Source organism: Pseudoalteromonas sp. Z9A5, assembly GCF_011378875.1.
In the GTDB taxonomy this organism is placed as follows: Bacteria; Pseudomonadota; Gammaproteobacteria; order Enterobacterales; family Alteromonadaceae; genus Pseudoalteromonas.
Genome location: NZ_WTLC01000002.1, coordinates 1 through 57,671, shown reverse-complemented (window position 1 = coordinate 57,671; position 57,671 = coordinate 1). Strand labels below are relative to the sequence as shown.

The 57,671-nt window shown below is 39.1% G+C and carries 53 protein-coding genes (1 of these 53 running past the window's edge); 6 read left to right on the top strand and 47 right to left on the bottom strand.

Annotated features, from left to right (window positions below):
* The 28 genes from GQR56_RS01800 to GQR56_RS01665 form a co-directional block, all read right to left on the bottom strand.
* Positions 1-589 carry the 5' portion of a ParA family protein gene (locus GQR56_RS01800; protein WP_166108958.1) on the bottom strand. Its footprint begins 182 nt before the window's first position, so the window shows 589 of its 771 coding nt (coding positions 1-589); the start codon lies at positions 587-589; its stop codon lies off the left edge, out of view.
* A gap of 12 nt (positions 590-601) precedes the next feature.
* On the bottom strand, positions 602-1,564 hold the full coding sequence (locus GQR56_RS01795) for a flagellar motor protein MotB (protein WP_166108957.1): 963 nt from the start codon (positions 1,562-1,564) through the stop codon (positions 602-604).
* A gap of 5 nt (positions 1,565-1,569) precedes the next feature.
* Positions 1,570-2,334: a flagellar motor protein gene (locus tag GQR56_RS01790; protein WP_024610543.1), complete on the bottom strand. Its 765-nt coding sequence runs from the start codon at positions 2,332-2,334 to the stop codon at positions 1,570-1,572.
* Positions 2,327-3,484: a chemotaxis response regulator protein-glutamate methylesterase gene (locus GQR56_RS01785; RefSeq protein ID WP_024610544.1), complete on the bottom strand. Its 1,158-nt coding sequence runs from the start codon at positions 3,482-3,484 to the stop codon at positions 2,327-2,329. Before GQR56_RS01785 ends, GQR56_RS01790 begins: the two co-directional genes overlap by 8 nt.
* A 57-nt stretch (positions 3,485-3,541) precedes the next feature.
* Positions 3,542-5,782: a chemotaxis protein CheA gene (locus GQR56_RS01780; RefSeq protein ID WP_166108956.1), complete on the bottom strand. Its 2,241-nt coding sequence runs from the start codon at positions 5,780-5,782 to the stop codon at positions 3,542-3,544.
* Positions 5,783-5,797: 15 nt separating this feature from the next.
* Complete coding sequence (locus GQR56_RS01775) at positions 5,798-6,565, bottom strand: protein phosphatase CheZ (RefSeq protein WP_166108955.1); 768 nt, start codon at positions 6,563-6,565, stop codon at positions 5,798-5,800.
* 16 nt (positions 6,566-6,581) lie between these two features.
* Complete coding sequence (gene cheY / locus GQR56_RS01770; RefSeq protein WP_024610547.1) at positions 6,582-6,965, bottom strand: chemotaxis response regulator CheY; 384 nt, start codon at positions 6,963-6,965, stop codon at positions 6,582-6,584.
* A 39-nt stretch (positions 6,966-7,004) separates the two neighbouring features.
* Positions 7,005-7,715, bottom strand: coding sequence for an RNA polymerase sigma factor FliA (locus GQR56_RS01765; protein WP_024610548.1), 711 nt, complete (start codon positions 7,713-7,715; stop codon positions 7,005-7,007).
* A gap of 26 nt (positions 7,716-7,741) precedes the next feature.
* Positions 7,742-8,602: a MinD/ParA family protein gene (locus GQR56_RS01760; RefSeq protein ID WP_024610549.1), complete on the bottom strand. Its 861-nt coding sequence runs from the start codon at positions 8,600-8,602 to the stop codon at positions 7,742-7,744.
* Positions 8,595-10,085, bottom strand: a complete 1,491-nt coding sequence (flhF, locus tag GQR56_RS01755; RefSeq protein ID WP_166108954.1) for a flagellar biosynthesis protein FlhF — start codon at positions 10,083-10,085, stop codon at positions 8,595-8,597. Before flhF ends, GQR56_RS01760 begins: the two co-directional genes overlap by 8 nt.
* 21 nt (positions 10,086-10,106) lie before the next feature.
* Entirely contained in the window at positions 10,107-12,218 is a 2,112-nt protein-coding gene (gene flhA / locus GQR56_RS01750) for a flagellar biosynthesis protein FlhA (RefSeq protein ID WP_166108953.1), read from the bottom strand.
* An 81-nt stretch (positions 12,219-12,299) separates the two neighbouring features.
* Positions 12,300-13,430: a flagellar biosynthesis protein FlhB gene (flhB, locus tag GQR56_RS01745; protein WP_024610552.1), complete on the bottom strand. Its 1,131-nt coding sequence runs from the start codon at positions 13,428-13,430 to the stop codon at positions 12,300-12,302.
* A gap of 9 nt (positions 13,431-13,439) precedes the next feature.
* Complete coding sequence (gene fliR / locus GQR56_RS01740) at positions 13,440-14,219, bottom strand: flagellar biosynthetic protein FliR (RefSeq protein WP_166108952.1); 780 nt, start codon at positions 14,217-14,219, stop codon at positions 13,440-13,442.
* Positions 14,220-14,221: 2 nt separating this feature from the next.
* On the bottom strand, positions 14,222-14,491 hold the full coding sequence (gene fliQ, locus GQR56_RS01735) for a flagellar biosynthesis protein FliQ (RefSeq protein WP_166108951.1): 270 nt from the start codon (positions 14,489-14,491) through the stop codon (positions 14,222-14,224).
* 41 nt (positions 14,492-14,532) lie between these two features.
* Positions 14,533-15,273, bottom strand: coding sequence for a flagellar type III secretion system pore protein FliP (gene fliP / locus GQR56_RS01730; protein WP_024610554.1), 741 nt, complete (start codon positions 15,271-15,273; stop codon positions 14,533-14,535).
* Positions 15,274-15,277: 4 nt separating this feature from the next.
* Positions 15,278-15,661, bottom strand: coding sequence for a flagellar biosynthetic protein FliO (gene fliO, locus GQR56_RS01725; protein WP_024610555.1), 384 nt, complete (start codon positions 15,659-15,661; stop codon positions 15,278-15,280).
* Positions 15,658-16,056, bottom strand: coding sequence for a flagellar motor switch protein FliN (gene fliN, locus GQR56_RS01720; protein WP_024610556.1), 399 nt, complete (start codon positions 16,054-16,056; stop codon positions 15,658-15,660). Before fliN ends, fliO begins: the two co-directional genes overlap by 4 nt.
* A gap of 20 nt (positions 16,057-16,076) precedes the next feature.
* Positions 16,077-17,168, bottom strand: a complete 1,092-nt coding sequence (gene fliM, locus GQR56_RS01715; protein ID WP_166108950.1) for a flagellar motor switch protein FliM — start codon at positions 17,166-17,168, stop codon at positions 16,077-16,079.
* A 9-nt stretch (positions 17,169-17,177) separates the two neighbouring features.
* Positions 17,178-17,708: a flagellar basal body-associated protein FliL gene (gene fliL / locus GQR56_RS01710; protein WP_166108949.1), complete on the bottom strand. Its 531-nt coding sequence runs from the start codon at positions 17,706-17,708 to the stop codon at positions 17,178-17,180.
* A 57-nt stretch (positions 17,709-17,765) separates the two neighbouring features.
* Positions 17,766-19,352 (bottom strand): flagellar hook-length control protein FliK, encoded by a 1,587-nt coding sequence (locus GQR56_RS01705; protein ID WP_346775735.1) that lies wholly within the window; start codon positions 19,350-19,352, stop codon positions 17,766-17,768.
* Between the two features lie 94 nt (positions 19,353-19,446).
* Positions 19,447-19,893: a flagellar export protein FliJ gene (fliJ, locus tag GQR56_RS01700; protein ID WP_166108947.1), complete on the bottom strand. Its 447-nt coding sequence runs from the start codon at positions 19,891-19,893 to the stop codon at positions 19,447-19,449.
* Positions 19,893-21,227 carry a flagellar protein export ATPase FliI gene (gene fliI / locus GQR56_RS01695; protein WP_166108946.1) on the bottom strand — a complete coding sequence of 445 codons (1,335 nt, stop codon included), beginning with the start codon at positions 21,225-21,227 and terminating at the stop codon, positions 19,893-19,895. Before fliI ends, fliJ begins: the two co-directional genes overlap by 1 nt.
* An 18-nt stretch (positions 21,228-21,245) precedes the next feature.
* Positions 21,246-22,055, bottom strand: a complete 810-nt coding sequence (gene fliH / locus GQR56_RS01690; RefSeq protein ID WP_166108945.1) for a flagellar assembly protein FliH — start codon at positions 22,053-22,055, stop codon at positions 21,246-21,248.
* Between the two features lie 3 nt (positions 22,056-22,058).
* On the bottom strand, positions 22,059-23,099 hold the full coding sequence (gene fliG / locus GQR56_RS01685) for a flagellar motor switch protein FliG (RefSeq protein WP_166108944.1): 1,041 nt from the start codon (positions 23,097-23,099) through the stop codon (positions 22,059-22,061).
* Positions 23,092-24,807, bottom strand: coding sequence for a flagellar basal-body MS-ring/collar protein FliF (gene fliF, locus GQR56_RS01680; protein ID WP_166108943.1), 1,716 nt, complete (start codon positions 24,805-24,807; stop codon positions 23,092-23,094). Before fliF ends, fliG begins: the two co-directional genes overlap by 8 nt.
* Positions 24,808-24,827: 20 nt before the next feature.
* Positions 24,828-25,160: a flagellar hook-basal body complex protein FliE gene (gene fliE, locus GQR56_RS01675; RefSeq protein ID WP_024610564.1), complete on the bottom strand. Its 333-nt coding sequence runs from the start codon at positions 25,158-25,160 to the stop codon at positions 24,828-24,830.
* 157 nt (positions 25,161-25,317) lie between these two features.
* Positions 25,318-26,787, bottom strand: a complete 1,470-nt coding sequence (locus tag GQR56_RS01670; protein WP_166108942.1) for a sigma-54 dependent transcriptional regulator — start codon at positions 26,785-26,787, stop codon at positions 25,318-25,320.
* Positions 26,784-27,896, bottom strand: a complete 1,113-nt coding sequence (locus GQR56_RS01665) for an ATP-binding protein (protein WP_166108941.1) — start codon at positions 27,894-27,896, stop codon at positions 26,784-26,786. The genes GQR56_RS01670 and GQR56_RS01665 overlap by 4 nt, the downstream gene beginning before the upstream one ends.
* A gap of 131 nt (positions 27,897-28,027) precedes the next feature.
* On the opposite strand from GQR56_RS01665, the gene GQR56_RS01660 reads away from it, so the two are divergent.
* Positions 28,028-28,615, top strand: a complete 588-nt coding sequence (locus GQR56_RS01660) for a DNA-3-methyladenine glycosylase I (protein ID WP_166108940.1) — start codon at positions 28,028-28,030, stop codon at positions 28,613-28,615.
* 444 nt (positions 28,616-29,059) lie between these two features.
* On the opposite strand, the gene GQR56_RS01655 is transcribed toward GQR56_RS01660, so the two are convergent.
* On the bottom strand, positions 29,060-30,496 hold the full coding sequence (locus GQR56_RS01655) for a sigma-54-dependent Fis family transcriptional regulator (protein ID WP_024610569.1): 1,437 nt from the start codon (positions 30,494-30,496) through the stop codon (positions 29,060-29,062).
* A 443-nt stretch (positions 30,497-30,939) separates the two neighbouring features.
* Here GQR56_RS01655 and fliS point away from each other — a divergent pair, with 443 nt between their 5' ends.
* Together fliS and GQR56_RS01645 are read left to right on the top strand one after the other, a co-directional pair.
* Complete coding sequence (fliS, locus tag GQR56_RS01650; protein ID WP_166108939.1) at positions 30,940-31,341, top strand: flagellar export chaperone FliS; 402 nt, start codon at positions 30,940-30,942, stop codon at positions 31,339-31,341.
* 66 nt (positions 31,342-31,407) lie between these two features.
* The gene (locus tag GQR56_RS01645) at positions 31,408-31,665 is read left to right on the top strand and encodes a hypothetical protein (protein ID WP_240920896.1); all 258 of its coding nucleotides are present in this window, start codon (positions 31,408-31,410) and stop codon (positions 31,663-31,665) included.
* Positions 31,666-31,811: 146 nt separating this feature from the next.
* Here the strand turns inward: GQR56_RS01645 and fliD are convergent, their stop codons facing one another.
* From fliD to GQR56_RS01560, 17 genes are all read right to left on the bottom strand, one after another.
* Positions 31,812-33,212, bottom strand: coding sequence for a flagellar filament capping protein FliD (fliD, locus tag GQR56_RS01640; protein ID WP_166108938.1), 1,401 nt, complete (start codon positions 33,210-33,212; stop codon positions 31,812-31,814).
* A gap of 61 nt (positions 33,213-33,273) precedes the next feature.
* Positions 33,274-33,699, bottom strand: a complete 426-nt coding sequence (locus tag GQR56_RS01635) for a flagellar protein FlaG (protein ID WP_166108937.1) — start codon at positions 33,697-33,699, stop codon at positions 33,274-33,276.
* Positions 33,700-33,854: 155 nt separating this feature from the next.
* Positions 33,855-35,237, bottom strand: coding sequence for a flagellin (locus GQR56_RS01630; RefSeq protein WP_166109040.1), 1,383 nt, complete (start codon positions 35,235-35,237; stop codon positions 33,855-33,857).
* Positions 35,238-35,542: 305 nt separating this feature from the next.
* Complete coding sequence (locus GQR56_RS01625) at positions 35,543-36,925, bottom strand: flagellin (protein WP_166108936.1); 1,383 nt, start codon at positions 36,923-36,925, stop codon at positions 35,543-35,545.
* A 287-nt stretch (positions 36,926-37,212) separates the two neighbouring features.
* Positions 37,213-38,481: a flagellar hook-associated protein FlgL gene (gene flgL / locus GQR56_RS01620; protein ID WP_166108935.1), complete on the bottom strand. Its 1,269-nt coding sequence runs from the start codon at positions 38,479-38,481 to the stop codon at positions 37,213-37,215.
* A 2-nt stretch (positions 38,482-38,483) separates the two neighbouring features.
* The gene (flgK, locus tag GQR56_RS01615) at positions 38,484-40,499 is read right to left on the bottom strand and encodes a flagellar hook-associated protein FlgK (protein WP_166108934.1); all 2,016 of its coding nucleotides are present in this window, start codon (positions 40,497-40,499) and stop codon (positions 38,484-38,486) included.
* Between the two features lies 1 nt (position 40,500).
* Positions 40,501-41,496 (bottom strand): flagellar assembly peptidoglycan hydrolase FlgJ, encoded by a 996-nt coding sequence (flgJ, locus tag GQR56_RS01610; protein ID WP_166108933.1) that lies wholly within the window; start codon positions 41,494-41,496, stop codon positions 40,501-40,503.
* Between the two features lie 143 nt (positions 41,497-41,639).
* Complete coding sequence (locus GQR56_RS01605) at positions 41,640-42,734, bottom strand: flagellar basal body P-ring protein FlgI (protein ID WP_024611506.1); 1,095 nt, start codon at positions 42,732-42,734, stop codon at positions 41,640-41,642.
* 12 nt (positions 42,735-42,746) lie between these two features.
* Complete coding sequence (gene flgH / locus GQR56_RS01600) at positions 42,747-43,430, bottom strand: flagellar basal body L-ring protein FlgH (protein ID WP_166108932.1); 684 nt, start codon at positions 43,428-43,430, stop codon at positions 42,747-42,749.
* A gap of 15 nt (positions 43,431-43,445) precedes the next feature.
* Entirely contained in the window at positions 43,446-44,234 is a 789-nt protein-coding gene (gene flgG / locus GQR56_RS01595) for a flagellar basal-body rod protein FlgG (RefSeq protein WP_024611504.1), read from the bottom strand.
* Between the two features lie 21 nt (positions 44,235-44,255).
* Positions 44,256-44,999 (bottom strand): flagellar basal body rod protein FlgF, encoded by a 744-nt coding sequence (locus GQR56_RS01590; RefSeq protein ID WP_166108931.1) that lies wholly within the window; start codon positions 44,997-44,999, stop codon positions 44,256-44,258.
* Between the two features lie 152 nt (positions 45,000-45,151).
* Entirely contained in the window at positions 45,152-46,495 is a 1,344-nt protein-coding gene (gene flgE, locus GQR56_RS01585) for a flagellar hook protein FlgE (RefSeq protein ID WP_166108930.1), read from the bottom strand.
* A gap of 59 nt (positions 46,496-46,554) precedes the next feature.
* Complete coding sequence (locus GQR56_RS01580) at positions 46,555-47,235, bottom strand: flagellar hook assembly protein FlgD (RefSeq protein ID WP_024611502.1); 681 nt, start codon at positions 47,233-47,235, stop codon at positions 46,555-46,557.
* 13 nt (positions 47,236-47,248) lie between these two features.
* The gene (gene flgC, locus GQR56_RS01575; protein WP_024611501.1) at positions 47,249-47,680 is read right to left on the bottom strand and encodes a flagellar basal body rod protein FlgC; all 432 of its coding nucleotides are present in this window, start codon (positions 47,678-47,680) and stop codon (positions 47,249-47,251) included.
* A 5-nt stretch (positions 47,681-47,685) separates the two neighbouring features.
* The gene (gene flgB / locus GQR56_RS01570) at positions 47,686-48,093 is read right to left on the bottom strand and encodes a flagellar basal body rod protein FlgB (RefSeq protein ID WP_166108929.1); all 408 of its coding nucleotides are present in this window, start codon (positions 48,091-48,093) and stop codon (positions 47,686-47,688) included.
* Between the two features lie 141 nt (positions 48,094-48,234).
* A complete protein-coding gene (locus GQR56_RS01565; protein ID WP_166108928.1) occupies positions 48,235-49,068 on the bottom strand; it encodes a protein-glutamate O-methyltransferase CheR in 834 nt (277 codons plus the stop codon).
* 20 nt (positions 49,069-49,088) lie between these two features.
* Positions 49,089-50,021 (bottom strand): chemotaxis protein CheV, encoded by a 933-nt coding sequence (locus GQR56_RS01560; protein WP_024611498.1) that lies wholly within the window; start codon positions 50,019-50,021, stop codon positions 49,089-49,091.
* 141 nt (positions 50,022-50,162) lie between these two features.
* On the opposite strand from GQR56_RS01560, the gene flgA reads away from it, so the two are divergent.
* From flgA to flgN, 3 genes are all read left to right on the top strand, one after another.
* On the top strand, positions 50,163-50,870 hold the full coding sequence (flgA, locus tag GQR56_RS01555) for a flagellar basal body P-ring formation chaperone FlgA (protein WP_166108927.1): 708 nt from the start codon (positions 50,163-50,165) through the stop codon (positions 50,868-50,870).
* Between the two features lie 76 nt (positions 50,871-50,946).
* Positions 50,947-51,267 carry a flagellar biosynthesis anti-sigma factor FlgM gene (gene flgM / locus GQR56_RS01550; RefSeq protein WP_024611496.1) on the top strand — a complete coding sequence of 107 codons (321 nt, stop codon included), beginning with the start codon at positions 50,947-50,949 and terminating at the stop codon, positions 51,265-51,267.
* A complete protein-coding gene (gene flgN / locus GQR56_RS01545) occupies positions 51,260-51,691 on the top strand; it encodes a flagellar export chaperone FlgN (protein ID WP_166108926.1) in 432 nt (143 codons plus the stop codon). The genes flgM and flgN overlap by 8 nt, the downstream gene beginning before the upstream one ends.
* Positions 51,692-51,887: 196 nt before the next feature.
* On the opposite strand, the gene GQR56_RS01540 is transcribed toward flgN, so the two are convergent.
* Positions 51,888-57,647 carry an Ig-like domain-containing protein gene (locus GQR56_RS01540; RefSeq protein ID WP_166108925.1) on the bottom strand — a complete coding sequence of 1,920 codons (5,760 nt, stop codon included), beginning with the start codon at positions 57,645-57,647 and terminating at the stop codon, positions 51,888-51,890.
* Positions 57,648-57,671 lie beyond the last annotated feature (24 nt).

Genomic DNA, 57,671 nt, shown 5'->3' with positions numbered 1-57,671 from the left:
ACGATGCTTTTGTACGCTTATCATACATAGTAGGAATTATAGTATATTGATAGCTTTTCGCTTGAGAGGTTTGCATTAACTCCATAGTACGCATCATTCTATCGAGGCCTTTTAAGGCTAAAAACTCTGTTTGTACAGGCACTAAAATACGTTCACTCGCCGCAAGTGCGTTCACCATTAATACCCCCAGTACAGGAGGACAATCAAGAATGGCATAATCGTAATGTTCACTTATTTTTGCAAGCGCTTTTTTTAATATTAATCCCATCCCAGTTTTATTTCCCATACTTCTATCTAATGTGGCTATTGCCATAGTCGCAGGTAAAATATCAAGGTTTTCGAGTGTTGATGGGCATAATGCTTGGAGTATTTCCTCGCTTTGCATACTCGTTCCGCGTGCAAAAATATCATATACACTAATTTCTAAATCTTCTGAGTCAATACCAAAGTAATATGTGAGTGATGCATGGGGATCTGTATCTATAAGCAATACGCGCTTACCTTGCAATGCAAGAATACCAGCAAGGCTAACAGCAGTTGTTGTTTTACCTACTCCACCTTTTTGATTTGCTACAGTCCAAATCTTCACATTACATCCTAATTACTGTTTATTGCGTGTAGTTATACGAATTCCACCATGAGGCAAACGAAGTATTTTTATTGTATCGTCATCTGAAGGTAGCTCAACTTCTGGTTCTGGCTGTACATCTTTATTTGTTTGTTCTGGTATTTTCGTTTCAAGTTTAGGGGGTAATCCATATTTTGAAAGCGCTATAACAACCTTACGATTTTCAGCTCGACCTTCACGTGTTTCGTTATCTGCAAAAGGAGAATATTGACCATACCCTTCTATTGCCATTCGAGCAGAGTTAATCCCTAACGTTTCAAGTTCAACCAAAATTGATGTTGCCCTAGCAACCGACAGCTCCCAGTTTGATCTAAAAATCTCATTTCGGATTGTTTCATCATCAGTATAACCACGTACTCTAATATAATTATCAACAGGAGCAATAATATCTTTAACTATTTTAACCACTTGCTTTGCACGAGAGTGTGCAACAGAGCTACCACTTGAAAATAACATTCCTGAGCTAAGTTCTATTATCAACCAATCTTCAGTTAATTCTAAACTTGCTTCACCATCTCGGATTTCATCAATGAGTGCTGATTGTAATTTTGTTAATAAGCTATCTAAAGGCTTTCCTAAATACTTTTGCTTTATATTGCTGGTATCACTTTGACCGTCAAGCAAGAGAGGTCCTTGCTCCTGTTTTTGAATATTCTCACCATAAAGTATCTCTTGTTCGGGTGTTACTCTATCGGTAAGAATACCATCACCATTAACTCCCTCCCCTTTTTGGGAGTGCTGGCGTGCAGATTTATCAAAAACTTGTTCGAGTGAATCCGATAAAATTTGAAACTTTTCTTCTTTATTAATAGCTATAGCATACAAAACAACAAAAAAGGCAAACATAATTGTCATATAATCAGCGTAGGATACAAGCCAACGCTCAGTATGCTGACTTTTTGAGGCAGTGTTGTTGCGTAAACGTCGGCGTAACATAGCCGTTATTCGTCCACTAAGTTAGGGCGTTCTACACGATAAGCCTCAAGCTTTAGTTCTATATTTATCGGGCTTTCACCTAAGCTTATTGCAATGACACCTTCAGCGAGCATTTCATGGTAAAGCATTTTTTGTTCAACACGTTGTTTTAGCTTATTTGCCATTGGCAAAAATAATAAATTAGCTAAACCAACACCATAAATAGTGGCTATAAATGCAGTTGCTACACCTGCACCTAGCTTTTGTGGATCTGTAATAAAAGACATAGCCTGAATAAGACCAAGCACGGCACCTAAAATACCAATAGTAGGACTGTAACCTCCCATTGCTTCATAAACGCGACCAGCCTCTAATAAACGGTCTCTTTCTAATAATAAGTCAATTTCTAGCGTATCTCTTATTTTGTGTTCTGAGCAACCATCTACAAGTAAACTTAACCCTTTTGCCGCATACGCATCAGGATGAGTAAGCGCTTCATTTTCAAGAGCAAGATAGCCTTCTTGACGCGCCTTTTGAGACCAACGTTTAACCTGCTCAATAGCCTCGTCAATATCATATTGTGGAGATATAAAAACCCAATGACTTATCTTTAACATTTTTTTAAATGTACTTGTTGATGTTTGTAGCATCACGGCACCAAGCGTACCACCAAGTACAATTATAAGCGCAGGTCCGTTAAATAATGCAGATACATCACCCCCCTCTAACGAATAGCCTATAGCTATAGCGCCAAGAGCAATAAATAAACCAAGTACCGAAAGCTTATCCACAACCTATCTCTCTTTTAATCCGCGTTGCCACCTCAGCTAAAGGCAAGCTTTCACTCGCTAAGCCAGCATTAGTAACTGCTTGTGGCATTCCATAAACAACACAGCTTTTCTCATCTTGTGCCCAAATAGTTGCACCAGTTTGTTTTAGCATTCTTGCACCATCGCGTCCATCAGCTCCCATACCTGTTAAAACAATAGCAAGTACATCGCCTTGGTACGCTTTTGCAACGCTTGCAAACGTTACATCTACACTAGGCTTGTAACTAATTCGCTCACTATGATCTTCAAATACTCGTAATGTTTTAGCTGAGCCGCGTCCCTCTACCATCATTTGTTGTCCACCAGGCGCTAAATAAGCAGTACCCGGTTGTAGGCGATCGCCTTGTTGTGCCTCTTTTACTTTAATTTGGCACAACCCATTTAAGCGAGCCGCAAATGCCGGTGTAAATGCAGCGGGCATATGCTGAATCAATAAAATAGGATGCGCAAAGTTAGCCGGTAATTGAGTTAATATTGTTTGTAATGCAACAGGCCCTCCTGTTGAAGTTCCAATAACAACAAGTTTATACTGCTTTCCACTCGCGCGTATTGACGGTGTATTAGCTCTAGAATGAGCAACAGTTGTAGATTCTTCACGTTGAAAGCTTCTATCTGGCTGCTTTATACTTGTATTTTTAGCTAAGCTTGAGGGTGTTACAGGGGTATTGGATGTAAGCTTTGTTGGTGTAAGAGGCTTAAAAGAACGCGGGATGCGTCTACGACCAATTTCTTTAACCTTTGTTTGTAAAAGTTTTATAGCATCTTCATTGTTACGCGCAATATCTTCAAACTTTTTAGGTAAAAAATCCATTGCACCAGCGTCTAAAGCATCAAGTGTTGCTGTTGCTCCATTACGTGTTAAAGATGAAAACATCAAAATAGGCGTTGGATTACTCGCCATGATCTCTTTTACCGCACTAATACCATCAAGCACAGGCATTTCTACATCCATTGTAATCATATCAGGGCGTAGCTGAGCTGTTTTATCAACAGCCTCTCTACCATTAACGGCAAAGCCTATAACTTCAATATCGCTATCTTGCTCAAGAATTTCACTTACTCTGCGGCGAAAAAAACTTGAATCGTCAACAACTAAAACTTTAACGGCCATTTAGCTCTCTTATTTAATTTAAGTGTAGATGCACCTTACAGTGCATCTACTTTATTATCAGCCAGCGTAATGTTTTAACAGGTTAGGAACATCTAAAATCAGCGCTATACCACCATCCGAAGTAATAGTCGCACCGGCCATGCCTGGTGTACCTTGTAATAGAGCATCAAGTGGTTTTATAACCACTTCTTCTTGCCCGATCAATGAGTCAACAACAAAGCCTACTTGTTGCGTGCCTATTTGCACAATAACAACGTGTCCTTGGGCCTTACGTTGTGAGCGGTCGGCGCCTTTCACTAACCAATGCTCTAGGTAAAATAGTGGAATTGCTTTTTTACGAACAATAACAGTTAGTTGACCATTCACTACATTTGTTTTATTTAAATCAAAGTGAAAAATTTCACTAACGCCAGCCAGAGGCAATGCAAATGTTTGCTCACCAACAATAACCATTAAGGTTGGTAATATAGCCAGTGTTAGCGGTACTTTTATTTCTAAAATAGTACCAACACCTAGTTCAGATTGAATACTTACAGAGCCATTAAGTTGAATGATTTTGGTTTTAACTACATCCATACCTACACCGCGACCTGAAATATCCGAAATCTCTTCTTTAGTCGAAAAGCCAGGCGCAAAAATTAGGTTATATGCTTCAGTATCAGAAAGTCGACTTGCTTGGTCATGATCAAGTACGCCTTTGTTAATTGCTATTTTTTTCAGCTTTTCAGCATCCATACCAGCACCATCATCTTGAATGGTAAGTAAAATATGGTCGCCTTGTTGAGAAGCGGATAAGGTAACAGTACCTGTTCTTGGTTTTCCTGCGGCTTCGCGTAAATCAGGCATTTCAATACCATGATCAACTGAATTTCGCACTAAATGCACTAGCGGATCGGCAAGAGCTTCAACTAAGTTTTTATCTAAGTCGGTTTCTTCACCGATTAGTAATAAATTAATGTCTTTATTTAAAGTTCTCGCTAAATCTCGAACAACGCGAGGAAAACGACCAAATACTTTTTTGATAGGCTGCATGCGTGTTTTCATAACCGCACCTTGCAAATCAGCTGTAACAACATCTAAGTTAGATATTGCTTTACCCATTGCTTCACTATCTGAATTAGTCGCTAAGCTAACCAAACGATTACGTACCAATACCAACTCACCTACCATGTTCATAATTTGATCAAGGCGCTTAGTATCAACACGTACTGTAGTTTCTGCTGCCGGTGGTGTTGCTTTTTTAACAGCAGGTGTGCTCGGCGCTTTAACAACCGGTTTACCTACTGGTTTTATTGCTGCTTTTACAACTGGTGCTTTTGCCGGTTCAGCTTTTTTATTTTGTACTACTGGAGCGACTTTCGCAGATGCTGGTTTTTTAGGTGCAGCCGAAACGTTTTCAATCGATTTAGGTGCACTTCCTTTGCCATGAAGTTCATCAAGCAAAGCTTCAAATTCATCATCACTAATTTCATCATTTGAAGAGTCTATAGCATTAGTAGCTGAGGATGATTTTTGTTCTGTACCTTTATTAGTTGGGCTCGTATTTTGAGTCGCTATTGAGTCATTTTTTATTTCGACAGCACCAAAACTACCCACGCCATGTAACTCATCTAATAAGTTATCAAACTCATCATCTGTAATATCACCACTCAAATCATTGCTACTTATTGACCCTTGAATGGTAGGGCTTTTGCCTTTTCCATGTAATTCGTCAAGTAAGTTTTCAAATTCATCTTCCGTTATTTCATCAATTTGAGTATCAGAAGTAGATGCAGTTGACCCTGTAGGAGGGTTAAATAACTCATCAAAAGCAAATGGGTCTTCGTCATCTAATTCTGGGGCTTCAACTATTTCATTTTGAGGTTGCTCAATATCAACCTCTGAAGATGAACCGGTGAGTTCTTCCTCTGTTGGTGGTAAGCCTAATTTATGTAAAACTTGAAGTAATTGAGGATCTGCGGGTTCTGGCTTATCGCGATTTTGAATCGTTGCGAACATTTCATTAATGGTGTCGAGTGCTTGTAAAATAACATCCATTAATTCAGAGTTTACTGTGCGTACACCCTGTCTGAGTAAATCGAATACATTTTCTGCGCCATGACAAGCATCAACCAACTCCGTCATTGCTAAGAATCCTGCACCACCTTTTACGGTATGAAAGCCTCTGAATATAGCATTCAATAACTCTGTATCTTCTGGATTGTTCTCCAGTTCAACTAACTGTTCAGATAAAAGCTCAAGGATTTCTCCTGCCTCTACAAGAAAGTCTTGTAAAATATCTTCATCGACTTCAAACATGCAGTTACTCTCCTCTTAGAAGCCCAAACTTGATAAAAGATCATCGACTTCATCTTGATCAGATACAACATCATTACGCGATTCTTTATCAATAATAGGGCCTTCTGGTCCTGCTAATGTTTGTGCGCTAACCGGGTCTTCTGTTTTTTGTTGTTCTATTGTGTCAGCAGTATTCACATCTTGCGCAGCAAAAGCTGTTAACAGATGGAGTAAGCTTTCTTCAACTTCTCTTACAAGCTCCATAACTCGACGAATAACTTGCCCTGTCAAATCTTGGTAATCTTGAGCCATGAGTATATTGGTCATTAAGCTTTGTAATTCATCAGTTTTATGATGAGAGTTATTCATAAACTTATCGATGCTGTGGCATAGTGTTTTAAATTCGCCAAGATCAATTTCGCGGCTCATTAAGCGATCCCATGTCGGTTTAATATGGGCCACTTCATTAGCTAACTCCTGAGCTATTGGTAACCCAGCTTCAACCGCATCCATTGTTTTATTAGCAGCGTTTTCTGTCATTTCTATAACATAATTAAGCCGCTTTTGAGCATCTGGAATAGCATCAGTTGTTATGTTGGTTAAACGCGTATCAAGCTCAAAACTTTTTAAAGCTTCGTGTAATTGACGAGTTAATTTTCCAACTTCAGCAAATATTTCTGACTGCTCTTTAGACGCGGTGTCTAAAATTAATTCATCGGCTTTATCTTGCTCACCATTTTCTAAAAAAACAACGAGCTGGCGAGCTTGTTCTAACGTTATTCGAGGCGCAGCAAGTGCTGACATAAGCCTCTCCCCTTCATTAACCTAAGCGTTCAAACACTTTTTCTAATTTTGTTTTCAATGTTCCAGCCGTAAATGGTTTAACAATATAACCATTAACACCAGCTTGAGCTGCAGCTATTATCTGTTCTTTCTTAGCTTCTGCAGTCACCATTAAAACAGGTAGGTGCTTTAGTTTATCATCAGCTCTAATCGCCCTTAAAAGGTCAATACCCTGCATTCCAGGCATATTCCAATCTGTAACTACAAAGTCAAATGATTGATTTTGTAGCATAGGTAAAGCAGTTGAGCCATCATCTGCTTCTTGAACATTAGTAAAGCCTAAGTCACGCAATAAATTTTTAATAATACGTCTCATTGTCGAAAAATCATCAACAACAAGAATTTTCATGTTTTTATCCAAAACATCCTCCGGTGAGGTCTTAACCTTGTTTACTTACTACTAGTTTATCCAGTCATTGATTTTTGCTTTGAGCTTAATCATCGCCTGACCATGTATCTGACTTACACGCGATTCACTTACATCGAGTATATGTCCAATCTCTTTTAAATTCATTTCATCGTTATAGTACAAAGAGAGTACCATCGCATCTCGCTCAGGCAATGACTTTATTGCACTTAACAATGATTCATTAAAGCGTTCATTTTTAACATTATTAAAGGGTTTGTCTAGCGTTAAATCTTGACCTGCTGGAGTGATAACATCGTCATCTATTCCCAAGTCTTCAATGCCTAAAATTTTACTTGAATTTACATCATTTAAAATATGATGGTACTCATTTAGCGAAATTTCAAGTTTTTCAGCAACTTCTGTATCTGTTGGCTCACGATTTAACGCTTTTTCTAATGTAGTAATAGTCTCGGCTACAAGGCGGCTTTTACGGTGTACTGAGCGAGGAGCCCAGTCACCGCGTCGCATTTCATCAAGCATTGCTCCACGAATACGAATACCTGCAAATGTTTCAAAGCTTGCACCTTTAGTAGCGTCAAAGTTTTTTGATGCCTCTATTAGACCAATCATGCCTGATTGAATTAAATCATCGAGCTGAACACTAGGAGGCAAGCGAGCAATTAAGTGACACGCCACTTTTTTGACAAGTGATGCATGCTTTTCAACAATCACATTTAAATTTTGTGTTGACTGATATCCCATAGCTCTATTTACCGATATTGTCATAATTAGCCGTTAACCAGCTTCTCAATAAAAAACTCTAAATGCCCAGAAGGTTGATTAGGTATAGGCCATTTTACAGCTTTCGTCGCGAGTGCTTTAAAAGCTAATGCCGCAGGTGAATTTGGAAATAATTCTACAATGACTTTTTGACGACGCGTTGCTTTACGCATATTTTCGTCATAAGGAACAATAGCCACCAGCTCCATAGACACATCTAAAAAGCGATCGGTTACTTTGGAAAGTTTTGCGAAGAGTTCGTGACCTTCGCGCATGCTGCGAACCATATTCGCAACAATCTTAAATTTATATACACCATGCTCACGACTTAAAACTTTAATAAGTGCGTATGCATCAGTGATCGATGTTGGTTCATCACAAACGACAACCATTACATCTTGTGCTGCACGTGAAAAGCTTAGCACCATATCTGAAATGCCGGCGGCAGTGTCTACAATTAATATATCAAATTCGGTATTTAATTCGCTAAAAGCACGAATAAGGCCAGCATGCTCTGATGGTGATAACTCAACCATACTTTGAGAGCCTGATGTTGCTGGTACTATTTTAATTCCGCCTGGACCTTCAACTAAAATCTCATCGAGTTCACATTCGCCAGATAATACGTGCGATAAATTACGTTCAACACGCAGTCCAAGCATCACATCACAGTTTGCTAAACCTAAGTCGGCATCAAGTACTAATACTCGATTTCCTTGCTGACCAAGTGCTATTGCGGTGTTAAGGGAAACATTTGTTTTACCTACACCACCTTTACCACCGGTCACAGCGATAACTTTTACGCCGTTGTTATTGTTTTGACTCATTTTGCGCAGGCCGCTTGCTTGATCTAATACTGTGTTAATCATACATCCCTACTGTGCTCGACGCCACTGATTGGTGTCTTGAATGTTGTGCTTTTATTCTTTTTAAATACAATTGCTCAGCTTTTTTTACTAGTTTTTCGGCATTTGCAACACGAATGTCTTCAGGAACTCGTTGACCATTAGTAAGATACCCTATTGGGAGGCGGTTTTGAATCGCAATACTAATAATCTCACCTAAACTTAAAGATTCGTCTAATTTAGTAAAAATACAACCACTTAACTGTACTTTTTTAAAATGCCTTACTGTTTCTTGCAATACGTTTATTTGTGCTGTTGCACTTAGTACAAGATAGCTACGAATATCAACACGCTGATTACGCATTAGCGTATTTAACTGCTCTGTTAAACGCAAGTCTCGTTGGCTCATACCTGCAGTATCTATTAATACTAGACGCTTATCTCGTAAATGATATAAAACTTCAGCTAATTCATTAGCATCTTTAACCTGCTTTACACCACAACCAATGATTCGACCATAAGTTGCAAGCTGTTCATATGCACCAATTCTGTATGTATCGGTGGTAATTAACGCAACTTTATCGGCACCGTATTTTTGTGCTCCTAAGGCTGCTAATTTAGCTACAGTTGTTGTTTTACCAACTCCTGTTGGTCCTACTAATGCGTAAACACCGCCTTGGCGTAGTATTTCATTATTGGTTGTTTGCATTTGGTCTTCGACCATAGTCAATAAAGCTTTCCAGCCTTGCTGACGAGAAACATCATCAGGAACAAAGCATGCCATTTGCTCTGCAACTTCTTTATCTATTCCCATACCAACTAAGCGGTCAATCATACATGCACGAGTTGGGTCGCGGCGTGCCATATCTTGCTGCATTAATCCTGATACTTGGTGTTCTAATAATTGACGTATTGCATTCATCTCTTCACGCATTGACGTTATTTCTTCACTTTCATTATTTTTAACTGTTTGGCGTGTAGTAACAGGGCTCTCTAAATCATCAAAATCACGGTCTAAATCGTCAAAACCTAAACTATCGGCTTGAGTATGTGGTCTTGCTGGTGCAGAGTTTTCACGTGCAAACATATTACTTGTAGGGCGTTGTTTTACTGCAGGCTCTTGATAATTTTCGGTAGTATCGATTCCTGACTGTGAAAACATAGATGCAAGTTCAGGAGAGCGAGGGCGTGGTGATTGACGCTCTAATAAGGCTTCTAGGCTATCAGCAACTTTTGCTTGTTGTACAGGCTTTGAACGTTGAGGTTCTGGTTTCACAAAGTTATGCATACTTTGTGATTGCGCCATACGGTTAGCACGCTCTGGCGGTGCATTTTGTGGTTGGGCTACTGCTTTAGGGGCTGCTTTTTCATAGTCAACAGCTGCAACAATCTCAACACCGTTGGCAAGCTTTTTGTTTGACATAATAACCGCATCAACACCTAACTCATCTTTAACTTCTTTAAGTGCAGTGCGCATATCTTTAGCAAAAAAACGTTTAATTTTCATTATTTAACCCCTGTTGAAATCTTATTGTTGGCCTACCGAGCTAACAATCTTAATCTGTCTTTCGTCTGGTACCTCTTGGTAAGACATCACTCGCAATCCTGGAATGGTGTACTTAACAAAACGAGATAACACAGTGCGTAACATTCCTGATGTCAGCAATATCGAAGGTTCACCAGCCATTTCTTGATTTTGATGCGCTTCACTTAATGATATTTGAAGTCGCTCTGCAAGACCTGGCTCTATTCCGGCACCTTCGTCACCTGCATTCTGTAATGACTGATGCAACATCTGTTCCAACTCAGGTGCCAAGGTTATGACAGGGATTTCTGAAGACATACCAACAGCATCTTGAACAATTAATCTGCGCAATGAAATACGTACCGCAGCCGTTAATACATCAGGGTCTTGGCTTCGAGGACCGTACTCTACAAGGGTTTGTACTATTGAGCGCATGTCGCGTATTGCAACACCTTCGTTTAATAGATTCTGTAATACTTTTACAATTGCAGTTAAAGGAAGCACATCTGGCACTAGCCCTTCCACTAAACGAGGATGGCTTTTAGCTAGCATATCAAGTAAGTTTTGAACTTCTTCATGACCAAGTAATAAGGCAGCACTGTTCGTTAATAATTGACTAATATGCGTAGCAACAACGGTCGCTGAATCAACTACGGTATACCCTAAAGATTGCGCCTCATCTTTTTGATCTGGCTTAATCCACACTGCATCTAGTCCAAATGCCGGGTCTTTTGTTTCCACCCCTTTTATAGGACCAAAAACTTGCCCCGGGTTAATAGCCAGCTCATCACCGTGTTTTAGCTCCCCTTCACCAGTTGAAACACCCATTAGTGTTATTCTGTATGCATTAGGGTCTAACTCTAAATTATCGCGAATATGAACCGGCGGTACTAAAAAGCCTAATTCTTGAGAAAGCTTTTTACGAACGCCTTTAATACGGTTTAATAGCTCTCCACCTTGAGATTGATCTACCAACGGAATTAATCTGTAACCTACTTCTAAGCCAATTACATCAACCTGTTGAACATCATCCCAGCCAAGCTCTTTTTGCTCTTGTTTATTTGCAACGCCTGTTCCTACAGCCCCTCCATTAGCAGCCTCTTCTGCTTCTGCAGCAGCGGCTTTAATTTTAACTTGTTGCGTGTAATAAGCTAAATACCCTAAAAGTGCACCTAAGCTTAAAAAGGCAAAATGTGGCATGCCAGGGACCAAACCCATTATTATTAAAATACCTGATGCAATAAATAATGATTTTTCGTTACCGAGTTGTTTCTTAAATTGATCACCCATATTGAGTGATTCATTTTGGCGCGTTACAACAATCGCAGTACCAATTGAAAGTAGTAAAGAAGGAAGTTGAGCAACTAACCCATCACCAATAGTAAGTAATGTATAAACTTCCATCGCATGACCAAAGCTTAAATTATGTTGAATCATCCCAACAAATAAACCACCGACTATATTAATAATCAAAATAATGATGCCAGCAATAGCATCACCTTTTACAAATTTACTCGCACCATCCATTGAGCCGTAAAAATCGGCTTCGCGCGTTACTTCTTCGCGTCGGTCACGTGCTTGCTCAGCACTAATAAAACCGGCATTTAAATCAGCATCAATTGCCATTTGTTTACCAGGCATTGCATCAAGGGTAAAACGTGCAGATACTTCTGAAATACGCCCTGCACCTTTTGTAATTACCACAAAATTAATAATGATTAAAATTAAGAATACAACCAAACCAACTGCGTAGTTACCGCCTATAACAACTGAGCCAAAGGCTTCAATTACTTTACCAGCGGAATCACCACCATTATGACCTTCAAGTAACACAACACGTGTACTGGCCACATTAAGGGCTAAGCGCATAATCGTTGCAATCAACAGCACAGCCGGAAACATACCAAATTCGACAGGCTTCATGGTATATACGGTAACCAAAAGAACCACTAGGGCTAAAGCTATATTGAACGAGAAAAGGATATCAAGTAAGAAAGGAGGTAATGGTAAAATAACCATCCCCAAGGCAGCAAGAACAAGTAAAGGTGTACCTACCCCTTTAGCATATTCTTTTTTATCTCTGTTAAGTTGTTGTAATACAGCTTTAAAACTCATAATTCTACAATTTCAAAAAATTGACACTACGTAGAATTAGCAATAACTATTCCAAGTTAATAAATTAGCTGTATTAAGATGTTAATACTTATAAGCATCGGGGATAGGAAGCTTACTCTTAAGCTTAGTTGGACGCTTTCCGCGCCCCTTATTAAAGCGCTTAAGCTGAAATACATAAGCTAAAACTTGAGCAACTGCGGTAAAAAGCTGATCTGGAATTTGATCGCCCACTTCTGCCGTATGATAAAGTGCTCGAGTAAGCATAGGTGATTCAACTATAGGGACTTCATTACCAATAGCGACTTTACGTATTTGCATCGCCATTTCATCTGCACCTTTGGCAAGCACAATAGGGGCACCTGCTCGCTCTGTATCGTATTTTAATGCCACTGAGTAATGCGTTGGGTTAGTAACAATAACATCGGCATCTGGTACATCTTGCATCATGCGCTTTTGCGACATTTGCCTTTGCGTTTGCCTTATTCGAGCTTTTATTTGAGGATCACCCTCTGAATTTTTATACTCATCTTTAATTTCTTGCAACGTCATTTTGAGTTGTTTGTTATGGTTATAGCTTTGAAATGGTGCATCAATAGCAGCAATAACAATTAACGTGCAAGAGAGCCCTAAAAACATCCATCCTAAAATCTCTAAGGCATGAATAATATTACCCGGTGCGCTTTCTACACTTAAATGAAGTATCTCATCAAAATAAGTATTAATTAAAAAAACAGCAAAACTAGCAACTAAACCAAACTTTAAAAGTGACTTTACAAGCTCAATAGCAGCTTGTGGACCAAACATGCGTTTAAAACCTTTCATTGGTGACATTTTACTCGCTTTTGGCGCAGCTGCTTCCCAACTAAAATTAAAGCCACCTAATAGCGTATTACCAATAAATGCTGCAAAAACAATTATTAATACAAACATAGCCATCGGAAACATTAAAGCATCTGAAACCTCTCCCCATACAGCAAACATTTTTGTTGTATCGTAAGTTTCACTTCGGTTAAGGCTGAGCGTCCTACCCATAATATTGTATAAAGCTTTGCCTATTTCAGGACCGTACATTAATAATGAAATTGCAGAAAAAATAAGAACAAACATAGTTCCAAGTTCTTTTGAACGGGCTATTTGACCTTTCTTTTTGGATTCTTCGATTTTTTTGGATGTGGGTTCTTCTGTTTTTTCTTGTCCTGAATCTTCAGACATTACTCTCTCCTAAGGCGAACAACCAACTAAGCTACACATTAACTCAATCATTTTTAACCACTGAAACTCAAATTGAGATACAAAGTTGCCCAGCGTAGCCCAAATAATAATAAGCCCAGCAACTAAAGTAAGTGGAAAGCCAATAGAAAAAACATTTAGCTGAGGTGCTGCACGCGTCATAATGCCAAACGACATATTTATAACAAGCATAGCGGTAAGAGGCGCAAGTGAAAGCACAAGCGCTGTAGTAAACATCCAGCTGCCCCACGTCACTATGTCCCAGTAATGATCTACAGACCACCAATTACCATCAATTGGCAATACATCAAAGCTATGCACAACCATTTGAATCATCATTAAATGACCATTAAATACAAAAAATAAAAGTGTCGCTAAAATAAGAAAAAATTGTCCAACAGCAGGAACACTTGCACCATTTGAGGGATCAATAACAGAAGCAAAACCTAAACCGGTTTGCATTGCTAGTATTTGCCCAGCTAATACAAAGGTATTTAATAAAAGGATAGAAGCGAAGCCAATAGCAGTCCCTATCAGCATTTGTTGTATAACAACTAAAATCATTTCAAACGAAAACAAGTTAGTAAAAGTAGATGGTGGTAGGACAGGCACAACAACAAAGGTTACAACAACAGACAAACCCATTTTTATTCGTGTAGGTACATTTTTAGCACCCAAACCCGCCATAATCATGATCATTGAACTGATACGTATTAAAGGCAGCAAAAAATCGCTCAACCATTGAATTACAACTGAAAATGGATACTCCACATTTAGCCTGCAATTTCAGGAATAAGTAAAACTAAGCGAGTAAAAAAGTCCATCAATTCTTGCGTAATCCAATGCCCACCAATTATTAAGGCGCTAATTGTAATTAATAAACGAGGTAAAAAGCTTAATGTTTGTTCATTGATAGAGGTTGCTGCTTGAAATACAGCAACTACTAAGCCAATTATTAAGCCAGGCACTACAATAGCAGAAACCAACTTAATAATTAAAAACAGAGCATCACTAAGAATATCAACAAAAATTTCTGGTTCCATGCTGTACTCCTAGTTAGGCATTTGCTTTTTATTAAGCATCATCATGTTCCTAAACCAAAGCTTTTAGCTAAAGTCCCCATAACTAAGCTCCAACCATCAACAAGTACAAATAGCATAATTTTAAATGGGAGAGATACAATCATCGGTGAAAGCATCATCATACCCATTGCCATTAAAACGGAGGCAACGACTAAATCAACGATTAAAAATGGGATAAAAAACATAAAACCAATAATAAAAGCTGTTTGTAATTCACTGGTTACAAATGCAGGGATCAACACGATTAAAGGTGTATCCTCGGGCGAATCTAACTGATCGTAACCGGCTATTTTAGCAAATGTTTCTAAGTCTTTAATTCGAACCTGCGACAACATAAACGTTTTCATAGGTTCTTTAGCAAGCTCAAGCGCTTGTACCGATGTTACTTGCTCGTTTAAATATGGCTCTATTGCGCGCTCATTTACTTGTTGATAAATAGGCGACATTATAAAAATGCTTAAAAAAAGCGACATACCTAATAACACTTGATTGGAAGGCGTTGATTGCAAACCAATTGCTTGGCGTAAAATAGCAAGTACAACAATAATACGTGTAAATGAGGTCATCATAATTATAGCGGCGGGTATAAAGCTCAGCGCCGTCATAATAGCTAGAACTTGTAATGTTACCGAGTAATCTTGCGTGCCATCTGCGTTTGTTGTAATAGTCAGTGCATCAATACCTTCGGCACTTACGTTGGGTGCAAACACAATAACTAAAATAATAAGCAGCCACTTTGTCATAATATCATTTCTTTTTATTTTGGTTTGTTTGTGGATTTAAGAGTTTACTAAAGCGTTTTGCCAGCTCAGGTAATTCTTTTTCACTTAATGGAGTCTCTAATTTATGCAGATAATTAATACTATGAGGTGTCACCCCTAATAAATGTTGTGCGTTATCTATTTCAACAACCAATAAACGCTCGCGTGAGCCTAACGGCAAACTACGGACAACTTTAAATTCATCACTATTTGCTAAATTTGGATTAAGCTTTTTAACAAAAAAAGCAAGTACCACAATAAGTACTAACACCATAACAAGTGACAACACCATAGAGAGTATATCTCCTGTTGGTGTTGCTACATCTGCTTTTGAAAAAACGGAACTCGTTAAAGCAATAAATGCATTCATCGTAGCTTTTTGATCCGCTCTACTTGGCTAATTACGTCAGTTAAACGAATACCAAACTTATCATTAACTACAACTACTTCTCCATGAGCAATCAAAGTACCATTAACAAGTACATCTAGCGGCTCACCCGCCACACGGTCAAGTTCAACAACTGACCCCTGATTTAGCTGTAATAAATTACGAATATTAATTTTAGAGCGCCCCACTTCCATCGAAATAGTAACGGGGATATCTAAAATAGTATCCAGTTTACGTTTTTCATCACCACTGATTTCGTGTTTTGAATCACTTAACTCGTCTAATTCAGCAACATGTGCCTCAGCACCGTTTTCTGGACTTTCGGCTTCTGCTAATGCTGCTGCCCACTCATCCATCGTATCTTGATCATCGCTCATACATTTAACCTTTTAATCAATTACCAGTCTAAGTCTACACCGTCAGAGAGGTGTAAATCATCTTCTAGTTCTGCTAATTCTGCATCTGAATCAATTTTCTTGCCGCCTTTAGTAAATACATGCAGCTCAGACTTAACTGAATCAGGACGTTTAATTTTTTCACTAATTTGTAGGGCAACATTGTCGCGAGAGCGACCCATTTTAGCCCTGAATGTAGGTAACTCTTCAACAAATACAGTTATGTGTTCAGGCATTTCCACTGGAATAATATCACCTGCTTTAAGCTCCATTATTTGTTTTAGGGTTAAATCAACTTCAAGTAATTGAGTCGACATTTCAACCTCTACATCCATTATTTCATCGCGAAGCGCTTTGCTCCAGCGTAAATCGGTATCTTCAGTATCAGACTGAACACCCGCATCTAACAACTCTCTAATTGGCTCAAGCATAGAATAAGGCAATGCAATATGAAAATCGCCACCACCACCATCAAGCTCAATATGAAAAGAACTAATAACAACAACCTCAGTAGGGCTAACAATATTAGCCATAGCTGGGTTTACTTCTGAATCAAGATACTCAAAAGACACATCCATAACGGGTGCCCACGCTTCTTTATAATCTTCAAAGATTATTTTAAGTAGCATTTGCACTATTCGGCGCTCTGTAGGTGTAAATTCGCGCCCTTCAATTTTTGCATGATAGCGACCATCACCACCAAAAAAGTTATCAACCAAAATAAACACAAGTCGTGCTTCCATGGTGATAAGCCCAGTGCCTTTTAATGGTCTAAATCGCACCATATTTAAGCTAGTAGGCACAAATAAAGTATGAACGTATTCACCAAACTTAATCATCTGAACGCCGTTAATAGACACCTCAGCGGTGCGACGCATCATATTAAATAGGCTAATTCGCATGTGGCGGGCAAAACGTTCATTAACAATTTCCAGTGTCGGCATGCGACCACGTACAATCCGATCTTGCGAAGAAAAATCGTACTGGAGCGTACTTCCTCCACCGTCTTCACTGTCGTGTATATCTTCCTCTTCAACGTCATCAACACCATGTAATAGCGCATCAATTTCTTCTTGGGATAATAAATCGCTCACGCTAACCCCTTATTGCATCACAAAGCCGGTAAATAACACCCGCTCTATAACTTTGCTGCCTTCTAAATCTAATAATGCAGCTTGTACTTTTTCAAGCGCAGTAAAACGAAGTGTCTCTTTACCTGCACTTGTACCTAACTCATCAGCTGTTGTAGTTGAAAATACACTTAACAATGTACCTTCAATAAGCGGAATGTGTTTTTTCGCAGTTTCTTCATTTATATCGCCACGCACTAATAACTGAACTTTAATTTGTACTGTTCTATCACGGCTTGAGCTGGGCACAGTAAACACAAATGGTCTTGGCATAGCTACATATAAAGCACTTCCTATTTCAGCAGATGAACCAGCGGCCTCTGATGGAGCTTCTTCAGATATTGTAGTCTCTTCATCAAGTGTTTCAACAGAGTCGTCAGAGCCCGACATTAAAAAATAACCTGCAGCGCCACCTACAACAAGTAAAACAGCGATAATAATAATTATTAATTTCTTTTTACTTTTACCTGTTTCTTCAATTTCTAAACTAGTGTCTTCAGCCATTGTATTTCCTTTATTCTTAAAGGTACTTACTTGTTTTAGTTATTATAATAGCAGTACTTAGGCATAGTAATCTATTGATGATGAAGTTTGTTGACGAGAACTTTGCTGTCCACTGCCTGTTGTATCATCATTTTCATCAATAACTGAATTTTTATTAGCCAAAGTACCCCTGGAATCGCTTTCATTATGCTCTGCACCCTCACTTCCTGAGCCTCCGTAAGAGATTGTACTCTCGCCTAAATCTATACCTTGCTGCGCAAGCATTTCACGTAATCGCGGAAGCGATTGCTCTAGCGCTTCTTTTGCTTGTTGATTTTGTACTACAAAGTTTATTTGAGCTTGTTCTGCATCACTTCTGATCCGTATTTGCATGCTCCCCATTTCTGGTGGATCAAGACGTATTTCAGCTTCTTTATTATTAATACTTAGCATTGAGCTAACACGCTCTTGAAGCAGTTTAGCTGCATCACTTTTAATAATATTTATAGCCTGCATCACACCAGGGTCAATACTAACTTGCTTAACTTGAGCTGTACTTTGTAGAGCTTGAGATTGCAATGCTTGGATATCTATAACGGACTCTTCATAGCTAAGTATATTGTTATCACTTAGGGTATTTGCTTGTGACGTACTAAAACCACCCGTTATTTGTGCTAGCAATTTGGTCACTTTATTTGTAGGCTGATCAGCACTATTGCTACGAGTACTTTCTTTTTGAAGAGTATCAAACTGTTTTTCTAGCCCCTCGTCTTTAGATAAATTACTCATCAATTTATTTGATTCATTACCATCTAATTTTGAGTCTTGTTTTTGTACTTCATTAATTGTTATTGACTTATCAATAGAGGTTTTTAAATCACTTATAGTTTCTTTAAGAGATATTAATTGCTCACCTTTTGGCTCTGCATTTTTCATATAGCTATTTAATTGAGAAAGTAATGCTTGTTTTTCAGTTGTTGTTAATGCATCCACTTCGGAACTAACGCTTTGTTTTGATACCGCTGTTGATGACTGCTCATTCTCAGTAATATATTGTGCGAGCATCTGCTTGAGTGCAGTTACGTTGTCGTTACTTTGTGGTTTATCCATCGCTTGAATTTGTGTGTTTAATTGCTCACGCTGCTCAGGAGTTAAGCTTGCGAGTGTTTTGTCTGATTTAATTAAGCTAGCATCTTTATTGAGTAATGATTCGATAGCCGTGGTTTTGGTGCTATCTGTTTTTGCTGATTCAGATTGTTCAGTAACTACCTTGCTATCTCCTTGAGCCAAAACGTCAAGCTCAGCGTCATTAGTTACTATATTTGCTTTATTTAAACCCGTACTTATTGGTTGTGTACTTTCACCAACATGCTTTTTAATTGAGGTGTCTATAGCCTGAGCTGAATTAATTTGTGCCAGCATATTATCGCCGGATAAAAGTGAATCATTATCAGTTTTCTTTCCATCTGACGTATCACTTTTCTCAGATTCTTTATGCGTAGAGCTATCAAGCTCCTTCGTTTTTGGCTCAGATGAATTGTGGGCATTATATAATTGGCTTAAAAATTCAACGCCCGTACTTTCGCTACTTTCACTTAAACCATTGTCTTTAATAGCTAAGTAAGTGTCTTTTTCAGACCTTATTACAGTTGAGATGTCATTCATCGCCATAAATCACCCATTAATAGGCGGCAATGCACCACCGCACATCACCAAAAAATTAAATACACTGTTCAGTAAAGCAATTAACGTGCCTAATTTACAAGCTTTTACGACGTTGAAAAAATTGATTTGATGAAAATTCATCCAACATTTTTTGCTCATTTTTAGCGACTAAAACATCCGCTTTTAATTTTTGTTTTTCGATTAGTTTTGCAACTGCTTTGGCTTTAATTTGTTGCTTTAGCCATATAGCTTTACGTTGAATTACCACCTGCTTTGCTGTATTTACAGTTCCTGCTTGTTGACGAATTGCTTCTTCTATTTTTGCTATAAAAGCATGGTACTGACTAAACCCTGCACTTGATAAACCCGACTGACCTTTGACATGCAATTGCTGTGTATACTCCAGTCTAAAGTTATTTAAACCTTGTAGCTTTTGTTGGTTAGCTTGCAAATTTTGGTTTGCTTGCAAGTAACTCATTCGCAAATTTTCTTCTTTCTCATTTTCAATTTTTAGTAATAAATCGAGTTTGTTTTTAGCCATTATGCTTGCCCTAATAACTGAGCAAGACCTTGTAAGCCATCATCATAACTAATCACATCTCGCATACCTTGTTGTAAAAATGCATTTACTCTTGGCATCATATTAATTGCTTGATCAAGCATTTGGTCAGTACCTTTTTGATAAGCGCCTAACGTGATCATATCTTTGTTTTGTTGATACATTGAATACACTTGCTTAAGAACCCGAGCTTGTTGCATGTGCGATTCAGAAACTACTTGAGGCATAACACGCGAAATTGATTTTTCGATATCTATAGCAGGATAATGACCGCTGTCAGCTAAATCCCGCGAAAGTACAATATGTCCATCTAATATCGCTCGCGCTGCATCAGCAATAGGATCTTGCATGTCATCACCCTCACTTAAAACTGTAAAAAAGGCAGTAATTGAGCCTTGTCCTTCACCACCATTACCAGCACGCTCCACCAGCGCAGGTAATTTAGCAAACACCGAAGGCGGATAACCTTTTGTTGCTGGTGGCTCACCTACAGCAAGTGCAATTTCACGCTGAGCCATGGCGTAGCGAGTAACGGAGTCTAAAAGTAATAGTACATTTAAACCTTGATCACGAAAGTACTCTGCAATCGTCACTGCACTTTCACAACCTTTTAAACGCATAAGCGGAGATGAATCAGCAGGAGCTGCAACAACAACAGAGCGTTTACGACCTTCTACACCTAGTATTTCTTCAATAAATTCTTTTACTTCTCGACCACGCTCGCCTACAAGCCCAACTACAATAACGTCGGCTTCACTACCGCGCGTCATCATGCCAAGTAGTACCGACTTACCTACACCAGAGCCCGCAAATAAGCCCATTCGCTGACCTTGTCCTACTGTAATGACTGAATTAATAGCGCGCACACCTACATCCATAGGCTTGCTTATTGGTCGTCTAGAAAGTGGATTTATAGTATTTTGTGCAAATTTTAAATAGTGTTCTGCGTTTATTTTGCCAAGTCCATCGAGCGGACGACCTAAGCCATCAACAACACGTCCTAATAAACTCATGCCTACAGGTAAGCCTAAATTGTTTACTTGTGGGATCACACGTGCGCCAGGTAATACTCCCGAAATATGATCGTTAGGCATTAAATAAAGAGTTTGATCGTTAAAGCCCACTATTTCGGCATCAACAAAGCCATTCATGGTCTCTATTTTACATTGGCTACCAACAGGTGCGCGCAAGCCTCTGGCTTCAAGAGTTAGGCCTACAACTCGTGTTAAAATACCCGCTACAGCAGGTATAGGAGCTTTAACATGTTGTTGATATTGAGATAAGCGTTCGCTTAAAGAAGCATCTTGAGCAGACATAACATGCCAAAAAAGTAGTTAGATACCACTATTATGCAAAAAACTATCCAACGTTTCTTTGACACGCGTTTTTAATGTCATATCGAGTGATGATTGAGCTGTTTTAACTTCACAACCGCCACGTTCAAGTGTTGGTTCTGCTATTAATTGCCAATTATTATCAGTAATCGTTTGCTCACCATAACTGGCTTTAATAAGATCGACATCTTCGGGGTGTAAATGTATTCGCACTTTCTCTTCATCAGCATTAAGTGAATCAATGCTGTGTTTAAGTGTGTGCAAAATAATATCGGGGGAGGTTTTTACTTCTTGATAAATTATTGCTTCAGCCAGCATTACTGCCAGTTGCACTAATTGTTTTTCAGCTTGGTCATCCACTTTATTAAGCGGATTAGTTAAGCTATCTAAAATAGTACGTAAGGCAGTTAACTGCTCTTCAATTAACGGTTTTACGTCTTCATGACCTTGGGTTTTACCAATTTCAATTCCTTCTTTGTAACCAGCTTCTTTGCCCTCGGTTACACCCTTATCAAAGCCATCAATATAACCTTGCTCATGCCCTTGTTTAAGCCCTTCTTCATAAGCATCTTGCCTAATGCGTTCAAGCTCAACCATAGTAAGAGAAGGTAATTCAGGCTCTTCTACCTCATCATCCATTGGCATTTCTTCTGCCATTTCTTTTCTGTATAAATCAGAAAGTGGCGTACCAAATGCAGTAGAGCGATTACCAAAACTTTTCTCATCAGGGGCTAAATCAGGCGTTGCCCAATTTTTTAGTAATTCATCGGCTTCTTCAGCATTAAGTGGGCGTCCTTTTAACTTACTCATGGTTTACAAGAACTCCTCACCGCCGCCACCGCCGAGTTGAATTTCACCAGAGTCAGATAAACGACGCGCTGTTGATAAAATCTCTTTTTGTGCTGCTTCTACTTCACTAATTCTAACCGGTGCCATTGCTTCTAAATCATCGGCAAGCATTTCTGCTGCACGTTTTGACATATTACCGAGTATTTTATCTTTAAGTGCATCATCGGTGCCCTTAATCGCTTTCATTAGTACATCTTGTTGTACTTCACGCAGTATTGCTTGAATACCACGGTCTTCTACTTCCATCAGGTTTTCAAACACAAACATTAGGTCTTGAATTTGCTGAGACATTTCTTCATCGTGCTCACGAATAGAGTCCATTAACTGCCCTTCTACATTCGTATCTAGGTAGTTCATAATATCTGCAGCGGCTTTTAAACCACCCATTTTAGCTGCTTGTGCACCGGCTTGACCTGCAAACTGTTTTTCCATAATTTCGTTTAGCTCTTGCAGTGCTGCTGGCTGTACTTCTTCAAGATTAGCTATACGCATTGTTAAATCTAAGCGAACTTTTTCAGGAAACTGAGCAATAATCTCAGCCGACTGCTCTGGCTCTAAATAAGATAATACAATGGTTTGAATTTGCGGATGCTCATTACGGATAATGTTAGCAACCTGCTTAGAATCCATCCATTTTAACGAATCAAGACCTTTGGCACCCGAGCCCATAACAATTTGGTCAATAAGGCTGGCTGCTTTATCTTCACCTAATGCAGCAGTAAGTGCCTTTTTAATAAAGTCTTCTGATTGAAAACCAATTGTACTAAAACTTTGAATTTGTTCAATAAATAAGTTATGGACAGCGCTTATTTTAGCTTGCGATAAGTCATCCAGCCCAGCCATAGCCATACCCACTTTTTGCACCTGCTTAGGTTCTAGGTGTTTAAGTATTTGAGCTGCATCTTCTTCTGACAAACTCAAAAGTAATATAGCAGCCTTATCTACACCATCTAGCTTATCAACATCAAATGCTGGAGGTAGTTTTTTTTGTTCTTGATCAGTCATCTTCTGTTAACCACGCTTTCACTACTTGTGATGATAGTTCTGGTTCATTAGCTACTAAGGCACGAATTGCTTTGAGTAAATCTTCGTCACCATGTAGGTCTGGTAACTGTAGTGTACCATCGCTTGAGAAACCAATTGAAGCAGAATCAAAGTCTTTATTTAGCATATCAAGCGTGTTGTCGCCAATATCTACGCCAGAGCTAAGTGCATCTTCGTCATATTCTTCAAGCGTGTCATCTGGGTAAATAAGACGTTTAAGCATTGGTTTAACTACAGCCATAATAAGCACAATTATAACCAGTGCACCTAAAGCTAGGCGTACATACTTCATAAACCAATCTTGTTCCCACATAGGAATTTCAATGTTTAAATCGGTTGCTTCACGTACAAACGGCACTGTTACTACTTCAAGCGCATCTCCGCGTTGCATATCAAAACCAACACCACCTTGTAATAAGCGACGAATATTTGACAATGCCTCTACAGAGCGCGGTGTCATTGTGGTTTCACCGTTTTCACCCACTTTAGGAATGTAGTCAACAGCAACCGATACACTAATTCTACGTATAACACCTGTTTGTTGGCGTCTGTGTGAAATAGTGGTGTCGAGTTCATAATTACGTGTTGCTTCTTTATGGCTTCGTGATGGCGCCGTTGCGCTACCCGCACCACCACCATCAGCAACTTCTGGTATATCTGAGTTAATTGGAGGTTGATTTGTTAATGCACCAGGAATACCTACAGCTAGCCCACCCATATTACTTTCTTCAAATGTGGTTTCGCTGCGTATTGCAGGTAGGTCTGGATTATAGCGTTTTTGAGTTTCTTCAACCGCACTAAAGTCCATGCTTAAATCTACTTGTGCCGTGTAATTAGCAAGCCCTACTACAGGTATTAAAATACTATCAATTTTTTCAAGGTACTCTTGCTCGCGTTTACGCTCTAAATCGTACTCTTTACGAGAGCGAGCAGCTAATGAGCTTTGCGAACCAGAATTTAATAAACGACCATTTTGGTCGGTAACCGTTACGCGGGCTGGCTCTAAACCTTGTACTGCTGAGGCAATCATATCAACAACAGAGTCTACCTCTTCGCGATCAAGCGAACGTCCACGTTTAATTGTTAATACAACAGTAGCCGATGGCTTTTTCTCTCTACGGGCAAATACGTTTTCTTTAGGAATGGCTAACAATACTTTGGCGCGAGTAATATTATTAAGTTCTTCTATTGTACGCGCTAATTGTTGTTCACGGCCATGCTTAAGGCGTTCACGCTCTAAACGTTGGCTTACACCAAAGCCCATGTCTTGCATTATAATATCTGAGCCTGATGCCGGACCTTGCTCTAACCCTTCGCGAGTCATTAGTAGTTTAATACTTTGATATTCACTTTCATCAACCGATACTACATTGCCATCAAGTTGATATTCAATTTGTTGTGCATCTAAAAAATCAAGCGTTTGAATAAGCTCTTCAGTTTGCATTTTACCTAAAGGGCGCATTTCTGGCTGACGAGCCCAAATAATAATAAAAATGGCAATAGCTAAACAAATTGCCAATGCAATAACGAGTGTTACTTGGCGTAATACATCAACACCATTCAAAGCACTTAAATAGCCTGATTTTTGTTCTTGTTGATCATCACTATCGCTTTGGTCAATACCGCCACCAGCAAGTGCAAGGTCTGTAGATTGATTAGATTGCGCCACAATTATTCTCCACTACCTAATTAAACAGGCATATTCATGATTTCTTTGTAAGCTTCAACAAGTTTATTACGAACCTGATATGTAGCCTCAAATGCAACTGATGATTTTTGAGAAGCAATCATTGCCTCAGCAAGCGATACACTTCTGTCACCCATTTCAACTGCTTTTACTTTTTGCCCTGCATCTTGTTGCAATTCATGCACTGTATTTAGCGCATTGCTCAACATATCACCAAATGCCGCTGAAGATGTAGATTGCACTTGGGTTGGCAACTTATTAATTTGGTTATTGCGTCCGGCTTCTAAAGCCATTGATTGCATTTCTTGAAATACAGCACTATTTTGAATTTTCATAATTTATCTCTGACACTGCAATTAACTATTACAGTTAATAAAGCACAAAGCATGCCAAATAAATAAACTATAAAATACAAAAGCTTAGAGTGAAAAATAGGAAGTCATAGTTTTGACGACCCTAAACTTGTAGCCTAAATTTAGGGTTTAAAGAGGATTATGCAGGAAGTGAAATACCTAAATCGCGCATTTGCGCTAGCTTATAACGTAAAGTACGCGGGCTAATACCGAGTGTTTCAGCTACATCTTTGCGCTTACCTTGGCAGCGAGCAAGTGTTTCTAAAATAATGCGATGCTCTTTATCTTTAAGCTCATCTTTGTAACTACCAGTATCTGCTGCAAGTAAGCCTTGCTTAGGCTCATCTGTAGCATATAACTTTTCATCATAATAAGCAGAACTTGGTGTGTTTTGCTCTGCATTTTTATCTGAATTTTGATGTGTTACTTCTGCTGTATTTGTTACGTTCGAAGTCGTTGATGACTCCATTACAAAATTACTAGAAACCAAGTTTTCGATAAAAATGGCGTGTTCGTTTATCGTATTACCCGTTCTCAATATAAGTGCACGTTGAATAACATTATCGAGCTCTCGTACATTTCCGGGCCAAGCATGGGCTAATAATTTTTGCTCAGCATTTTTATCTAGATATGCCATTGGCTCTTTGCTTTTACTGATATGACGTTCAATTAAATGCTTAGCTAACACAATTATATCGCCAGGGCGTTGACACAATGGTCGCCACATCAATGGAAAAACATTTAATCTATAATATAAATCTTCTCTAAACTGATTTTTAGCAACGGCCTCTTTTAGGTCGCGATTACTGGTAGCCAAAATACGTACATTTAGCTGTATTGTTTTTCGACCACCTAAACGCTCTACTTCGCGCTCTTGCAGTACACGTAAAAGTTTAGCTTGCAGCCCTAAGTCCATCTCGGTAATTTCATCAAGTAAAATAGTACCGCCCTGCGCTTGCTCAAACTTACCAGGGCATGCTTGAATCGCACCGGTAAAAGCCCCTTTTTCATAACCAAATAAAGTAGCTTCAAGCATATTTTCAGGAATAGCAGCACAGTTAATAGCAACAAATGGCTCATTACAACGACTCGACTTGTCGTGAATATAACGCGCTAAAACTTCTTTACCAGACCCACTAGGACCAAGCACCATAACGCTTGCTTCAGAGCGTGCTACTTTACTTGCAAGCTCTAATAATTGAATACTGGTTGGATCGGCAACAATAGGACCATCTGTTTCTTTTGGTTTTTCGGGCAGATAACGGCTTACCATATTTAACAGCACTTCGGGTGCAAATGGCTTAGCCATATAATCAATAGCACCTAAACGCATTGCCTCTACAGCATCATCAATCGTCGCGTATGCCGTCATCATCAATACAGGTAAATCGGGATGGTTTAATTTAATACTACGCAGTAAGTCTAAACCACTCATTACGCCCATTTGTACGTCACTTACTACAAGCGAAAAAGACTCTTTTTTAAGTAAAATCATTGCTTGCTCGGCACTATTTGCTGCAACACACTCTATGCCCGACATTTCAAGTGTATCGATTAATGCTTCACGCAAGCCTGCATCATCTTCTACAACTAAAATAGTGTTACTCATAACGATTCCTCTAATTTAGTTGTCGTACGAATTGGTAGTAATAAGCTAAAACAGGCACCACCATGTGTATTATTAGTCACATCAACACTGCCTTGATGAGCGTTAGCAACGGAACTAACAACAGCTAAGCCCAGTCCAGTGCCTTGGCTTTTAGTCGTAAAAAAGGGTTCAAATATTTTATCTGCTTGGCATAAATCAACACCAGGTCCATTATCGCTTACACTAATTCGAACAAAGTCTTGATCTTGCATATCGGTCGATGCGCTCAAATGCACTTTTGCCCCCGTACCAATCACTTGAATACTGTTATGAATGAGGTTTTGAATAGCACTGGCAATCGCGGTCTTATTACCCACAATTTGTATGTCTGGCTCTGGCAAACTTACGTCTAACTCACTTTCGTTAAGCAAAACCATAGCATCTGCGCCAGCTTTAACTTCAGTCAATAATTGCTGCATAGAAACCTGCTCAACCACCTGCTGAGTGCCACTTTTGGCAAATAAAAGCATGTCGTTTACTTGAGTTTCTAAATCTTTTAAACGCGACATTAGTTTAGTTTGAAAATTAACGCGAGATGCTTCTGGTAAACGCTTAGAGCCTAGGTTAGCGGCATAAAGCATTGCAGCAGATAGTGGCGTGCGTACTTGATGCGCTAAAGAGGCAACCATTTTACCCAACGCACTTAGTCGCTGCATATGCGCAACCCGTTTTTGTAAACGACGAGTTTCTGTTAAATCGGTCATTAAAATAAGCTGCCCGGGCTCTGGTGCCAAAGCCGTAATATCAAGCTTAATTAAACGCCCATCTTTTAAAGACACTTCGTGACCATCATCTTGATGTGGCCGAAACGAGCGCTGAATAACGTTAAACCACCTTTCACCTTCAAGCGGTTCACCCAGCATATCCATCGCTATTTGATTCGCTTTAGCAATCATGCCTTTGCCATCGAGTACAACTACGCCCGCAGGCATAGTGTCAACCAAATGTGATAACCAACTTGCTTGCTTACGCAGATCACTTAACTCACCTATGTACTCCTCTTGAAGTAAACATGGGTTATAATGATTTGCAGAAATAAATTGTGGTTTTAACACGCTAGCAAGGGTCATAATCAAATCTCGAACTTATGTAGATACATGACCAAATGCACAATTCATACCAAAATTTATTTATATATTTATCATTTAGTTACAGACAATTTAAAGTGACATAAAAATGACGCACACATAAAGGAACACAAATGAGTGAGCAAATAAAATGCCGTTGCCCATGGCTCGATACAACCAAACCCGACTACGTTATTTATCATGATGAAGAATGGGGTGTGCCACTTTATAACGATACAAAACTGTTTGAATTTATAACACTTGAATCAGCTCAAGCCGGCTTAAGTTGGTACACTATTTTAAAAAAACGAGATGGATATAAAAAAGCATTTGCTAATTTTGATGTACAAAAAGTTGCTAAATTTACACCCGATGATATTGAGCAATTAATGCTTAATGAAGGTATTGTTCGAAATCGTTTAAAAATTGCAGCAACGGTTAATAATGCTAAGTGCTTTATTAAAATACAAAAGGAATTTGGTAGCTTTAGTAAATACCAATGGCAATTTGTCGGCGGCAAACCGCTCGTAAGTAATTTAAATAATATTGAAGACACTCCTGCTATTACAGAGGTATCAATTGCGTTTGCTAAAGATTTAAAAAAGCGAGGATTTAAGTTTTTAGGCCCAACAACGGTATATGCGCATATGCAGGCATGCGGTATGGTTAACGATCACAGTAATGATTGCTTTAGAAAAGCTGAAATTATCGAAACTTATTAATTGCTCTTATTTTTTGTCTTTATTAAATAGTATTTAACTACAAGTAATTAAAAGCTTCGCTTTTTACGCGAGCAAGCTCAGCGTCTACAGCCAAGGTGTAGACTTGTGTTTAACTTGTATACGCGAAGCTTACGTGGCGGCTGGAAATCATAAAGTGAATTGTTTAAAAAGAGGTTAAAAGACGCTGCGCTCTAGAGAAGCAACTCATAAACTGGCTATTAGTTCTCAATTACTCTTATTTTTTGCCTTTATGAAATAGTATTTTATTTTAAGTAATTAAAAGCTTCGCTTTTTACGCGAGCAAGCTCGGCGTCTACCGGTAAAATTTGACGTCGTGGTTAAATTTACTTGTAGACGCAAAGCTTGCTTGCGTTACGGGCAAAGCCCGTAAATTAACTACTCACAAATGGACAATAATAAAAACATTTCATCCTTTATGAATTGCTAATCTCGTGAAAGATTATATTTTTTCATTTTTTCGACCAACGTGGTTCTACGTACACCTAATATTTCGGCTGCGCGAGCCACTACGTAATCATAACGTTCTAACGCTTGCGTTATTAAACTAATTTCAAGCTCAGCTAGGTAATCTTTAAGCTCAATACCATCATTTGGTAGTAACCCACTGCCAGTTTGATTAAATTCAGCCTCAGGCTCATCGTCGTAATCACTAAAACCGGTGCTAAATATGTCGTTAAAGGCATCTTTTTCCATTAACTCTTCGGGGTATTCAGGCTCGTATGCCTCAACCTCAATATAACGATATTTATTTGGTAAATCAGGAATATCGACCACTTTCTCAGGAAACATAATAACCATACGCTCCACTAAATTAGCAAGTTCACGAATATTCCCCGGCCACGCATGCTCTTTTAAGCTCTCAACTGCGCGTTCAGTAAATTTAGCTGTAGAACCTGTTTGGTCGTTAACACGGCGCATTAGCTCTTTTAATAACAGCGGAATGTCATCAGCGCGTTCGCTAAGTGATGGGTTTTCAATAGGAAATACATTTAAACGATAGTATAAATCCTCCCTAAAACTGCCCTCTTCAATCATGGTTTCGAGGTTACGATGCGTTGCAGCAATAACACGTACATCAGCCTGAATAGCTTTAGTACCGCCAACACGTTCATAGCTGCGCTCTTGCAATACTCGCAGCAACTTAACTTGCATTTGCAGTGGCATATCACCTATTTCATCTAAAAACAGTGTGCCGCCTTGAGCAAGTTCAAATCGCCCTTTTCGAGCAGATATTGCCCCTGTAAACGCGCCTTTTTCGTGGCCAAATAATTCACTTTCTAAAAGCTCTGCCGGAATAGCACCACAGTTAACAGGCACAAACGGTCCATTAATTCTTTTTGAAAGTAAATGAACATTACGCGCAACCACTTCTTTACCAGTACCCGATTCACCTAAAATTAAAACATTGGCATCGGTTTTTGCTACCTGCTCAATTAAAAAGCGAACATCTTTTACGGCATCTGTTTCGCCAACAAGTCCGTCAAAGGTTTTATGGGGTTTAGAATGTTTATGCTCGTTAGGAAGCATTCGTTGATACTGCTGGCAGTCGTGGAGTAACTGTGTTGTTACATCATGATTAAACGGCTCACAAATAAGCCCTACAACATTAGCAATGCTTAGTAGTGGTTTAAGCGTTTCACCTATTAACAAAAATGGTAATGTAGGATGGCACTTAATTAAACTTTCGTGATCAAGCGACTGCAATGCACCTAAAATTACAATGCATTCTTTCTGCTGGTACTTTTTACACTCTTGTTCAAAGTTTGTTTCGTTTAATAGTTGTACTGCTTCACCAATAAAAGTGAGTGATGCATTTAAACCTATTGCACGATTGTTATTATTATCTAAAATCAAGATCATAGTTAGCGAGCCGTACTTTCACTAATTTATTTAATTAAACTAAATTGTAAGCCAGTTCAGCATGGATGCAAGCGATAGCGGCAGTTTTTTGACATAAACGCCAAAAAACAGACGGACTAGTTAAAACAATAGTACTTAAGAATTAATCATTAAGTACTAATTATTTAACTAACACTAAAACCACTTTGTTTTAATAAATTTTCGAGATTTTTGTAAAGCTGACATTATTAGTAAATAAAGTCTAATATTAGCTTAAGTACAAAGCGATTGTGCCGATAAATAACTAAGTAAACAAATAAGTCATAAATGCTTGGCACTAATATTGCTACATTATTGAATAAGCTTTTATACAGATTTTTTGTACTGTTTTTTTATATAAGTTTTTATAAAGTTTTTATATTAGTTTTCACATAATTTTTATCGTTCAAATCTAGGATTTTCTCATGGCTCATGCTTCATTAAAAAAATACAGTCAAGTTCGTGCAAGTAGTATTGCCGAAATGACACCTTACGAACAAATAAACCTTATTTTCAGTAATATTATTGGTCGCTTAGCCGCAACTAAAGGGTTTATTGAACGTAAAGAAATTGCAAAAAAAGGTGAGAATATTTCAGCCTGCGTTTTATTACTTGGTGCATTACAAGACGCTCTAAATTTAAAAGTAGAACAAGACCCTAGTATTTCTAACAATTTATTGGCACTTTACGACTACTGCCAACGACGCTTAACGCAAGCGAACCTAAATAACGATATTGAAGCGATTATGGAAGTATCGAGTATTGTTAAAGAAATAAAAGAAGGCTGGGATAGCATTCCTGTTGATCAACGTGTGCCCGCGGTTTAAATTTTAATGATGAATGAAAACAGTGCTTCAAAGCAATTAACGACAAATCAAGCGGAGCATATACAAATGTTGCTCAACAAAATTGAATTGTTAGTAAACGATAATAATGCTGACGAAGCTCAACCTTTTTTAAATACTTTAAATTCAGATTTAAAAAAGTGGTGTGAAAGTAATAACAGCCCTAACACAGAACAATTGCAATCAATTCAACTACGAATAAATACTATTTTAGTAAAAGCTAATAATGCAAAAAACGAGTCATCTAAAGCTATTATTAAACATAAAAAGTATGGTAAGGCCATTAAAGCTTATAAAAATACCTAGTAAACAGACCTAATAAACGACCTTTATTCTAACTAAATTTACTATCTATAGCTTACTATTTGAATCAAAGAATAATACACAAAAAAACCGCTAAGCTTAAACTTAGCGGTTTTTTTATTAACTCTGTAATACATTTAAATCAACTCTTAATTTGATTGCCTAACTACGCCTGGCATATTCTCTAATTGAGCTTGAACATAACTACTGGTGTTATTAAGGCTCGCTACTAATAAATCCATCGCATTATATTGAGCATATAGTCGAGATGATAGCGACTCCATTTTACTGGCAAGGTCCAAGCGATCATCATCTAAATCGTCTAGCTGATTTGTTTTACTGTCTATTCGGTTTTGAATAATACCATCGGAATCTGTATAAAAGCTCATTAGCTCATCAAACGACTGTGCAAAGCCATCATCGTCATCACCTACAAAAAACTGTTGCACTAAATTTACATTAGCGTCTATTTGCTCATCTAGTGTTTCTGTATTTAGGGTTAAAACACCGTAGCGGTCTGTTTCAACACCTAATTGCGAAAGCGATAACGAATTACCATCGCCTAAATCAACTGATTCAGTTATTTCACTACGAAGCTTTGACATAACACCACGAAGTAGTGAGTCACCAGCCATAACACCAGCACCACCTTCACCAGAAGCGCCTAATGTATTACTAAGCTCAAGTAACTCGTTATAACTTGTAATAAAGCTGTTTAACCCAGATTGAATATTGTTATTATTTTCGGTAACCGATATATCGCTTATTTCATCATCAACATCATGCGGTTTTTTAGCTGTGATTGTAATACCGTCAATCACTCCGGCAAACTCATTAGATGAACTACTTACAGTTAGCGAACCATCAATGGTAATTGATGCATCAATTGCTGCAATTATTTCACTCGCATTTTGCACGCCAGCAGAGTCAAATGCCAAACGGGAAAGACCATTCACATCGGTGTTATTACCATCGGTATCAGCAATTTCTATTTTAATTTCATTTTCTGCACCGCTATTTTTAGCGGACATAACCAAATGCTGGCCATTACCATCAGTAATGATAGTTGCATTAATGCTGTCGTTATCGCTGCTATCGTTTATCGCATCTCGAATTTCACTAAGTGTTGCAGTATCTGATACTTCAATATCAAAGCTATTATCACCTGAGGTTAGGGTCATTGTCCCCTCGCCTACCGCTGTATCAGCACCGAATGCTTGCGATAATATTTTATGCTCCGTGGCTAAGTTGTTAACTTTTACATCATAACCACCTGGTTGAGCATCTTCGTCTGCACTTATAGATATAAAATCATCATTACCTGATGTACTGCGTTGCTGGTATTTATCGCTATCACCCAATGCTTCCATTGAGGTTTGTACTTTTTCGAGCGCTGACTTAAGTGCGCCAACGGCAGAAATATCTGTAGTTAACTTACTTTCAGTAGTATTTAAACGAGATTCAGCCGGTGCTTGTTCAGCATTAACTAGTGCATCAACAATGTCTGCTACCGCTAACCCAGAACCTAACCCATTAAATGTAATAGACATACTTCACCTCTTTAAATACTCAAAAATAAACTAACTTAGTATTAGTAATTAGAACCGCTCACTAAACTGTTTGATCAATCAAAATACCTGCCGATTCAGATAATTTAGACACTAAACTTAACACTTCCTCAGAAGGGTATTGCTTAATTACTTCGCCGCTGTTTTTATCTAGCACTTTAATGACATCGCGGCCTGAATCTTCATCAACTTTAAATTGCAAGCTTCGGTTCATTTCGCCCATAAAGTCCTGCAATTGTTGCGCCATTTGTTCTAGCTGTTCGCGCTCTAGCGGCTGAGCTTTTTCATCTTGATTGTTATTGTTGTATTGATTTTGCTGTAACTTTTGTTGATTTTGTGCATCCAGCTGCTTTACATCATCTACCGCTCGCTCAGTTAAAGAGCGAGCGGCTTGCCCTACTTGCTTATCATCACCAGCAGTAGGAGTCGGTAATGTTGTAATTTCTGCGTTTGAAGTAATTGTATTCATAACAGATTCCTATTTGTACTTAATTAAACCAACAATAGCTTAGTTTATATTCTTAAACCACAAAAGGAGGTAGCTAAAGCCACCTCCTTTTTTTAAATACTAATACTGACTTTATGTATTAGTTAGCTAACCATTAAGCTATAACTTTTAACTTATTAACCTAATAAGCTAAGTGCTGTTTGTGGTAACTGGTTCGCTTGCGATAAGATTGACGTACCCGCTTGTTGCAAGATTTGGTTCTTCGTCATTTGTGCAGTTTCAGTTGCAAAGTCTGTATCTTGAATACGGCTACGTGAAGCAGATACATTTTCAGAAATATTAGCCAAGTTACTAATTGTGTGGTCAAAACGGTTTTGAACAGCACCTAAGTCAGCTCTTTGCGAGTCGATATCTGCTAATGCAGCATCAATAACTGCAAGTGCATCTTGAGAACCTACTGCTGTTTTTAAATCAATTTTTGCTACTTCATCTAATGTAGAGTTACCTACGGTTGCTATCTCACCACCGGTAGCACCAACAGTAAACTTATCTGATGACGTCAGATTAACCTGAGAGTCCACTACAGCACCAGCTGCATCACCAAGTGTACCGTTTAATGTAGCAGTACTTGTACCATCACCAACCAGTAATACACCTGCTACGTCAGTTTCTTCAATTAATATGCTGCCAGCATCAGCGTCATACGTTGCGTTTATCCCAGCTTTACCAAGGTCAGATGCTAAATCAGACGCGCTTCCGTTATATGATGATAAATCAAAAGTTTTCTCACCAACAGTCAGTGTGCCCGTATCAGCTGATGACAACGCTGCAATTGTTGCTGTCACTGATGTTTGAGCTTTTATACCAGTTGCCGCTGTATTGATTGCGTCTGCTGTTTCCTGGGCATTTATGAGACTTAAATTTTCAGTTGTATTACCTTTTGGACCAGATAAAACAACCGCAGCAGAGCCTGCTGTAGAGTCGCTAAAAGCCGTACCTGCGGCTACCGTATTATTGAATACAGTGCCACCACCTTTAATAGCATTCTGACCTAGATTATCTGCAGCTATGTTGTTCAATGATACGTTAATTGTTTCATTAGCATTGGCACCAACTTGGAAAGCTTTAGTACCAAAGTCACCATTTAATAATTGCTGACCACCAAACGAGGTAGTTTCAGCTATACGGGTTAACTCTGTTTGCAATGCAGATACTTCTTTTTGAAGTGATTCTCTGTCTTCAGTAGAGTTAGAGCCATTCGATGATTGCAGTGCTAATTCACGCATACGTTGTAAAATACTAGTCGACTCTTGCATCGCACCTTCAGCTGTTTGTGCCATTGAGATGCCATCGTTAGCATTACGTTGCGCTACTGCTAAACCATTTACTTGTGATGTTAAACGGTTTGAAATTTGTAGACCTGCCGCATCATCTTTTGCGCTATTAATACGCATACCCGATGATAGACGTTCCATAGAAGTTGCTAAGTCAGAACCTGATTGAGATAGGTTACGTTGCGCGTTTAATGAAGATACATTTGTGTTTACTGAAATCATAATAAAACTCCTGATTACTTTCGTAATGTTGCTATTTTAATTTAACCAAGAGCTGTCACAAATGTATGCTCAGCTCCGTACTGATTAAGTTAACGGCAGGAGATAAATTATCTTTAGAAGTATTTTAGAAATAAATTAGTTTATCTGTTTAAAAAAACCTAACCGACTGTTTTAAAAGATTAGTTATTTTAAATGAGTTTAAAATACAATTTAAATATTATGCTTTTAGTGATTTTAACCACCTAAAAACAAAAAACGCACTTAATTTAAAGTGCGTTTATGTAGCCAGTTATACATTAAACCAATAATTAGCCACCTAATAAACTAATTGCTGCTTGTGGAATTTGATTCGCTTGCGAAAGTATAGACGTACCCGCTTGTTGTAATATTTGGTTTTTTGTCATCTGTGCTGTTTCAGTTGCAAAGTCAGTATCTTGAATACGACTACGTGATGCAGAAACATTTTCCGCAATATTTGCTAAATTACTAATTGTATGGCCAAAGCGATTTTGAGCGGCACCCAAGTCAGCACGATTTTCATCAATACTAGCTAAGGCTGCATCTATGACCGTAATTGAATTTTGTGCCCCTGCAGCTGTTTTAATATCTATATCTGCTACATCATCTAATGTAGAGTTACCTACGGTTGCTATTTCAACCGACCCACCAACAGTAAACTTATCTGATGACGTCAGATTAACTTGAGAGTCCACCACAGCACCGGTTGCACTACCAACTGTACCGTTTAATGCAGCTGTACTTGCAGCATCACCAACCAGTAATACACCTGCTACGTCAGTTTCTTCAATTAATATGCTGCCAGCATCAGCGTCATACGTTGCGTTTATCCCAGCTTTACCAAGGTCAGATGCTAAATCAGACGCGCTTCCGTTATATGATGATAAATCAAAAGTTTTTTCACCAACAGTCAGTGTGCCCGTATCAGCTGATGACAACGCTGTAATTGTTGCTGTCACTGATGTTTGAGCTTTTATACCAGTAGCAGCTGCATTAATGGCGTCAGCTGTTTCCTGTGCGTTCAAAGCTTCTAAATCTGCGGTTACATTACCTTTTGGACCAGATAAAACAACCGTATCAGAGGCTGCTGTAGAGACGCTAAAAGCCGTACCTGCGGCTGCCGTATTATTGAATACAGTGCCACCACCTTTAATTGCATTTTCGCCTATATTATCTGCAGCAATATTTCCTAACGATACGTTAATTGTTTCATTAGCATTGGCACCAACTTGGAAAGCTTTAGTACCGAAGTCACCATTTAATAATTGCTGACCACCAAACGAGGTTGTTTCAGCTATACGGGTTAACTCTGTTTGCAATGCAGATACTTCTTTCTGGAGTGACTCTCTGTCTTCATCTGAATTAGAGCCGTTAGCAGACTGCAGCGAAAGTTCTCGCATGCGCTGAAGAATATTAGTCGATTCACTCATCGCACCTTCAGCGGTTTGCGCCATTGAAATACCATCGTTAGCATTTCGCTGAGCAACGGCTAAGCCATTTATTTGCGATGTTAAGCGGTTTGAAATTTGTAGACCGGCGGCATCATCTTTTGCGCTATTAATACGCATGCCCGATGATAAGCGTTCCATTGAAGTAGCTAAGCCTTCACCTGATTTAGTTAAGTTACGTTGTGCGTTTAGTGACGACACATTAGTATTTACTGTTAATGCCATTTTACCATCTCCTAGGTTTAAACAGAGTGTGGTTCAACACGATTTAACAGGAACCACTATTCAATAATTTCTTGTTATTACAAAAGCATTTACTGTGCCAACTTTGATTTATTTTTAAGTTGTTGTTTTTATTTATAAAAACAGAAGTTGTTGAATAGTAAATAAAGAGTGAAGCTATTTGGAAGGGAGTGACAGTTTTTTGCCGCAATTTTGTAGCCAATTTTTGCCGCAATTTTGTAGCAAAGTATTGCCGCTTTAAAGTAGGTAAAGCGGCAAAGTATTTCTGGTTATATATAGTCGAACAATGAAAGGTTTGATAAGCGACCAAATGTTGCTTGAGATGCTTGCAGTGCAGTTTCTTGTTTTGTTAGTTCGCTGATTGCCGCTGCCATATCTACTTCTATTAGGCTTGAGCGATTACTCTGGTTTTGAATATCTAGGGCTGCATTAGAATCAGTTACCCTATCTAGTGCATTCATACGCCCACCTAAACTGGCTTGTGTAAACACCACTTGTTCACTGGCGTTTTGCAGTTGTACAACACCATCGGCAAGCACTTGTTGAAAGTCATCGCCTTCAAGCGTGCCATCATTCAAGCCTGTAATAAGTGCTTGTAGTGTATTAAGTACGTTTTCTTTGTGAGGTTCTTCAAGGTTAAAATCGAGTTGGCCAGGCGCGCTACCCTCAAATTGAATTTTCATACCTGCAAACTCAATTGTATTATCAGTAACTTCACCAGTTTGAGGCGGGGTAAGCGACACGCCATCTTGTAAAATTTCGTATGTATCAGGATCGTTTGTTGTCGCACCAGCGGTTGTGACTACACTAAAAGTATTTGCTGTAGGTGAAACTGGAGTCGCTGGATCGGCATTGTATTTAGCTTGATGAAACTTATCAAACTCAGTTTGACCATCAACATACACTGTGCCAGCCGTCACGTTATTAGCGGGTGCGGTTGTAGGAATTGAAGCAACATTTGTGTCTATATTTAAACGCGCAGCCGTTTTTTCAAACGTATCAAAGCCGTTATCACTTGATTTAATGGATACACCTTCAGCTATGGTAATTTGGTGCTGACCTTGATCGCCTTTATAGTTATATTCACCTGATTCGAGCTGATACGGCTGCGTGCTGTCTTGGTAGCCTGAAAATATGAATTTTCCGTCTTCTGAGCGGGTGTTCATTAAATTAGCAAGGGTTTCTTGAATGCCACTCAACTCTGATGCAATCGACTTTAGATCATCTTTGGTGTAAGCACCATTACCCGCTTGTAATGCCAGTTCCTGTGCTTGTTGAATATTAGTATTAATACTCTGTAATACGCTTTCTTCTGTTTCTAGGCGACCATTAAGCTGATTAATATTTTTTGTGTATTGCTCATTGGTTTGTATTTTATTTGAATACAGCATTGCTTGTGAAATATCTGCTGGTGCTTCAGACGTTGTTAAATACTTTTGACCCGTATTAACTCGTTCTTGTGCATTGGCTACACCTTGTTGCCCGTCCAGTATTTTATTAATACTGCTTTGATACATTAAATTATTAGATAAACGCATAATTACCTCGCAGCACTAAGTAAAGTTTCAAAAATAGAACGCGCAGCAGATAAAACCTGCGCTGATGCTGCATAAGACTGCTGAAAACGCAGTAAATTTGCAGCTTCTTCATCAAGGTTTACCCCTGAAAGTGATTCATACCAAGCTTCAGATTGCTGTGCAAGAGCATCAAATGCGGCTCCACTTGTAATTGCTTGCCCTGTCACTACACCTATATCGGTAACCATACCAGCATAGGCTTGGTTAAATGTTTTATGGTTGTCGGCGGTGGAGGTTGTAACAACATTTTGACGTACCAGTTCACCATTTTGCAATTCAGCAAGCTTTAAACCATTTCGGTTATCGTCAAAGCCACCTTCATTAAGTTCTAGTGTAAACGTATCGCCGGTTGCCGGAGTGCCTTCTATATTAAAATCAAAACCATAATCACTATACGGCGCTCCTGCTTGAGCTAAAACATTATTACCTGGCGGTGGAATAATAATTGTTGTTGCGGTATTACTTCCATCCGAAATTTGATATTCGTTTAGGTTTCCCGTTTTAACTAAAGAAATACTGCCGTTAGTTAACGCTAAAGGGTCTGAAGTAAAACTCCCCGTTGTTACATCGGTTACTTCGCCTGCAGAAATAGTGGCTGTTCCGGTATTATTTAAATCGTTAGCTGTTCTAATTGGTGACGCCAGTGCAAGGTCTTCACCACGCCCTGTTGCAAGCGATATACTCGTAGCCGCTTGAGAATTCAGTTTTACTTGAAATTGATCGCCAGCAGCACCCGCACCAGTAATTGCTATTTGTAATCCAAAAGACTCGTCACCATTGATCATTGATGATGCATTTATTACACCACTCGTTGTGTCTGCAAGTGATGGTGTGCCAATTAACTCGCCTTTATTATCAACTGCCTGAATACTTACTTCGTTAGGATTAGCTGTGTAGGTAATAATAAAATCGCTGGCAGGTAATTCATCACCTTTACCGGGTTCAACCGTGGCTGTCATACTTGTAACACCACTGCTATTACTTTGATAAGCAAAAGCATTCACTGTAGGTATGGTAAATATATCTCCACCTAGCTCACCGTTTGCATCCATACCTAGTTTGTTTTGTTCGTTAAATGCATCAGCTATAGCTAAGCCCATTTGACCAATTTGATTTTGTGCGGGCACTAAGATATCGTCTCTAAAAGCAAGTAAGCCGCCAATTTTTCCTTTTAATTTACTAGCATCTATTTCAAGTGGCACAGCCTTGCCACCATTAACATCTAGCGTTAGCTCTTTAAAATTAGGATCGGGATCCCCCGTCATAGAAAATAAATTAAACGAGCCACTTTGCATTACAACGGCTTCGCCTGTTCCCATAAATACAAGTTTTTCGCCATTTGGACCATCAAGTGTTTCAATATCAATTAACTCTGACAAGTCGCGTATTGCTTTGTCGCGCTCGTTATAGGTTGAGCTGGCATCGGCGGCATTACTGGTCCCATTTACAGCAGCTATATCTTGGTTTAAAGAGCTAATATTTTGAATAAGCGCATTAGCTTCATCTGAGAATATTTCTAGCTGTTCGTTCACTACACTTTGCTGATCGAACACAATACCTGATAACCTATCCATTTGATTTATTAAACTTTGCGCATCTGTCATAACCAAAGAGCGAGCAAGCGTTGACGATGGCTGGTTAAGCGCTTCTTGTACGTTATTAAATAACGAATTTATACCTGTAGATAAGCTATTTGCTTCTTCTGAAAATAAGGTGTCGACTCTATTTGCTTCTGTTACAAATTGATCAAAAAACGTTTTATTAGAGGTGTCTCTGTTTAACTGCTCTTGAGCAAATTGATTAAGTAAACGGTAGGTATCGCCTTGCCCTACTTGGTTATCTATTGTGGTTGTAAATTCTGTGCGCTCGCGTACATAGCCTTCGGTATTTACGTTTGCAATATTTTTACTTGTCGTTTGCAGTAACTCAGAGCTTGCTCTTACTCCTGAACTGGCAATATTTAGTAAATCATACGACATGTTACTTTACTCCTTGGCGGATCACATTTGCCGCAATGTCTTTTAATTCAGTACTGTTAAGTACCTGTTTTATTTTGCTGGCATAATTTGGATCGGTTGCATAACCTGCTTTTTGTAGTGAATCTAAAAAGTCGCTCGGTTTTGCTGTATTTTGTAGTGCTTCTTTATAACGAGGGTTTTGCGTCAAAAAATCAACAAAGTCGTTTACGCTCTCTTTAATTGAATCGTAGGCTCTAAAGCTGGCTTGTTTTTTAACCGCCGCGCCTTGCTCAAATTCGAGAGTTACTTTGCTGGCTTTTTCACCTTCCCAACTTTTATCCGATTTAATATTGAATAAATTATTTGAGCTATTGCCATCGCTTTTATTAATAATATGTTTGCCCCAACCAGTTTCAAGCGCCGCTTGTGCAACCATTACAGCTGGGTTTAAACCTATTTTTTTAGCTGCTGTTTTTGCATGCTCCCATACTGAACTTACAAACTCTTCGGCGGTTTCGAATGCAGGTGTAGTTGCTTTTGGCTTTTCGGTACTTGCTTCAACGCTACTAACTATAGGCTCTGCCTTTTTCTCGGCTTGCTCATAAGAAGGTGCAGAACCGATGCTTTTATCGCTAAAAATATCGTTAGTGGTTCTTAGTACAGAGCCTGGCATAAACTTTTTACCATCGGGCGATAACTGCTGAACAATTAAGTCAGCAAGCCCTAATGAACCATTTGATGAGAGTTCTGTTGAGAGCTGTTGATCGTGCATTTCTTGGAAGAATTTTACGCCGCTTGAGTTAAATGGGCTTTCTTTGTCTTCAAATGCTTCGTTTGCTTTACGCATACTTTTAAGCAGCATTTGCGTAAAAATAGCTTCAAATTGTGCCGCCGCTTTTTTGAGTGCAGCTTTAGAGGCATCTGTTGATGCATCGCCACTTGTTAAGGCTTCTTTACGAAGTGAGTTTAAGTTGCCTAAATCAAAAAAGTTTTGTTTATCGAGATGATTTGTTTCCATCAGCTTTTTGACACAATAATGAATAATGCAGTTAAAAATGCAAAAATTGAGCCAGTTGATGTGTTTTTGAATTTATAAGTGGATTATAAATGAGGTTTTTTAGCTTAGCCCTAGCAAGTAAACTGCAAGGGCTAACTTTATTTTTATATTACAACTAGTTGTCCGTTAATTGCACCCGCTTCTTTTAGTGCTTCTAAAATAGCCATTAAGTCGCCTGGTGCCGCACCAACTTCATTAATTGCGCGTACTAGGTCATCTAGGCTTACACCTGGATTAAATACAAATGCACGAGAATCATCTTGCTTTACATCAATAATACTTTGTTGTGTTACTGCGGTTTGACCTTCGCTTAATGGGTTTGGCTGCGATACGTTTTGTTGCTCAGAAATAGTGACGGTTAAACCACCGTGCGTAATAGCTGCAGGTTGTAATTTTACGTTTTTACCAATAACAATGGTACCTGTACGCGAGTTAACAATAATTTTTGCAGCCATATCAGCAGGTTTAAACTCTAAGTTTTCGAGCGTTGATAAGTACGATACGCGTTGCGATGCATCTCTTGGGGCTAGTACACGAATAGAAACAGAATCTAACGCTTGTGCACTGTTAGGACCAACTAGGTTGTTAATTGTTTCTTCAAGGCGTTTTGCTGTTGTAAAATCAGGGCGATTTAAATTAAAGGTAATGTAATCACCTTGCAAAAACGGACTTTTAACAGCACGCTCAACCGTTGCTCCATTAGGAATACGACCAACCGTGGGGGTATTAATAACAACCTTACTGCCATCTAAACCCTGTGCACCTAAACCACCTACAATAAGACTGCCTTGTGCAATGGCATATACATTGCCATCAACCCCTTTTAAAAATGTTTGTATTAGCGTGCCACCACGTAAACTACCCGCACTACCGATAGACGATACGGTAATATCAATTGTTTGCCCTGGCTTTCTAAATGCTGGTAACTCAGCATGTACGGCCACTGCCGCTACATTTTTAATTTTAGGGCTTAAAGTAGAAGGTAATGTAATACCAAAGTTACTTAACATGCCCATAAAGCTCTGTTGAGTAAACTTGCTTTGCTCTCCAGTGCCAGGTAAACCGACCACTAAACCATAGCCAACTAGTTGGTTAGAGCGAACGCCTTCAACCATAGAGACATCTTTAATACGCTCTGCATTTGCCGAAAATTGGCAACCTAGTAAAGCGATTAAACAAAAAACTTTAAATCCATTCATAATGAATGTCCTCTAAAAAGGAAAAAGCGAGCTACTAAAAAAGCGTGTTAACCAACCAGGACTTTGTGCCTCTTGGGTTTGCCCTTTACCTGAGTACTGAATACGCGCATTGGCGATTCGGTTTGACTCAACTGTATTGTCTGAACTTACATCTTGCGGGCGCACTAAACCTTCTAAACGAATAAACTCTTCGCCTGTATTTAGTGTTAGCCATTTTTCGCCGCGTATAACTAAGTTACCATTTGGCAAAACACGCATTACATTTACTGATATGTCGCCCACTAAACTATTTGATTGGTTTGATTTTGAATCACCCGTAAATGAGGAGTCGCTACCAATACCAAACTGAATGCTGTCGCCACCAATATTAACCGGTAAGCCGCCAAAACCAATTACGGGGTCAAGGCTTGCCTCGGTTTCTTTGTCTGTTTCTGTTTTTGCCGCTTTTGTGGCTTGAGTCGACTCTTCTAATTTAACCGTAATAATATCGCCAGTTCGCAGCGCTTTTCTGTCTGCGTATAAATCGTTAGATACGTTTGTGTTAAACAATGAACCGGTTGCAACAACGGGCTCTATATTTGGCTCAGGGTACATTGGCGCGTAGTAAGGGTCGTCTTGCACCACTTCACTATTTTGTGTTGATACGCAACCACTTAAAAATAAAGTACCTGCTGCAAATAACATAATATTACGCATGTTCACCCCTAAACCTTATAACTGTTGATTGATGTAACTCATCATTTCGTCAACTGCCGAAATTACTTTTGAGTTCATCTCATAAATACGTTGTGTTTCAATTAGGTTTACTAATTCTTCAGTTACGTTTACGTTTGATGTTTCAAGTGAACCCTGAATAATAGTACCTAAGCCATCAACACCTGGGTTACCTTGCACTGGCGCACCACTTACTGCGGTTTCGGTGTAAAGGTTTTGCCCTATAGGCTCAAGACCTGATGGATTAATAAAGTCACTTATTGTAATTTGCCCAATAACAACGTTATCGGCTTGTCCTGCAACACGTACTGACACTTCGCCGTCTTGAGAAACTGTGATTGATTGCGCGTCGTCAGGTACATTCATTTCTGGTTGAACAACATAACCTGCGCCCGATGTAACAACTCTTCCGTCGCCATCGGTAGTAAATTGCCCATTGCGAGAATAAGCAATGTTGCCATCTGGTTGGAGTACTTCAAAAAAACCAGAGCCCGAAATCATCCAATCTAATGAGTTTTCGGTGGTTAACATATTACCTTGTGAAAAGTTTTTTTGGTTAGCAACCACTTTTGCACCGGCACCTAACATTAACCCTGATGGCATTTCGGTGTCTTGCGATGAACGCCCGCCCGGCTGATTTATATTTTGATAAAGTAAATCTTCAAATACGGCACGGCTTTTTTTATAACCAACCGTACTCGCATTTGCCAAGTTATTTGAAATAACCGATATATCGGTTTGTTGAGCGTCAAGCCCTGTTTTACTGATCCACAATGCAGGATTCATAATAGTGTCCTCATTTTAAAGTTAAACTACGCGTAACAGCTGATCTTGCGTTTTATCAATCTCTTCAGCTGTTTTCATTAGTTTTACTTGTAATTCAAATTGGCGTTGATGGCTGATCATGTCGACCATTTCGTGAACCGGATTCACATTCGACATTTCTAAACTACCACTTAATACTTTTACATTGGCTGAGGTATCAACCGTTTGATTAGGCTTTGGTCTGAATAAGCCATCGTTACCTTTTTCGAGCTGAGAGCCATTTGCTTCAACTACTTTTAAACGATCAACTTCTTCTAAAAAATTAGCGGGTGCGCCTTGAGGTCGAACTTGAATAGTACCGTCTTCACTAAAACCAATTTTTTCAATCGGTACGGGTAATATAACCGGACCACCTTCGCCAATAACTTGACGACCGCCACTGGTAACTAACATGCCTTCGGCTGTTATGTTTAGCGTACCAACTTTTGTGTAAGCTTCGTTGCCGGATTCATCTTGCACGCTGAGCCATGCGTTATCGCTCATTGCAATATCTAGGTCTCGCCCTGTTTGAATAATCCCGCCCGATGTCATGTTTGAACCTGGACGTTCTTGCATAGAAAATACGCGTGTAGGTAAGCCTTCACCAAATGCTTGCATAGAACGCGCTTGAGCAAAATCAGCTTTAAAACCAGTTGTATTGGCATTCGCCAAATTATTGGCTTTAAGCGCTAATCCTTGTAGGCTTTGCTTGGCGCCAGACGCCGCAATGTAGACCATTTTGTCCATAACATCGACTCACATAAAAAATCTCTGACTTAACAAATGCAAAATAGATGCCAGATTAAAATTGACACAACATTGAGGCGATAAAATAAACAGTAGAAACAAAAAAGGCTGCAAAAATGCAGCCTAAAATACTTAACTGTAGAACGTTTAATTTATTGCAGCTGTAAAATAGTTTGCTGAATTGTAGAGTTAACTTCAAGCGCTCGAGAGTTAGCCTGAAAATTACGCTGAGCACTAATTAAGTCAACTAGTTCATTTGTTAAATTAACGTTTGATTGCTCAAGTGCTGATGAGTTAATAGACCCTAACGTACCAGAGTTTGGTTCACCCGCCATTGGCTCGCCAGATGTCAAACTTGATTTCCAAGAAGTATCACCTACTTGTTGCAAACCTTGTGAGTTTGAAAAACGCACCATTGCTACTTGACCTAAAAATGTTGAGTCGCCATTACTATAAGATGCAACTACTTTACCGTCGGTACCAATATCAATACCGGCTAAACGACCAACTGTTGCACCGTCTTGCTCAAGTGCTTTTACTTCAAAGCTACTTGCATATTGAGTTGGTATTTTATTTGCTGAGCCGGCTTCATCGCGCCAACTTACATTTATATTTTCAGAAAAACTAGCACCGTTATCTAATAGAGTGCTCATTCCTGCTGCCGCACCTGAAGCTAAGGCAACATCATCAAACGTTGTAGCTGGAGACGTTACATCTGGCAAACCTGCCGATGTAAAAGCAAGTGTGTCGATAGGAGAATGAGCACCAGCCGCTGTTTCAGTTCCACTAGCATCGAAATTTTTACCGTCTAATGTTCCGTAAACTTCCCATGTATTTGCTGTAGTAGCAGGATCTGTTTTCACAAAATATAATTGTAAAACGTGTGCTTCACCTAACGAATCATAAACAGTTGTTGATGTAGAACTGTTATAAGAAGCACTCGTACCTGAGTCAAAAGGCGTAACTGTTGGCTGCGTACTACGTGAATCTAAATTAAATGACGAATATATTTGAGTTGTTGCACGTGGCGATCCTGAAGAATCTGGTATTTGTAATGGAGATGATGTACTCAAACTTACAGATGTTGTATCACCTGTTGATTCGTCTACCGGAAACCCTTGTAAAAAGTTACCTTTTGCATCCACTACAAAGTTGTCTTCATTTAATTTAAATGCACCGGCACGCGTATATGAAAAGTCTTGCGAACCTAAATCTTCACTCATCGCAAAGTAACCTTCGCCCGTGATTGCTAAATCAAGTGAGTTATTAGTAAATTGTAATGAACCCTGGTGAAATTGCTGAGCAACCGTAGTCGTTTGCACGCCGTCACCATTTTTAGTGTTTCCTGAGCTAAATACAGATGATGCATATACATCAGCAAACTCAGCACGTGATTCTTTAAAGCCAGTAGTATTAACGTTTGCAATGTTATTTGCAGTAACGTCTAAATCTTTTTGAGCGGCAGCTAGGCCGGTTAATGCAATATTGAAACTCATAATTCACCTTTAACCTGTTAATTTTTAGCCTGCTGACAGGCGAAATATACTTAAAATTTTTACGCGATTTCTGCTACATCTGTCAGCCTAACCGCACCTTCTTTAGTATTAATTATTATGCCGCTGGAGCCATTAATATTAACACTCTCAATATTTTTAAACGTTGCTATTGGTAAGCTTGAAAACTCACCATTAGTACTGCCTTCAGCAGATACTGTATATTCACCTTCAGGTAAACGTTCACCTGCATCATTTTTACCATCCCATGCAAAGCGTACTGCGCCTGCAGACTGAGATCCTAAATCAATGCTTCGCACTAATTGACCTGATGCATCTGTAACGCGCAACGTTAAACTTTCAACAGGGTTTTCAGCAACAATAGAACCTTTTGCGTCATCTGTTTCATTTAAATCTAATGTATTAGATTCTAGTAACGCTTGTTTACCTACTAACGTCGACGCTTGTAGCGCTGAGTTTGAGGTCATTGATGTGGCAAGTGATTCAAAGTTTGAATTCAAATCACTAATTCCTTGCGCCATGGTAAAGCTGGTCATTTGCGCAATCATTTGATCGTTATCTGCTGGGTTACTTGGATCTTGAAACGACAGCTGTTGTGTTAACAGCGAGAAGAAATCTTCTTGGGTTAACGCATCACTTTCTTCTTCAGTTGAAACTGGCGTACTATCTTGCCAACGTAAAGAGTCTAAATAGGATGAAGATGTGTTTATATCGGTACTCATAACCTACCCTCGGTTACCGCTGACCTAGCAGCAGTGTTTTACTTAACATTTGCTTAGCTGCATCTGCAACTTGCACGTTTGTTTCATAAGAGCGAGAGGCAGAAATCATATTAGCCATCTCCTCAACAACATTAACGTTGGGTTTATAAATATAACCATTTTCATCCGCACTTGGATGATTTGGATTATATTCAATTTGTAATGGTTTGTTGCTTTCAACAATACCCAATACTTTAACGCCAACAGCGGAGCCCTGTGGATTACTTGCTGATGCTGACGCTTTGGTAAGTTCAGCAGCAAATACAGGTTGTCGCGCTCGGTATGTTTTGTCTTGAGAAGAACTAATCGTATTAGCATTAGAAATATTACTCGCGGTGGTATTTAAGCGTACATTTTGTGCGCTCATACCCGAACCAGCTATATCAAATACATTATATAAACTCATAATTTTTATCCTTGACTACCGAGTGCTTTATTCAGACCTTTAAACCTGCCGCTTAAAAACTGCAAGCTTGCCTGATACTCCATAGCATTCTGTGTATACAAGTTCCGTTCCACCTGTATATCAACGGAGTTACCATCACCTGTATCTGATTGATTTGGCGAGCGAAATAATTCTGAATCACCCATACTGCGAGTACCACCACCAATGTGTTTATCGTTAGTGCGTACCATTGTATTGCCGCTTTGCTGGTGTGATCTTGCCGCTTTTAATGCTGAGGCAAAATCTATATCTTTTGCTTTGTAGCCCGGCGTATCAGCATTCGCAATATTAGTTGCAATTACTTCTGCTCGTTGTGAACGGATCAACATAGCCTGCGGATGCACACCTAATGCTTTATCAAAACTGATAGCCATAACCATCTCCAAAAAATTGACTTGCCTTAAATAAAGCAAAAAATAAGCCATTTATATTAGAAGAACAGTTATTTTTGTAAGGTTATGTATTAAAAAGAAAAACGACACATAATGTGTCGTTTTAGAAGGAAGGAATAAACGTTATAATTTCTTTTGGTAAATAATACCGGGGTTACATCGCACCATATCAAATTCGTCACTTAACCCAGCCATCGACTCCGATGCACCTAAAAATAAGTACCCTTTAGGATTTAGCGCTTGAGCAAACTGTTTAATAATTTTAGCTTTTATTTCAGGTGCAAAATAAATCAATACATTACGGCAAAAAATAACATCAAATTTGCCCATCAATGCATACGAATCGAGTAAATTTAAATGCCTAAAACTGACTTGTTTTTTTATTGTGTCGTTTACTTGTGCCATACCATTGCCGCTATCTTTAAAAAACTTTTTACGACGTTCAGCCGATAAACCTCGCGCTAAAGCAAGGGCATCGTATTCAGCATTTTTACACATATCAAGCATCGTATTAGAAATATCAGTGCCTATAATTTGCGCACCCATACGTAATACGCCTGGCTTTTTTACTTGAAACTCAGCAACCGACATTGCAATAGAGTACGGTTCTTGACCTGAAGAGCTTGCAGCAGACCAAATCTTTAATGGTCGTCTTAATTCTTTAAACTCAGGAAATAATTTACTTTGTAATAACTCAAATGGATATTGATCTCTAAACCACAATGTTTCGTTAGTGGTCATTGCATCAACAACTGCTGCACGAAGCTGTCGCTCATGAAGCCCCATCGTTTTACTCACTAGCTCTGATAAAGATTTTACATCAAACCGAGTCATTAGTGGTGCAAGTCGACTTTTAACTAAGTATTGCTTGTTTTCACCTAAAACAATACCGCATTGCTGCTCTAAAAACGAACGAAACTGATCGTATTCACTTTGCTGCAAGTCTTTATTATCCAAGTTAAAGCCACCTTTTTAAATTAATCACAACTAACCCATTTTTTAACAGCTGTTGCTAATTCATCTGGGTTAAATTTAGCAATAAAATCATCTGCGCCTACTTTTTCAATCATAGCTTGATTAAAAACGCCGCTTAATGATGTATGTAAAATAACATGTAATGGAGCGAGCTTAGGGTCAGCTTTTATTTCTGCCGTTAGTGTATAACCATCCATTTCAGGCATTTCAACATCTGAAATAAGTAGCGCTACGCGCTCTGTAATATCATTTTTACAATCAAGTTCTGCTATTTCTTTTAACCTGATTAAAGCTTCTTTACCATTTTTAGCAAGTTCTGTTTGTACGCCTAACGGCTCTAATGCACGTTTTACTTGATTACGCGCTACGGCAGAATCATCAGCAATAAAAACAATTCGCTCACCTAAATCTTTTTGAATGTCGCCACTGGCAGCCACTTCAGCACTTACTTCGGTGTTAACAGGGCAAATTTCGTTAAGAATTTTTTCTACATCGAGAATTTCAACTAATTCGTTTTCAATCTCGGTTACGGCTGTTAAATATGAATAACGCCCAGCACCTGATGGTGGTGGCATTATTTTTTCCCAATTCATGTTAACAATACGCTCTACCCCGCCGACTAAAAACCCTTGTACAGAGCGATTATATTCGGCAATGATAATAAAGCTGTCTTTAATGTTTTCTATTGGGCGCCCACCTACTGCCATCGATAAGTCGATAACTGAAATAGTTTGACCTCTAATGTGCGCAACACCACGAATATAGGCATTTGATTTTGGCATACTTGTTAGTGGAGGACATTGCAGTACTTCTCTCACCTTAAATACATTGATACCAAAACGTTGCCGTCCTCTGAGCTTAAACAATAGTAATTCTAGGCGGTTCTGGCCAACCAACTGAGTTCGTTGGTTTACTGAGTCTAAAATACCTGCCATTCAAATCTCCTAAAGAAAACAAATAATACGGAACGATAATTGCTTTCTATTTATTAAGCTTACATAACATCACGGGAGCGTCTTCTTTTTGACGCCAAATATTTATACCCTGTTTGAAACCATAAGCATAGTCGAAACATTATGAGTTTGTTAAAAAAAGTCAGAAGATACAGTGTTTTCTATTTTGTTGCTAGCCTCTGTTTAGCATTCCCCCTTCACGCAAAAATATTCAATAAAGATTTATTGCAAGAGATGGCTGTAAGTTATGTAACAACAAAAATTGGTGATATCGACAATAATAAAATGCAAATAAGTGCATTGCCATTAGACAGCCGAATTCCTGATAGAAACTGTGATATGGCACCCGAGTTATCTACAAATAGTGAGCCTCCTTTTAATCGGCAAGTTACTTTACAAATAAAATGTAATGACGCTCAAAATTGGGCTCAATATGTTCATGTAAGAGTTATTGAAATGGCACCAGTTGTTGTTGCTAGTTCAAATTTAACGCGAGGAGAAGTCATTACAAGCTCTCACCTAAGCGTAGAAATGAAGCCAACTCATTTTGTAAGAATACAATATTTAGATGATCCTAAAATGCTTATTGGCAGCAGAAGTAAGCGTAATATTAGAAGCGGTATGCCAATATTACTAAGCCATATTTGTATGGTGTGTAAAGGAGACTCAGTAAATATTTATGCAAACCTTAAAGGGCTCAAAATTAAAACTTCTGGCGTTGCATTAGAAGATGGGACCATTGGTGAGCAAATACGAGTTAAGAACAAAAAAACAGGTAAAGTTTTAAATGCGCGAGTAGATGGTGTAGAGTCTGTGCAAGTGAATATTTAATTTAGATTTATGCTAAAGTATCCTGCGTATATGCCGATAAACTGGCATAAGTTGGGTAATATACAGGTTTATTATTATGGTTAATCAAGTTAGTTCAGGTAATCAACAAGCAAACGTTTTAACTAATGCTAAGCAACAAAAAGTTGATTTACAAAGAGATAATGCAAATACACAAGCTGCTCAGTCTGCTACACCTAAGGCTGCAAGCGATTCTGTTAGCTTAACTCCACAAGCTCAGCAATTAAAAACATTACAAGATAAAGCGCAACAGTCGCCTGGTTTTGATGGTGATAAAGTTGCTGAACTAAAAAAAGCAATTACCGAAGGCAAGTACCAAATAGACAGTGAAAAACTTGCTAAAAATTTAGCTGACTTTGAGTTTAACGTTTATGGCTGATCACAATGGTTTAATTACGATTAAACTAAATGAGCAAGTTGATTGCTTAGCATCTTTACATTCTTTATTGAATGACGAACTTACCGCGATTGCGTCTCGACGTGGTGAAGGTTTAAAAGAAATTGCCCAACAAAAAATGTCTTTTTTAACCAAGCTAAGTTCGCTCGATAAAGAATTAAGCAAATTGATAGCTAGCAATAATGAACAAGCCGAAGATATACCTGATTTAATTTCATTAGTTCGCAGCAAGCTGGAACAATGCCAAAAACAAAATAATGTTAATGCTCATGCTGCCCGCCAAGCGCAACTAAGTGTTAAACAATTAAAAGAGATATTAATTGGCGCACCAACGTCAATGACCTACGACCAAGCCGGTAAATCTGTAAATACCGAGAGTAAGTTAGTACACAACTTAAAAGCTTAGTGCTTTAAACCTAGATTATATAAAAAGCCCTACTGATAGCATCAGTAGGGCTTTTTTGCTTAATGATTAGCTATGCAAGCGCTCTATATTAAAATGAGTACTTCAACTTATTACATTAAGTAATACTTTAATCAAATTGGCATTATAACCTTGCACTAAAACCCACCTTAAATATTTTTAAGGTGGGTTTCGTATGTTAAATATCAGTTTGATTGTTACCATTTTCTATTAGGTGTTTTATCAACTCCTCTGATTGAGTTTGTACATCACTTGCAGGTGTTGTAGCTGCAGGCTCTGCATTTTGCGATGGCTTATACTCAATATAGGAACCCTCATCATCAAGGAGCTTAAGAGCAACAAGCTGATCTGCATCAGAATCAACAATTACATCGTTAATATTAAGTGGCTCTGCAGAACCTATTTGTACAGTTTGTTCTGACGTTATTGATAAACTGCTTAAATTACCTAAATCAATAGTCTCACTGCTTAATACGTTGTTGCTTGATACGTTGTTGCTTGATACATCATTAGGCGCTGTCTCATCCAATGCTGATTCTTCACCAAACGAAGTTAGTACATTGGTGTCTGGAGATGATTGAATATCTGATGTAGTCGGTATTTCAGTACCTTCACCATCAATGGTTGTGGTATTACCTGCTTCGTCTTCAAATATAATTCTGACATCGTTTAGTCCTAAACCTAGAAGTTCTAGAGCACCTAAGTTGAGATCAATACTAGTAAACTCCCAACTTCCATCGCTTTGCACTGTCGTTGTTTTATTTCCAATACTTAAGCCAAGTAGTAACGAGTTATCTAATGTAACTGTCGTGCCGGGCTCTGCATCTGTAGTGCCATGAAAACCTACAACAGCTATCTTTATAAGTCCTGTAAGCTCGTCGAGTAAATAATCAACCTCAAAATCATTTACTATAGGTGGTGTAGTATCAATAACCAATCCAGATATACTACCGCTTGAAGTTGTATTACCTGATGTATCAGTTGCTACAGCTGTTACTGTGTACACCCCGTCAGCTAAGTTAGTATTAGCTGTTACGCTCCATTCACCCGATGCATCAGCAGTTACTGCTTCAGTTGCCTCTGTAGCGCCACTAAAGGTCACCGTTACTGACTCACCAGGAGCGGCTGTACCTGTTATAACTGGGTTTTGATCTGTAGTTAGTACCAATCCTGAATCAATTGTAATACCTGAGTCAATTGCGCTACTTGATGATTGCGTACCAGTATTACTTGCACCATCAACAATGCTTACATCAACGCTGTAGTTGCCCTCAGGAAGTACTTCTGCTGATATCACGCTCCACGTCCCATCAGCATTCACATTTGTTTGAACACTGTGCGAAGCGCCTGCAGAATCTGTAAACATAACTATTACAGCCGCACCTGCAAAGCTTCCAGTTACAGAACCCGTAATGGTAGGCGTTGTATCTTGCCCTACTGTAATTGGGTCTATCACTACAGTTGGTGCTGTGTAATCGGTACTTGACACCATAGTATCGCTAGCAGAGTTACCCGCTGTATCGCTTATTGATGCTATTGCACTAAAGCTACCTTCACTAAGCGTGGTGGTAGCTGTTACTGACCATGTGCCACTTCCTGAAACTTGAGCGGTAATAGTTTGTGAATTGTTATTAGCATCGGTAATAACAACACTCACATTTGTACCTGCTGGTGCATCGCTTGTACCTGTAATTGTTGGTAACGGGTTATTAGTAACAGGTAACTGGTTAACTTCAACTGTTGGTGGTGTTAAATCAATAATGCCACCTAGGCTTGTAGAACTTGTAAGCCCTAAGTTTTCAACTGTAGCACTTACAGTAAAGGCACCTTCAGCTAATGGTGTTGTAGGTATTAGAGTCCATACACCTGCAATAGCTTGGGTGTTATATGTCGTTGCTGTACCGCTACTATCGGTAATAACTACCTGTACGTCACCTGCTAATATATCTGTGGTACCTGTAATTGTTGGCGTTGTATCGCTTGTATCTACAATTTGATTAATTAACAAACCTGGTAAGGTTGTACTAATAGTGCCCGTTTGAGTAACTGTTGTTATATTCCCAGCATCATCTGTACTTATTGCCTCAATTGTTAAGTCACCTTCAGCAAGTAAAGGAGTAACAATAAGCCATGTTCCGTCTCCTAATACCGAAGTGGTAACTACATATAATGTATCTGTAGAGTCAGTAATATTTACGGTAATTAAACTTCCTACCTTTTCATCGCTTGTCCCTTCAATAGTAGGTGTTAGTGTATTAAGTACACCAATTGCCTCAATCACTAGCATTGGGGGTAAAGTGTCTATCGTTACTAGCTCAGTGACCGACTGCCCTGTATTACCTGCCGCGTCAGTTATACTTGCAGAAACAGTATATACACCATCTGATAAGCTAGTAGTTACTAAAGACCACTTGCCATCGCTACCAATTAAGGTATTAAATACGGTTTCGTTGCCATTACTACCAATAATAGTTACATCAATGTCTGTACCTTCAGGCTCTTCAGAACTGCCTGAAATAGTTAATATATCGGTATTGCTAATAGCCAATGGCAAAATACTCACCACAGGTACTAGTGCATCAACTACAAATACGAGAGTATCGGTAACTACGTTTCCTGCACCATCGGTAATACTCACATTAGCAACGTGTTGCCCATCAGTTAATACATCTAGTTGAAGTGTGAATTCCCCAGCAGCATTAACTGTCGTCTCTATTACTGAGCCACCATCAAGCTGAATTTTTACCACACCGTTAATTAGATCACTAGTACCTTGAATGATTGGCATTGAATCCGATGTTGTGCCAATAACTTCTAAACTTAGGCTGGGAGATAATGTATCTACAACCTCGGTCAATAAGATTGTTGTTGTTAAACCAACCTCATTTACTATATCTACGGTTGCATTATATGTACCTTCAGCCAATGATTGAGGTACTTGCACAGCCCATGAGTTATCGGCTTGTACTATAGCAACTAGCTCTTGTACTGCATTTTCGCTATCTACCACTTTAACTAGCACTTCAGTGCCTGGTGCTTGGTCGGTTGACCCACTAATTATTGGTAAGTCCCCCTCTCCAGTTACAAAGTTAACTACTGCATCTAATAACGGTGTTGTGTTATCAATATCTGCTGTCGTTATCGTCGTTGTATTACCCGCTTCATCTGTAGCTGATGCTGTGACTGTAGACAAGCCTATAATATTAATTGTCAAGCCAAGTAATTCCCAATCACCATTAACATCGGTGAGTACTTCATAAGTACTATCAACTAAACTTCCTGCTAACCTAGTTGTTACTGTTACAGTTTCATTAGGGCCCAAATCAGAGGTACCCGATAGTGATAGTATGCCCCCAACTAAGAACGAAGGCACTATTGTTAGCTCTGGTCCTACTGTATCAATCTCGCCACCGGTTTTACTGTCAGTAGAAGTATTACCTGCCGCATCGCTAATAGTTGCACTAACACTGTAAACACCGTCAGCTAAAATATTATTAGCAGCCGCTTGCCAGTCTCCATTGCCATCGGTTTGAACGGTCATTTGATGAGAAACTCCAGCAGAATCAGTAAAGGTAACAATAACGTTTGTATTTGCCTCGTTAGACGTACCTGTAATCAATGGAGTGCTATCTTGAGTTAGTATTAATGAACTTTGATTAATACTAATCTCTGGTGCAATGGTATCTATAGTTGCTGTATTTGTTGCGTCCCCGGTATTACCAGCGCTGTCAGTAACAAATGCTTCAACTGAATAATCTCCTTGTGAAAGAGAGCTACTTGCCTCTACAGACCATATACCTCCAGTTTGAACCGTTGTATTTACAGTGTGCTCATTACCTTGTGCATCAGTGAATACCACTGCAACAGCATCACCCACATTGGCACCTGTCACACTTCCTGAAATACCTGGGGTTAAGTCTGTACCTCCAACAATATCGTTAATGGTCACAACTGGCGCTGTTATGTCAACTTCCCCTGTAATACTTGTGTTTACAGGATTACCGGCAGTATCTGTTGTTGAAGCTAAAACCGTGTAAGTGCCCTCGCTCAACTCTGTACTTGCAGCGACTGACCATATGCCATTTGCACCAACCGTAGCATTAACCGTTTGCTCTGCACCTAAGCTATCTGTAATTAAAATAGCGACTATGGCGCCTTGTGGAGCTGTAGTTGTGCCTGAAATTGTAGGCGTAGTGTCATTAGACGTTACCGGCGGTGTAATATTAAGTGCTGGTGGAGTTAAATCGATCACGCCCTCGCCCGCTGCATTACTCGTTAAGCCACCTTCAGTCACACTTGCCGAAACAGTAAACTCACCTTCAGGAAGAATACTTATCGCATCAACACTCCAAATCCCGCCTACTACCGAAGTAGTTACAGTATGTGAAATGTTATTAACGTCAGTTATAACGACCGTAATTTCTGTGCTATCTGCCGCACTACTTGTGCCCGATATTGCTGGTGTTTGATCGTTCGTATCAACAATTGTATTAATATTGATTGTAGGCGCATTGGTATTTAACGTTGCGGTACTATTTGCAACTGATTCATTCCCTGCGGTATCAGTAACACTTGCAGAAACTGTAACTTCACCATCAGTCAGTGCGTCGGTTATATCTACACTCCAATCACCTCCTGCACCAACAACAGTTGTGTAAGTCTCGGTACTATCTCCATCGGTCACAGTTACTGTAATACTCGTGTTTTCAGGTTCATTGGATGTGCCTGAAATAGTTGGCGTGCTGTCATTAATTGTACCTAATGCGTTTATAGAAATACTTGGTGCTTGAGTATCAATAAAGCTCGAGCCTGTATCCAAACCTTGATTGCCAGCATCATCGGTAATACTTACCTCTACATCATAATTGCCATCTGGCAAGCTTGGCGCCGTAACTTGCCAATCGCCGTTAGCATCAACTATTGCGGTTAAAATGTGTGTGTCATTATTGCTATCTGTAATGACTATATCGACCACCGTATTCTGTGGTTCAGTTGAAGTACCACTTACAATTGGTGTATTAGTGTTAAATACAGTTATATCATTAAGTACAATAATAGGTACTTGGGTATCAATTGTTAAATCAATAGTCGTGCTGCTGATATTATTAGCGTCATCGGTAATACTTACTTGCGCCGTATAATCACCATCAACAAGTCCTACGGGGACATCTACTTGCCAATTGCCATCAGTACCCACAGTTGCTGTTAGTGTTTGACCACCAATAATAATGCTTACATCTGCACCTATCTCATTACTTGTGCCTGAAATTGTAGGTGTTGTATCTATTGTCGCGTTAACTTCGTTCACAATTAATGTAGGATCAACACTGTCTATTTCACCTTGAGCCTGCTGCGTTGTTAAGTTACCAACACTGTCTCTAACCTCTGCAACAACGGTATATTGACCTTGCGCTAGCTCTGCAGGTACAGCAACAGACCAGTCGCCACCGGCTTGAACTGTCGCAGTAAACGCTTGGCTTTCTCCTTCACTATCAGTCACTGTTATATTAATTACAGTGCCTTGCCCCATATCGGTGGTGCCGCTAATTACTGGCGTACTGTCATTAGATAAAGCATCGACACTAACGGTTAGGTCTGGCGCTACGTTATCAAAATCAAGTGTATTAACTGATGCAATATTACCAGCTGCATCAGTTGCTGTTGCAGTTACATAAGCAAGATTAAGTAAAGGCACAGTTATGTTTGCAACACCCCATGAGCCATCAGCATTCGTTGTTGCGGTGTAAGTTGCGCCAATTAACCCACCAACTAAATGCTCTGTAATAGTGATCACAGAGCCTCCTGGTAAATCCGATTCCCCGGAAAGAGAAACCAAATTACCTGTTGCAAATGCAGGAATAATTCTCAGTTCCGGTGGGGTAACATCCACTTCACCTGTACCACTAACAACAGTGGTATTTTGTGCGGCGTCGGTCATGCTCACGCTCACCGTGTAACTGCC

What these genes read in the sequence shown, in the direction of transcription:
- fliI (WP_166108946.1), bottom strand. Translation starts at nt 21,227, where the DNA reads ATGTCTGCTCAAGATGCTTCTTTAAGCGAACGCTTATCTCAATATCAA.
- fliD (WP_166108938.1), bottom strand. Translation starts at nt 33,212, where the DNA reads ATGTCTATTACATTTAATGGGTTAGGTTCTGGGTTAGCGGTAGCAGAC.
- fliP (WP_024610554.1), bottom strand. Translation starts at nt 15,273, where the DNA reads ATGACAAAGTGGCTGCTTATTATTTTAGTTATTGTGTTTGCACCCAAC.
- fliN (WP_024610556.1), bottom strand. Translation starts at nt 16,056, where the DNA reads ATGAGCGATGATCAAGATACGATGGATGAGTGGGCAGCAGCATTAGCA.
- GQR56_RS01590 (WP_166108931.1), bottom strand. Translation starts at nt 44,999, where the DNA reads ATGGACAAAATGGTCTACATTGCGGCGTCTGGCGCCAAGCAAAGCCTA.
- GQR56_RS01580 (WP_024611502.1), bottom strand. Translation starts at nt 47,235, where the DNA reads ATGAGTACCGATATAAACACATCTTCATCCTATTTAGACTCTTTACGT.
- fliJ (WP_166108947.1), bottom strand. Translation starts at nt 19,893, where the DNA reads ATGGCTAAAAACAAACTCGATTTATTACTAAAAATTGAAAATGAGAAA.
- flhF (WP_166108954.1), bottom strand. Translation starts at nt 10,085, where the DNA reads ATGAAAATTAAACGTTTTTTTGCTAAAGATATGCGCACTGCACTTAAA.
- flgM (WP_024611496.1), top strand. Translation starts at nt 50,947, where the DNA reads ATGGTTAATCAAGTTAGTTCAGGTAATCAACAAGCAAACGTTTTAACT.
- fliQ (WP_166108951.1), bottom strand. Translation starts at nt 14,491, where the DNA reads ATGGAACCAGAAATTTTTGTTGATATTCTTAGTGATGCTCTGTTTTTA.
- fliE (WP_024610564.1), bottom strand. Translation starts at nt 25,160, where the DNA reads ATGAAAATTCAAAATAGTGCTGTATTTCAAGAAATGCAATCAATGGCT.
- flgH (WP_166108932.1), bottom strand. Translation starts at nt 43,430, where the DNA reads ATGCGTAATATTATGTTATTTGCAGCAGGTACTTTATTTTTAAGTGGT.
- fliS (WP_166108939.1), top strand. Translation starts at nt 30,940, where the DNA reads ATGGCTCATGCTTCATTAAAAAAATACAGTCAAGTTCGTGCAAGTAGT.
- flgA (WP_166108927.1), top strand. Translation starts at nt 50,163, where the DNA reads ATGAGTTTGTTAAAAAAAGTCAGAAGATACAGTGTTTTCTATTTTGTT.
- GQR56_RS01645 (WP_240920896.1), top strand. Translation starts at nt 31,408, where the DNA reads ATGTTGCTCAACAAAATTGAATTGTTAGTAAACGATAATAATGCTGAC.
- GQR56_RS01765 (WP_024610548.1), bottom strand. Translation starts at nt 7,715, where the DNA reads ATGGGATATCAGTCAACACAAAATTTAAATGTGATTGTTGAAAAGCAT.
- GQR56_RS01775 (WP_166108955.1), bottom strand. Translation starts at nt 6,565, where the DNA reads ATGTCAGCACTTGCTGCGCCTCGAATAACGTTAGAACAAGCTCGCCAG.
- GQR56_RS01795 (WP_166108957.1), bottom strand. Translation starts at nt 1,564, where the DNA reads ATGTTACGCCGACGTTTACGCAACAACACTGCCTCAAAAAGTCAGCAT.
- flgB (WP_166108929.1), bottom strand. Translation starts at nt 48,093, where the DNA reads ATGGCTATCAGTTTTGATAAAGCATTAGGTGTGCATCCGCAGGCTATG.
- GQR56_RS01785 (WP_024610544.1), bottom strand. Translation starts at nt 3,484, where the DNA reads ATGGCCGTTAAAGTTTTAGTTGTTGACGATTCAAGTTTTTTTCGCCGC.
- GQR56_RS01605 (WP_024611506.1), bottom strand. Translation starts at nt 42,734, where the DNA reads ATGAATGGATTTAAAGTTTTTTGTTTAATCGCTTTACTAGGTTGCCAA.
- fliG (WP_166108944.1), bottom strand. Translation starts at nt 23,099, where the DNA reads ATGACTGATCAAGAACAAAAAAAACTACCTCCAGCATTTGATGTTGAT.
- flgC (WP_024611501.1), bottom strand. Translation starts at nt 47,680, where the DNA reads ATGAGTTTATATAATGTATTTGATATAGCTGGTTCGGGTATGAGCGCA.
- GQR56_RS01655 (WP_024610569.1), bottom strand. Translation starts at nt 30,496, where the DNA reads ATGATCTTGATTTTAGATAATAATAACAATCGTGCAATAGGTTTAAAT.
- flgL (WP_166108935.1), bottom strand. Translation starts at nt 38,481, where the DNA reads ATGCGTTTATCTAATAATTTAATGTATCAAAGCAGTATTAATAAAATA.
- fliL (WP_166108949.1), bottom strand. Translation starts at nt 17,708, where the DNA reads ATGGCTGAAGACACTAGTTTAGAAATTGAAGAAACAGGTAAAAGTAAA.
- GQR56_RS01625 (WP_166108936.1), bottom strand. Translation starts at nt 36,925, where the DNA reads ATGGCATTAACAGTAAATACTAATGTGTCGTCACTAAACGCACAACGT.
- GQR56_RS01705 (WP_346775735.1), bottom strand. Translation starts at nt 19,352, where the DNA reads ATGAATGACATCTCAACTGTAATAAGGTCTGAAAAAGACACTTACTTA.
- GQR56_RS01540 (WP_166108925.1), bottom strand. Translation starts at nt 57,647, where the DNA reads ATGACCGACGCCGCACAAAATACCACTGTTGTTAGTGGTACAGGTGAA.
- GQR56_RS01635 (WP_166108937.1), bottom strand. Translation starts at nt 33,699, where the DNA reads ATGAATACAATTACTTCAAACGCAGAAATTACAACATTACCGACTCCT.
- GQR56_RS01780 (WP_166108956.1), bottom strand. Translation starts at nt 5,782, where the DNA reads ATGTTTGAAGTCGATGAAGATATTTTACAAGACTTTCTTGTAGAGGCA.
- GQR56_RS01760 (WP_024610549.1), bottom strand. Translation starts at nt 8,602, where the DNA reads ATGATTAACACAGTATTAGATCAAGCAAGCGGCCTGCGCAAAATGAGT.
- flgN (WP_166108926.1), top strand. Translation starts at nt 51,260, where the DNA reads ATGGCTGATCACAATGGTTTAATTACGATTAAACTAAATGAGCAAGTT.
- fliH (WP_166108945.1), bottom strand. Translation starts at nt 22,055, where the DNA reads ATGAGTAAGTTAAAAGGACGCCCACTTAATGCTGAAGAAGCCGATGAA.
- fliO (WP_024610555.1), bottom strand. Translation starts at nt 15,661, where the DNA reads ATGAATGCATTTATTGCTTTAACGAGTTCCGTTTTTTCAAAAGCAGAT.
- GQR56_RS01660 (WP_166108940.1), top strand. Translation starts at nt 28,028, where the DNA reads ATGAGTGAGCAAATAAAATGCCGTTGCCCATGGCTCGATACAACCAAA.
- GQR56_RS01560 (WP_024611498.1), bottom strand. Translation starts at nt 50,021, where the DNA reads ATGGCAGGTATTTTAGACTCAGTAAACCAACGAACTCAGTTGGTTGGC.
- flhA (WP_166108953.1), bottom strand. Translation starts at nt 12,218, where the DNA reads ATGAGTTTTAAAGCTGTATTACAACAACTTAACAGAGATAAAAAAGAA.
- GQR56_RS01670 (WP_166108942.1), bottom strand. Translation starts at nt 26,787, where the DNA reads ATGAGTAACACTATTTTAGTTGTAGAAGATGATGCAGGCTTGCGTGAA.
- flgJ (WP_166108933.1), bottom strand. Translation starts at nt 41,496, where the DNA reads ATGGAAACAAATCATCTCGATAAACAAAACTTTTTTGATTTAGGCAAC.
- flgK (WP_166108934.1), bottom strand. Translation starts at nt 40,499, where the DNA reads ATGTCGTATGATTTACTAAATATTGCCAGTTCAGGAGTAAGAGCAAGC.
- flgG (WP_024611504.1), bottom strand. Translation starts at nt 44,234, where the DNA reads ATGAATCCTGCATTGTGGATCAGTAAAACAGGGCTTGACGCTCAACAA.
- GQR56_RS01665 (WP_166108941.1), bottom strand. Translation starts at nt 27,896, where the DNA reads ATGACCCTTGCTAGCGTGTTAAAACCACAATTTATTTCTGCAAATCAT.
- flgE (WP_166108930.1), bottom strand. Translation starts at nt 46,495, where the DNA reads ATGAGTTTCAATATTGCATTAACCGGCCTAGCTGCCGCTCAAAAAGAT.
- flhB (WP_024610552.1), bottom strand. Translation starts at nt 13,430, where the DNA reads ATGTCTGAAGATTCAGGACAAGAAAAAACAGAAGAACCCACATCCAAA.